Below are 57,196 nucleotides of genomic sequence, written 5' to 3'. Positions count from 1 at the left end.
GGCGGCACGTCAGGACGGCCGGCTGACGCCGGGAATGCCGGTGGTCGAAATGACCAGCGGCAACATGGGCGCCGGTCTCGCCGTGGTCTGCGCGTCGCTCGGGCATCCCTTCATCGCCACGATGTCGGCCGGAAACAGCCCCGCGCGCGCCCGGATGATGGAGGGGCTGGGGGCACGGGTCGTTCTCGTCGGGCAGGTGGATGGCTCGCCGGGGCAGGTCACCGGCGCGGATGTGGCCGCCGCCGCCGATGCCGCCGCCCGGATCGCCCGCGACGAGGGCGGATTCTATGTCGACCAGTTCAACGCGGCGGAGGGCATCACCGCGCATGAGACCGGCACCGGCCGCGAGATCCTCGAACAGCTTGGCGGCCCGGTGGATGGCTGGGTCGCGTCGGTCGGCACGGGCTGTACCTTCATGGGTGTGGCCCGCGCGCTCAAGGCCGCGGCCCCCGCGACGCTCTGTGCCGCCGTGGAGCCGCAGGGCAGCGCGCCGCTTGCGGGAAAACCAGTCACCAAGGCGCGGCATATCGTGCAGGGCGTCGGCTACGGTCTGGTTCCGCCGCATTGGGACGCCGCGCTGATGGATCTGAGCCTCGAGGTCACGGATGCGGAGGTGGCGCATTGGCACCATCGGCTCGCGGTCCGGGAAGGGCTCTATGTCGGCTATTCCGCCGCGGCCAATGTCTGCGCGGCGGCGAAGCTTCTGGCATCCGGCCGGCTGCGCGCGGACGCCACCGTCGCGACCGTGCTGTGCGACACGGGTCTCAAGTATTGAGCGCGGTGGCTCCGACATGCCAGCCGAGGAACGGCGCCCCGTCCGGCACCCGGCGCGCCCGCGGCTCAGCCCTTCGACACGGCGTCGAGGATGCGCGCCCAGCTGCGGATGCCCTTGTGGTAGTTGGTAAGCCCGTATTTCTCGTTCGGGCTGTGGATCCGGTCGTCGTCGTCGGCATAGCCCACGAGCATCGAGTCGAGGCCGAGGATGGTGGTGAAATAGCCCGCGATCGGGATCGAGCCGCCCATCCCCGCGAAGACCGCCTCGCGGTTCCATTCGTCGCTCAGCGCCTGGCGCGCCGCCTCGAATTCCGGGCGGGCGGTGTTCATCACCGCCGCCGGGGAGCCGTCGAGATGGAGATCCCAGGTCACCTTCGCATCCACCGGCAGCCGCGCCTCGACATGGGCGCGCAGCGCCGCGCGGATCTTGTCGGGATCCTGATCGCCGACGAGGCGGCAGGTGATCTTGCAATGCGCCTCTGCGGGAATCACCGTCTTCGTGCCCGGCCCCTGATAGCCGCCCCAGAGCCCGTTGATCTCGAGCGTCGGGCGGGCCCATTGCTGTTCGAGCGTGGAATAGCCCTGTTCGCCGTGCGAAACGGTCATGCCGGCATGGGCGAGATAGTCCGCCTCGTCGAAGCCGCAGCTCTGCCATTGCGCAAGCTGGTCGGCGGGCACCTCATGCACACCCTCATAGAACCCCTCGACCGTCACGCGGCCGGTCTCGTCGTGGAAGGAGGCGATGAGCTTCGCGATCTCGCGCAGCGGGTTGAGCGCCGGGCCGCCGTAATGGCCGGAATGCAGGTCCATCGACGGGCCGGAGAGGGTGAACTCGTCCTTGAGCATGCCGCGCAGCTGCGAGGAGATCGAGGGCACGCCCGGGGAAACCATGGTCGTGTCGCAGATCAGCGCGAGGTCTGCGGAGAGCCGGTCGCGATTGGCCTCCATGAACGGGATGAGGGAGGGGGAGCCGCTTTCCTCCTCCCCCTCGAAGAAGAAGGTGATGGTGCAGGGCAGGGTGCCATGTTCCGCGATCCAGGCGCGGCAGGCCTCGACAAAGGTCATGAGCTGCCCTTTGTCGTCGGAGGCGCCGCGCCCGCGGATCACCGTGCCTGCCGGACGGTCCTCGAGCACGGGGGCAAAGGGATCGTGGTCCCACAGATCGAGCGGATCGACCGGCTGCACGTCGTAATGGCCGTAGAACAGCAGATGCGGGGCGCCGGAGCCGATCCGGCCCATCACCATCGGGTGACCGGGAGTCGGGCAGAGCTCCGCCTCCGCGCCGAGGGAGCGCAGGTCGGCACAGAGCCATTCGGCGGCGCGGGTGCAGTCCTCCCGGTAGGCGGGGTCCGTGGAGATCGAGGGAATGCGAAGGAATTCCATCAGCCGGGCGAGGGCGGCGTCGAGATCTCCGTCAATGCGCGACAGGACCGGATCGAGACGTGTGTTCATTATAGGAAACCTCCGATGGGGCACGGGATATTTTGCCGCAGCTTACGCGAGCGATTGCCGGTGTCCAGAGGGGGACCGCAACTTGACATAGGTCATGTCGGAGGGGAGAAGTTGAGCCTATCAAGGCGTTACCCGAAAGGGGAATGGCCGGTCTGCAAAGGCGACACCCTGCGAAACATGAATATGATTGGCATTTTTCGTAGAACGCCTGTAGAACAGGCAGACCCGAGACGCGCGAAAGGACGACCAGTGGACTATACGGCGAAGCTTGACGAGGCAATCCAGCGGCTGCACGACGAGGGGCGCTATCGCACCTTCATCGACATCGAACGCAAGCGCGGGCAATTCCCGCACGCGACCTGGATGCGGCCCGACGGCGCCGAGCGGCCCGTGACCGTGTGGTGCGGGAACGACTATCTCGGCATGGGACAGCACCCCGACGTGCTCGCGGCGATGAAGGAAGCGGTGGATGCGACCGGTGCAGGCTCGGGCGGCACGCGCAACATCTCCGGCACCACCGTCTATCACAAGCGTCTCGAGGCCGAACTCGCCGATCTCCACGGCAAGGAAGCCGCGCTCGTCTTTTCCTCCGCCTATATCGCCAATGACGCGACGCTCTCGACCCTGCCGCTCCTGTTTCCGGGCCTCATCATCTATTCCGACGAGCTCAACCACGCCTCGATGATCGAGGGGATCCGCCGCAACGGCGGAGCGAAGCGGATCTTCCGCCACAACGATCTCGCCCATCTGCGCGAGCTGCTTGCCGCCGACGATCCCGCGGCGCCGAAGCTCATCGCCTTCGAATCCGTCTATTCGATGGACGGCGACTTCGGGCCGATCCGCGAGATCTGCGATCTGGCCGACGAATTCAACGCGCTGACCTATCTCGACGAGGTCCACGCGGTCGGCATGTACGGGGCCCATGGCGGCGGCGTGGCCGAGCGCGACGGGCTGATGGACCGGGTCGACATCATCAACGGCACGCTGGGCAAGGCCTTCGGCGTGTTCGGCGGCTATATCGCCGCCTCGGCCAAGATGTGCGATGCCGTGCGCTCCTATGCGCCGGGCTTCATCTTCACCACCTCGATCCCGCCGGCGGTCGCCGCAGGCGCGGCGGCCTCCATCGCCTTCCTGAAGGGCGAGGGCGGTGTCGAGCTGCGCAAGGCGCATCAGACCCAGGCAAAGATCCTCAAGACCCGGCTCAAGGGCCTCGGCCTGCCGATCACCGACAACGGCTCGCATATCGTGCCGCTGATCGTGGGCGATCCGAAACATACGAAGCTGATGTCCGACATGCTGCTCGAACATTACGGGATCTACGTGCAGCCGGTGAACTATCCGACCGTTCCCCGCGGCACGGAACGCCTGCGCTTCACGCCCTCTCCGGTGCACGGGCCGAAGGAGATGGATGCGCTCATCAAGGCGCTCGATGCGCTCTGGAGCCATTGTGCGCTGAATCGTGCCGAATTGGCGGGCTGATCCTGATAACTTCTGTGCGACCGATCTGAGGCTGTGCTAACACATTATCAATCCTGTAAGACGAATCGTCAAAAAAGGGATATTCTGGGGACAGTTTCAGATTGGGGCAGTTTGCATGATCGGTCGGTGGAGCAAACCAGCCGCCGAGGTTGAAGAGCAACCTCGCGGGTTTGACGACTACGAGCTTCGGCTCGGTGACGTCATGCGCGGCGAGCGAGCGACACTCGGAAAATCCCTTCTCGACGTGCAGCGCGAGCTGAAGATCAAGGCGACCTATATCGCCGCGATCGAGAATGCCGATCCGACCGTCTTCGAAACCCAGGGCTTCATCGCCGGCTATGTGCGCTCCTATGCGCGCTATCTCGGTCTCGACCCCGACTGGGCCTTTTCGCGCTTCTGCGACGAAAGCGGCTTTTCGGTGGTCCATGGCATGTCCCCGCAGGCCTCCACCCGCCGTCAGGCGGCCCGGACCGGCGCGACACTGCCGCAGCACAAGGATCCCTTTGCCGATCCGAATGCCACTTTCGTGCCGCGCGGTCAGGGGTTCATGTCCCGGATCGAACCCGGCGCGCTCGGCTCCACCGCCGTGCTCATCGCCCTTCTCGGCGTGATCGGCTATGGCGGCTGGTCGGTGCTCCAGGAAATCCAGAAGGTCCAGCTCGCCCCCGTCGAACAGGCGCCCGGCGTGATCTCCGAAGTGATGCCGGTCGGCGGGACGGAGAGGGAGGTGGCTGCGCTCGAACAGGGTGTCGATCTCGCCACCCCGACGCCGGAGGCGCTCGACCGGCTCTATCGCCCGCAGGCGCTCGACGTGCCGGTCCTCGTGCCGCGTGACGGACCGATCGCGACGCTCGATCCCCGCTCCGTCGGGGCGCTGGCCGACCAGAACCGCAGCCTGGTCGCCGATGCGGCTGGCCTGTCGATGGAGAACCGCCTCAACGCCATGTCGCTCGACATGGCGGCGCTGGCCGCGGGTGCGACGGAGGAGGACGGCATCCAGGTCGTCGAAGTCGAGGCGCCGCAGCTTGCGCTCGTCGCCGTGCTGCCCTCCTGGGTGCGCGTGCAGGCGGCGGACGGATCCGTGCTGTTCGAGAAGATCCTCGACGCAGGCGAACGCTACGTCGTTCCCGCGATGGAGGAGCCGCCGGTCCTGCGCACGGGCAATGCGGGCGGCGTCTATTTCAACGTCAACGGCCAGGCCTTCGGCCCGATCGGTGCCTCGGGCTCGGTCGTGAAGAATGTCGCCCTGTCGGTCGCCTCGGTCTCCGACACGTTCGAAAGCGTCGATCTCGCCAGCAACACCCAGGTCGCGGAGGCCTTCCAGGTCGCGCAGAACACCGAATGACCCCGCGGCGGGACGTCCCGCTGCCGGCCGCCGGTGACCACCCCGCGGGGCCAGGTGTGCCCGATGCCGTCCATCCACCCGAATGTCCCCTGCCTCGGTCCCCCCTGTCTCCTTGCCCCCCGTGCCCATGCGCCTTATCTAGGGGGCGATGACTTCGCCATCCCGAGAGAGGCCCCATGTCCCACAATCCCGTCCGTCCCTGGCGCAATATCGACCGGCGCGTGAGCCGCAAGATCTGGGTGGGATCCGTGCCGGTCGGAGGCGACGCGCCGATCTCGGTGCAGACGATGACCAACACGCTGACCCATGACGTGCCTGCGACGCTCGACCAGGTGATCCGGGCGGCCGAGGCGGGGGCCGATATCGTGCGCGTCTCCGCCCCGGACGAAGCCTCGACAAAGGCGCTCCGGGAGATCTGTGCAGAGAGCCCGGTGCCGATCGTCGCGGACATCCATTTCCATTACAAGCGCGCCATCGAGGCCGCGGAGGCGGGCGCGGCCTGCCTTCGGATCAATCCCGGCAATATCGGCGACGAGAAACGGGTGAAGGAGGTGATCCGCGCCGCGAAGGATCACAATTGCTCGATCCGGATCGGGGTGAATGCGGGCTCGCTCGAACGGCACCTGCTCGAGAAATACGGTGAACCCTGTCCCGAGGCGATGGTCGAAAGCGGCCTCGATCACATCCGGATCCTCGAGGACAACGATTTCCACAATTTCAAGATCTCGGTGAAGGCCTCGGACGTCTTCCTCGCCGCCGCCGCCTACCAGGCGCTCGCGGAGGCGACCGACGCGCCGATCCATCTCGGCATCACCGAGGCGGGCGGACTCATGTCGGGCACGATCAAATCCGCCATCGGCCTCGGCCAGCTCCTGTGGATGGGCATCGGCGACACGCTGCGCGTGAGCCTTTCCGCCGACCCGGTCGAGGAGGTGAAGGTCGGCTACGAGATCCTCAAGAGCCTCGGCCTGCGCCATCGCGGCGTCAACATCATTTCCTGCCCCTCCTGCGCGCGCCAGGGCTTCGACGTGATCAGGACGGTCGAGGAACTCGAACGCCGCCTCGAACATATCAAGACGCCGATGAGCCTGTCGATCATCGGCTGCGTGGTGAACGGGCCGGGGGAGGCACTGATGACCGATGTCGGCTGGACCGGCGGCGGGGCGGGCAACGGCATGGTCTATCTCGGCGGCAAGCAAAGTCACCGCATGGACAACGCCCGGATGATCGACCACATCGTCGAACAGGTCGAAAGGAAGGCCGCGGAGATCGAGGCCGCGCAACGGACCGAGGCGGCGGAGTGAGCGCCCCGGCTTTTTGCTGCCGAAAATACTCGAACAAAACCCCGCCGCCCGGCGGGGTTTTCTCTTTTGTCCGGGGACGTGTCCGGGGCGGCCAGCGGGATCACCCCGCCTCGCGCAGCTCCGCCACGATCTCTGCCATCGCGTCATAGGGCACATAGCCGCGCACCATCTGGTCGCCCATGACGAAGGTGGGCGTGCCGGAAATCTGGAGCGCCTGCGCCAGCTCGTGATTGCGCGCGAGCAGGGCGTCCACCGCCTCGCTGTCCATCTCCGCCACCACCGCCTCGGCGTCGAGCCCCTGATCCTCGGCCAGCCGGCGCAGCATCTGCTCGGAAATATCGCCGCGCGCCACCATCAGCGCGTCGTGGAAGGTCTTGTACGCCTCATCCCCCGCCACGAGCTTCACCGCCACGGCGAAGCGGGAGGCGAGCACGGAGGCCTCGCCGAGGATCGGGAATTCCTTTACGATCAGCTTGATCTCCCCATCGCGTGCGAGCAGGTCCTTCACCTCCGGGAAAGCCTTCTTACAGTAGCCGCAGCGGTAATCCATGAATTCGACCATCACCACGTCGCCCTCGGGATTGCCGTAGACCGCATCCTCGGGCGCGTTGAAGATCTCGTCGGACAGCGCCGCGATCAGCTCTGCCACATTGGCGACCTGCGCCTCGGCCTGGCGCTGCTGGTAGACGTCGACCGCTTCCATCAGCACTTCCGGGTTCTCGAGCAGATAGGCGCGGATCTCGGCACGGAAGGCCTCCCGCTCGGCCCCGGTCATCTCCGCGATGTCGAAGGCGGAGGCGCCGAGGGGCAGGGCGGCGGTCAGGAGGGCGGCGGCGAACAGGCGGCGGGCGAAGGGCATGGGGTCACTCCGGTGAACTGCGGTCCGTCAGGCTCTATCACATCCTCGCGAGCCTGCCACCCTACAGTTGCGTGACCCGCCGTCGCGGCCGGTGCCGGTGCTGCGCCGGATTGCAATTTCCCCGCGCGGCTGGCATCCCACGGAGGACCCGCAGTTCCAGAGGACCACGCCCATGAAGACCTCCCGCCGCAGCCATGTCGACCCGTTCATCGTGATGGATGTGATGGAGGCCGCGCGCGCGGCCGAGGAGGCGGGGCGCGAGGTGATCCATATGGAGGTGGGCCAGCCCGCGACCGGTGCGCCGCAGGCCGCGCGCGACCGCCTCGCCGCGGCCATGGCCGAGGGGCCGCTCGGCTATACCGTCGCCCTCGGCCTGCCGGAGCTGCGCCGCGCGATTGCGGAGCTTTACCGCGACTGGTACGGCGTCGCGCCCGACTGGCGCCGGATCGTGATCACGCCCGGCTCTTCGGGCGCCTTCCTGCTGGCCTTCACCGCGCTTTTTGACACCGGCGCGAAGGTCGGCATGGGCGATCCCGGCTATCCCTCCTATCGCCAGATCCTGACGGCGATGGGAATGGCGCCCGTGGGCCTTCCGACCGCGATGGAGAACCGGCTGCAACCCGTGCCGGGGGACATTCCCGACGGGCTCGACGGGCTGATCGTCGCGAGCCCCGGCAATCCCTCCGGCACGATGCTCGACCATGCACATCTCTCCGCCCTGATCTCGACCTGCCATGCAAAGGGCATCTCCTTCATTTCCGACGAGATCTATCACGGCATCCAGTACGAGGGCCGCGCGGTGAGCGCGCTCGAGATTTCCGACGAGGTCTATGTCATCAATTCGTTCTCGAAATTCTTCTCCATGACCGGCTGGCGCATCGGCTGGATGGTGGTGCCCGAGGACCATGTGCGGGTGATCGAGCGGATCGCGCAGAATTTCTTCATCTGCCCGCCCCATGCCGCGCAGATCGCGGCCCTGGGCGCGCTGTCGGACCGGAGCGAATGCGAGGGGCATCTCTCGGTCTATGCCGAGAACCGGCGCATCCTGCTCGAGGAATTGCCGAAGATCGGCTTCGACAGGATCGCGCCGCCCGACGGGGCCTTCTACATCTATGCCGATGTCTCCGGGCTGACCACGGACAGCAAGGCGTTCTGCGACGAGATCCTCGCGACGGCGGGGGTGGCGGTCACGCCGGGGCTCGATTTCGATCCGGTGCGCGGGCATCAGACGCTGCGCTTTTCCTATGCGCGCTCGACGGAGGACATGCGCGAGGGCGTGCGGCGGCTCGCGGCATTCATGCGCGACCGGCGGCGCTGAGATCTGTTCAAGGCGCGCGGGCGCGGCTATGGTCGCGCGCGAACGGCCGCTGTCAGAGGCCGAAAGGGACCCCGAATGCAGTTCAGAACCACCTTTGCCGCCCTCTGTCTGGCCCTCGCCGCGACCGTGCGCAGTCTCCTGCCCGCGGGCGCGCAGGATCTCACCGCACTCGCGCAGGCCGACAGTGCCGCCTCCGCCCTCGTCGATCAGGGCGACAGCATCGCAATGAGCCTGCGCCTGAGCCAGCCGGTGCCGTTCCGCATCTTCTCCCTCGACGCGCCGCGCCGCATCGTCGTCGATTTCTCGGAGGTGGACTGGACCGGCTTCGACACCGCGGCCTTCGACACGTCGGAGGCGGTGACGGGGCTGAGGGTCGGGGGCTTCACCCCCGGCTGGTCGCGCATGGTTCTGGATCTCGACGGGCCATATGGGCTCGTGCATGCGCAGATGGCGCGCGACGAGAAGGGCGCGGTGCTGTCGCTCGACCTCGACCCGGTCGCCCCGGACGAATTCGCCCTCGGCGCCGGCACGCCGCCCGATGCGCGGCTCGTCCGCCGCGCGCCGGAGGAGAAATCCCGGCCGGCGCCGCACCGACGCCTCGGAGACGGGCCGATCCGGGTGGTGCTCGATCCCGGCCATGGCGGCATCGATCCGGGGGCCGAGCGCGACGGGCTGAAGGAGGCGGACCTCATGCTCGCCTTCGCGCGCGATCTGCGCGACGTGCTGATCCGCGCGGGGCATTTCGAGGTCACGCTGACCCGCGAGGAGGATGTGTTCGTCCCGCTCGAGACGCGCGTGACGCTGGCGCGGGAGGCGGGGGCGGATGTCCTCCTGTCGCTCCATGCCGACGCCATCGCCGAGGGCCGGGCGGAAGGGGCGACGGTCTACACGCTCGCCGAGCGCGCCTCCGACGTCGCCTCCCAGAAACTCGCCGAGCGCCACGATCGCGCCGATCTTCTGGCGGGAGTGGATCTTTCGGGGACGGATGACGAGATCGCGACCGTGCTCATGGATATGGCGCGCACCGAGACCTCGCCGCGCACCGACCGGTTTGCCGACATTCTGGTGAAACATCTCGAGGCCGGCGTGGGAATGCACAAGCGCCCGCGTCTCGAGGCGGGTTTCTCCGTGCTGAAGGCGCCCGACATGCCGTCCGTGCTGCTGGAACTCGGGTTCCTCTCCTCGCCCAGGGACCGCGCCAAGCTCATGGACACGGCCTGGCGGGCCAGGGCCGCGTGGGCGATCCGCGACGCGCTCCTGGAATGGGAACAGGCGGAACTGGCGGCACGCGACCGGCTCAGGAAGTGAGGCTCGGCGCGGACGGCCCACCCGACCGCGTCACAGGCCGGCGCTCACCCCGCCTTCCGGGCGAGCCAGACCGTGTGCATGTCGCAATCGGGATCCTCGGGCGCGTAGCGCAGCACTTCCATCCCGGCGGCCTCGAGCAGGCTGCGGTATTCCTCCGGCGCGAGGGAGGCGTGATAGAGCGGCTCCCCGCCGACATCCCCGATGACCTCGCTGTCCTCGGGCCCGGAGGTGAACAGCAGCGCGCCGCCCGGCGCGAGGTGGCGGGCGAAGACCGGGAACATCGCGCGCTGGTCGTCGCGCGAGAGGTGGAAGAAACTGTCCCAGGCGATCACCGCGTCGAATTCCTCCCCGAGATCGAGGCCGCGCATGTCGGCGTGGATCGCGCGCGCGCGCGGCAGGTTCGCGCTGAACAGCGCGATCATCGCCGCGGCGCCGTCCACGCCCGTCACGGCACAGCGGCGGTCGGAAAGATATTGCGCCATCGGCCGGCCCGACCCGCAGCCGAGATCGAGCACGCGGCGGCGGCCGCCCTCTTGCGGGGCATGCGCCAGGAGCCGGTCGAGCCAGCGCCGCTCGAACAGGGATTTGGAGCGGGCGCGATCGAAGAACTCGGCCTGGCGCTCATAGGTCGGGAGGATCATGTCGGGTCTCATGGCCGGCAGTTAAGCCGCGCCACGCGCCGCCGCAAGAGGCAGGTGCAGGGGCGGGCTCACGGAAGGCGCCTTTCTGCTCACATTTGCGCAGGGGATGTTTTGACCCGGCGTCCGGCGCTGTATAAGGAAGGACCAAATGCGCGCGGACCTGCGAGTCAGCGCGCCCGATCTTCATGCCGGATCCGCGCCTTCACAGGGTCCGGCGGAAACGATTTCTGGAAGGGCCCTCTCGCGTGCTTCGCTTCATCCTCTCCTTTTTCGGGACGATCTTTTCATGGATCACCACCGGGCTCTTCCTGCTCGCGCTGGTCATCGGCGGCATCTTCTGGATGTACGGCCGCGACCTGCCCAACCACGAGGCGCTGGCACAGTACCAGCCGCCGACGATCTCGCGCATCTACAGCGGCGAGGGCAGGATCATCGACGAATTCGCCCGCGAGCGCCGTCTCTACACCCCGCCCGAGGAGATCCCCGATCTCGTGAAGCATGCCTTCATCTCCGCCGAGGACAAGAATTTCTACCACCACAGGGGCTATGACCTGCGCGGCATGGCAGCGGCCGCGATGCAGGCGGCACGGGGCGGTCCGCTGCGCGGCGCCTCGACCATCACCCAGCAGGTGATGAAGAACTTCCTTCTGTCCTCCGACCGTTCGGCAGAGCGCAAGATCAAGGAGCTGATCCTCGCGCACCGGCTGGAACAGACGCTGACGAAGGACCAGATCCTCGGGCTCTACCTCAACGAGATCGACCTCGGTGTGCGCTCCTTCGGGGTGACGGCGGCGGCGCAGAGCTATTTCAACAAGACGCTCTCGGAGCTCGCCCCCGAAGAGGCCGCCTTCCTCGCGATCCATCCGAAGGCGCCCTATTCCTACAACCCGGCGAAGAATTACGACGCCGCGCTCGAACGGCGCAACTACGTGCTGCGGGAAATGTACGAGAACGGCTATCTGGCGCAGGCTGAGTACGAGGCGGCGCGGCTCGAACCGATCCGCACGGTGCAGACCGGCGATTATTCGAGCTATCGCGAGACCCTGCCGCCGCGCGACTATTTCACCGACGAGATCCGCCGCCAGCTGTCGAAGGATTTCGGCGAGGAGGAATTCTTCGAGGGCGGCCTGTCGATCCGCGCGACCATCGACCCGCAGATGCAGACCAACGCGGCCCATGCGCTGCAACGCCGGCTCGAACAGCTCGACCGCGGCGCGGGGCGCTGGCGCGGTACGGGCGAGGCGATCGAGCCGGCCGCGCTCGACGAGGGCAAATGGGAGGGGGCGCTCGCCGCCGTGCGCGTGGCACGCGACATCACGCTCGACGGCAGGTGGTATGTCGGGGCGGTGGACCAGATCGGCGACGGCGCGATGACCGTCATGGTCGAGGATGGCGTGGGCGAGGTTTCGGTCCCGCGCGAGGACATCCAGTGGATGCGCGGCTCCTTCGCGGAGAATTTCGCGCGCGGCGATGTCGTGCATCTCCGGCGCATGACCTCCGGCGACGACGGGCAGGGCGACCTCATCCGCTGGAGCCTGCGGCAGGTGCCGCAGATCGAGGGCGCCTTCGTCGCGATGGACGTCAACACTGGCCGCGTCGTCGCGATGCAGGGGGGCTTTTCCTACCAGCATTCGGTGTTCAACCGCGCCACCCAGGCGACGCGCCAGCCCGGTTCCTCGTTCAAGCCCTTCGTCTATGCGGCGGCGCTCGACAGCGGCTTCACCCCCGCGACGATCATCGTCGACGCCCCGATCGAGGTGAACACGCCGCAGGGCGTCTGGCGGCCGAAGAACGCCTCGAACCGCTATTACGGCCCGACGCCGCTTCGGACCGGGATCGAACAGTCGCGCAACCTGATGACCATCCGCCTCGCCCAGGAGGTCGGCATGGACACGGTGGCGCGCTATGCCGAACGCTTCGGCGTCTACGATCACATGGGCCAGTACCTCGCCTCCGCGCTCGGGGCGGAGGAGACGACCGTGTTCAAGATGGTGTCGGCCTATGCGATGTTCGCCAATGGCGGCGAGCGGGTCGAGCCGACGCTCGTCGACCGGGTTCAGGACCGCTGGGGGCGGACGATCTACAAGCACGACCAGCGGGTCTGTTCCGAATGCGAGACCGCCAATCTCGCGCCGGGCCGGGCGCCGACCATCGTGTCCAACCGCGAGCGCATGATCAATGCGATCACCGCCTATCAGCTCACCTCGATGATGCAGGGCGTGGTGCAGCGCGGTACGGCGGCGGGGCGTGTGGACCTGCCGGTGCCGGTGGCGGGCAAGACCGGGACGACGAACGACGGCAAGGACGCCTGGTTCATCGGCTTCACGTCGAATATCGTCGCAGGCTGCTATATCGGCTACGACACGCCGCGCGCGATGCCCGGCGCCTCGGGCGGCGGATATTGCGGCCCGGTGTTTAACGAGTTCATGCAGGAGGCGGTGAAGAAATACGGCGGCGGCAAGTTCAAGGTCCCGCCGGGCGGCCATTTCATCAAGATCGACCGCTTCACCGGCGCGCGCCTGCCCGACAGCGCCTCGGGGCCGAACGTGGTGGCGGAATATTTCCGCGACGGCGAGGAGCCGATCTTCGGCCTGACCTACGATGGCGGCTTTGCCATGGGGGCGGATCTCCCGCTCATCTACGAGGGCGACGGGACCGGGACGCGCGAGGTGCAGACGAGTTCGGGACGCACCATCACCGTGCCGGAGAAGGCCAATATCAACTCGCTGTCTTCGGGCGGGCTCTACTGAGGCGGCATGGGACCGGTGCCGCGGCGGGCAGCGGGTCCCGCCCGCCGCGCTGTTCGTCGCCCCCGGACGGCACCCCCTTGTGTCCGGGCGCTCCTGCGCGTATCTCTCACCGGACCCGAAAAGACGATCTCACAGGTGATCCCCTTGCGCGCTGAAATCCAGAATGTTGTGGCCAAGATCGAAAAATCCCTCGCGCTGCTGAAGCAGCGGATGGATTGGGAGACCGCGCCCCACCGGCTCGAGGAATTCGACGCGATGATCGAGGATCCGACGCTCTGGGACGATCCGGCGCGGGCGCAGAAGCTGATGCGCGAGCGGCAGGGCCTGATGGATGCCTTCAAGACCGCCGAGAGCATCGAGACGGACCTGCGCGACAATGTCGAGCTCATCGAACTGGGCGAGATGGAGGAGGACGAGGAGGTCGTCGCCGATGCCGAGGCCGCGCTGAAGGCGCTTGCCGAGACCGCCGCCGCGAAGGAGCTCGAGGCGCTGCTCGACGGCGAGGCGGACGGCAACGACACCTTCCTCGAGATCAACGCCGGCGCGGGCGGCACGGAGGCCTGCGACTGGGCCTCCATGCTGCAACGGATGTATGTCCGCTGGGCGGAGAAGAAGGGCTACACGGTCGAGCTTCAGTTCGAGGAAGCGGGGGCGGAGGCGGGCATCAAGTCCTGCGGTTACAAGATTTCCGGGCCGAATGCCTATGGCTGGCTGAAATCCGAGAGCGGCGTGCACCGTCTGGTGCGGATTTCGCCGTTTGGCAAGGGCACGCGCGAGACGTCCTTTGCCTCCGTCTGGGTCTATCCGGTGGTGGACGATAATATCGAGATCGAGGTCAACCCCGCCGATATCCGCATCGACACCTTCCGCTCCTCGGGTGCGGGCGGCCAGCACGTCAACACGACCGACTCGGCGGTGCGGATCACCCACCACCCGACCGGGATCGTGGTGACATCTTCCGAGAAATCGCAGCACCAGAACCGCGACATCGCGATGAAGGCGCTGAAATCGCGGCTCTATCAGTTGGAGCTGGAGAAACGGTCGGCGGCGATCAACGAGGCGCATGAGAACAAGGGCTCGGCGGGCTGGGGCAACCAGATCCGGTCCTATGTGTTGCAGCCCTACCAGATGGTGAAGGACCTGCGCACCAATTACGAGACCTCGGACACGCAGGGCGTGCTCGACGGCGATCTCGACAAGTTCATGGCGGCGACGCTGGCGATGGACGTGGCGGGAAAATCCCGCGCCGACGCCCGCGCCGAGGACTGATCCGCGCGCCGCGCGGGAGTATTTTTTGCAGCAAAAAGCCAGCAGGAGCGCGCCCGGAGAAGATCCGCGGCGCGTTTTGCGACGTCTTGCGCGACGGGCGGTCACTTTCCGCGCGGGACTGTGACAAACTCACCGACGGGCCGCGGCGGATCGCTTAGTCATGTTGCGAGACTGCGAAATATCGCGATCAGGGATATGCACGAGATGACCGAACAGGCAGCGTCCGCCCCCCTCCGGCCCGGAGGGCGCGCGGCATGATCACCGACTTCACCCCCTTCGCCTCCCTCGCGGGCGGCATTCTCATCGGCACCGCGGCGGTGCTGCTCATGGCCGTCCAGGGTCGGATCCTGGGCGCGACGGGCGTGCTCGCGGGCGTGCTGATCCCGGCGCAGTCCTCCGACCGGGCCTGGCGCGCCGCGCTTCTGGCGGGGATGGTTGCCGGACCGCTCGCTTATATGCTCCTGACGGGGCAGATGCCCGCGGTGGAGGTGCCGGTGTCGAAACCGGCGCTGGTCCTCGGCGGGGTCCTTGTCGGGATCGGCGTGAGCTACGGGTCCGGCTGCACCTCCGGTCATGGCATTTGCGGCATGGCGCGGCTTTCGCCGCGCTCGATCGTGGCGACCCTGTCCTTCATGCTTTCCGCCGCGATCACCGTCTTCGTGATCCGCCATGTGATCGGAGGGGCGTGACATGAAACTGATCGCCACCTGGCTCATCGGCCTGCTCTTCGGCCTCGGGATTTCCGTCTCCGGCATGGCGAACCCGGCGAAAGTCCTGAATTTCTTCGACGTCGCCGGAAACTGGGATCCCTCGCTGCTCTTCGTGATGGGTGGGGCTCTGGCGGTGACCTTCGCGGGCTACCGGATCGTGTTCCGGCGCCTCGGGGCGCCTGTCTTCGCGCCGCGTTTCGTCCTGCCGGCGGCGCGGGCGATCGACGCGCGGCTCGTCGGCGGATCGGTGGTCTTCGGCATCGGCTGGGGCATCGCCGGGTTCTGTCCGGGCGGGGCGCTTCCAGCGCTCGGCACCGGCAAGGCGGATGTGTGGCTCTTCTCTGCGGCGCTGGTTGCGGGACTCCTTGCCGCCCGCGCGACGATGAAACTGGCCGCGGGGCGAGCGGCGGGCCGCGCGGAGACATGAGCGACAGTCGCGGCCAGGAGAAAGGACATATGGACATGGTTTCGCGCTATCCCGTCGACATGACGGTGCATCCGGAGGTGAAGGCCTTCCTCGACCCCGCGACCTGGACGATTTCCTATGTCGTGAAGGATCCCGGATCCGGGGCCTGCGCGGTGGTGGACAGCGTGATGGACATCGACTACGCGGCGGGCCGCATCTCCCACGAGAGCGCCGATGCGATCGTTGCCTGGGTGAAGGCGCGGGGCCTCAGGGTCGAGTGGCTGATCGAGACGCATGTGCATGCCGACCACCTGTCCGCGGCGCCCTATCTCCAGGACGCGCTCGGCGGCAGGATCGGCATCGGGGAGAACATCACCGTCGTGCAGGACGTGTTCGGCAAGGTCTTCAACGAGGGGACCGAGTTCCGGCGCGACGGGTCGCAATTCGACCGGCTGTTCGGGGACGGCGACAGCTATCGGGTGGGCGGGATGACCTGTTTCGCGATGCACACGCCGGGACACACGCCCGCCTGCATGGTGCATGTGATGGGCGATGCGGCATTTGTCGGGGACACGCTGTTCATGCCGGACGGCGGGTCGGCGCGTGCGGATTTTCCGGGCGGAGATGCGGGGCAGCTTTATGACTCGATCCAGAAGGTCCTGGCGCTGCCCGACGAGATGCGGCTCTTCATGTGCCACGATTACGGGCCGAACGGGCGCGACATCCAGTGGGAGACCACGGTGGGCGCGGAGAAGGCGCATAACATCCATGTCGGCGGCGGCAGGTCGAAGGAGGAATTCGTCGCCTTCCGCACCGCGCGCGACGCCCAGCTCGACATGCCGCGGCTCATCCTGCCGTCCTTGCAGGTGAACATGCGCGCGGGCGAGTTGCCTCCGGCGGACAAGGATGGCAAGACATTCCTGAAGGTTCCGGTGAACGGCCTGTGATGTTTCCTGCCGGTGGCATCCCGACCGCTCCCTCCGGGCCTCGCCGTCCGTTCCCCGGCAGAGGGACCGGCGCGGCTGCACATGCATCAGGAGAGCACCATGGATTTCAACAGGATCAACGACCGTCTGACCGTCAGTGGCCAGATCACGCCGGAGGAGATCGCCATTCTTGCCGAGAAGGGCTTCACCACGATCATCGACAATCGCCCCGACGCGGAAATCGGGCCGGAGCACGGCTCGGAGACGATGGCGGCGGCGGCGCAGGAGGCGGGGCTCGCCTTTGCCTATCTGCCGATCGTTCCGGGCCAGTTCACGCCGGATCTCATCGCGGAGATGGGGCGGCTGATCGACGAGGCCGAGGGGCCGGTCTATGCCTATTGCCGGTCGGGCACGCGCTCGACGACCGCATGGGCCCTGTCGCGCGCCGGCAATCTGGCGCCGGAGGAGATCCTGAAACAGGCGGCGGGTGCCGGCTACGATCTGAGCGCCATCGCCGCGCTGCTGGCCCGCTAGGGGGTCCGGTCCCCATCCCGCCTCCGTGCCGGACGCGGAGGCGGGATGGGGGCGGTGTTTTCCGCTGGCCTACATGGATTGACTTCCATAATATTTTCAGAGACATGTCGATAACTTCTCATGTGGCGCATGAGATGGGCCCCGCGCCGGCTTGCCTGCCCGCCGGCGCGTCGGCAGGTCGGCAAGAGGACAGGGAGAGGCCATGTCGCCCCGCCTGAGACGCGCTCTGCCGATCCTCGACTGGGGCGCGCACTATACCGCCGCCACCTTCGCCAGTGACGGGCTCGCCGCGCTCATCGTGACGATCATGCTGATTCCGCAGTCGTTGGCCTATGCGCTGCTCGCGGGCCTGCCGGCGGAGATGGGTCTCTACGCCTCGGTCCTGCCGCTCGTGGCCTATGCGATCTTCGGCACCTCGTGCACGCTGGCGGTCGGACCGGTGGCCGTGGTCTCCCTGATGACCGCCGCCGCGCTGGGGGACATGGCGCTCGGGAGCCCGGCGGAGCAGGCCGCCGCGGCGGTCACGCTCGCCTTTCTGTCGGGGCTCATCCTTCTCGCCATGGGGATCTTCCGGCTGGGGTTTTTCGCGAATTTCCTGTCGCACCCGGTGATCGCGGGCTTCATCACCGCCTCCGGCCTGCTGATCGCCACGTCGCAGGCAAGGCATGTCCTCGGGGTGCCCGCCTCCGGCGGGACGCTGGTGGAGATGCTGATTTCGCTCGCCGCGCATCTTCCCGCAGTCCATCCGCCCACGCTCGCGATCGGGCTCGGGGCCATCGCCTTCCTGTTCTGGGTGCGCAGGGGGCTGAAGCCGCTTCTGGTGTCGCGGGGTGTCGCACCGGGCCTTGCCGATATCGCGACAAAGGCGGGGCCGGTGGCGGCGGTGGCGGTGACGACGGCGCTCTGCTACGCCTTCCGCCTCGACACGCAGGGGGTGCGGGGCGTCGGGGAGATTCCGCGCGGGCTGCCGCCGCTGACCCTGCCGCAGTTCGCGCCTTCGGTCTGGCGCGATCTCATTGGCGCGGCCTTTCTCATCTCGATCATCGGGTTCGTCGAGTCCGTCTCCGTCGCGCAGACGCTCGCCGCCAAGCGGCGCCAGCGCATCCGGCCCGATCAGGAGCTCATCGGCCTCGGGGCGGCGAATGTGGCGGCGGCCCTGTCGGGCGGTTACCCGGTCACGGGAGGTTTCGCGCGCTCCGTGGTGAATTTCGACGCGGGGGCGGAAACACCGGCCGCCGGGGCCTTCACCGCCGTCGGCATCGCGCTTGCCGCGCTGTTCCTCACGCCGCTCCTCGAGTTCCTTCCCATCGCGACGCTCGCCGCCACGATCATCGTCGCGGTGCTCTCGCTCGTCGATTTCAGGATCCTGAAAACCACCTGGACCTATGACAGGGCCGATTTCGCCGCCGTCCTCGCGACGATCCTGCTCACCCTCGGGATCGGCGTGGAGACGGGCGTTTCCGCCGGGGTGATCCTGTCCGTCGCCCTGCATCTCTACAAGACATCGAAGCCGCATATCGCCGAGGTCGGGCGCATCCCCGGCACCGAGCATTTCCGCAACATCCGGCGCCACGACGTGCTCACCACGCCGGAGGTGCTTGCGATCCGCGTCGACGAAAGCCTCTATTTCGCCAATGCCCGCTTCCTCGAGGATTACGTCCTCGACCGCATCGCCGGCGACTGCGCGATCCGCCATGTCGTGCTGATGTGCCCGGCGGTGAACGAGATCGACACCTCGGCACTCGAGACGCTCGGGGAGCTGAACCGGCGGCTGGCGGAGGGGGGCATCGCGCTGCACCTGTCGGAGGTGAAGGGCCCGGTGATGGACCGGTTGCAGAAATCGCATTTGCTTCGCGATCTGACGGGGCAGGTGTTTCTCAGCCAATATGCCGCGATGACGGCCCTTGGCGGCGCGCCCGCAGAGCCGGCCTGAGTGCCGCCGCAGCGGTCGGGAAGGCGCGGCAGGATTGACGCCACCGTGCCGCGCGCCACATCATAGCGCCGGAACATCGGAGGACGAGGCATGAGCTACAGCCCTGACGCGGCACGCTATGAACGGATGGTCTATCGCCGGTGCGGAAGATCCGGGCTGAAACTGCCGGTGATCTCGCTCGGGCTGTGGCACAATTTCGGCGCGGATGGCGATCCCGCCACCAAGCGCGCGATCCTGCGCACCGCCTTCGATCTCGGTATCACCCATTTCGACCTCGCCAACAATTACGGCCCGCCGCCGGGCAGCGCGGAAACGGCGTTCGGCGAGATCCTCGCCAGCGATTTCAGGGGGCTGCGCGACGAGCTCGTGATCTCCTCGAAAGCCGGTTACGAGATGTGGCCGGGCCCCTACGGCAGCTGGGGGTCGCGCAAGTCTCTCATCGCGTCCTGCGAGCAGTCGCTCCGGCGCATGGGACTGGAGTACGTGGACATCTTCTATTCCCACCGCTTCGATCCCGAAACCCCGCTCGAGGAGACGATGGGCGCGCTCGACACGCTCGTGCGCCAGGGCAAGGCGCTTTACGTCGGCATCTCCTCCTACAATTCGGAGCGCACGCGGCAGGCGGTGGCGATCCTTGAGGAACTGGGCACGCCCTGTCTCATCCATCAGCCCTCCTACAACATGCTCAACCGCTGGATCGAGCGCGACGGGCTGAAGGCCACGCTCAGGGAACTCGGCGTCGGCTCCATCGCCTTCACCCCGCTTGCCCAGGGCATGCTGACGAGCCGCTATCTCAAGGGCGTTCCCGAAGGTTCGCGCGCCACGCAGGGCAAGTCGCTCGCGCCGGAGATGCTTTCCGATCACACGGTGGTGGCGCTGAACAAGCTCAACGAGATCGCGGAGGCGCGGGGGCAGACGCTCGCACAGATGGCGATCGCCTGGGTGCTGCGCGACGGCGGCATCACCTCGGCGCTCATCGGCGCGTCGCGGCCCGAACAGGTGATCGACTGTGCCGGCGCGACCGGCAATCTCGCCTTCAGCCCGGAGGAGATCGTCGCCATCGACGCCATCGCCGAGGAGCCGCATATCAACCTCTGGGCGCAATCTTCCGAAGGCCATGGCGAACGCGCGTGAGGGGCGCGCACGGGCGATTGTCGGCGCCGCGACAAGCGTGTAGCCTCGGGAGACGAATGCTGCGGGAGGCGCGGATATGGCAGGCAGATCGCGGCTGATGATCTACGATTTCGAGGAAGGCCATGCCTTTCCCGTGCTCGAGACGGAGCGGGAGATTTCCGCCCCGAACTGGACGCCGGACGGAACGGCGCTGCTCGTGAACGGGGAGGGAAGCCTCTACTGGGTCGATCTCGACGCGCCCGAGCTTCTGGAAATCGACACCGGCCTGTGCCTCAGGCTCAACAACGATCACGGCATCACGCCGGACGGGGAGACGCTTTTGTTCTCCGATCACACCTTCGGGGAGGGGGCGGTGATCTGGCGCATGGCGCTGGGGGAGGAGGAGGCCGATCCGCAGCGGGTGACCGCAAAGAGCCCCTCCTGGTTCCACGGCGTCTCCCCCGACGGGACGACGATCTGTTACACGGCGGTGCGCGAGGGGCTGTTCGGGATCTATACCGCCGCGCTCGACGGGACCGGCGAAAGCTGCGTGATCGAGGGGGCGCATCATTACGACGGGCCGGATTTCTCGGCCGATGGCGAATGGCTCTGGTTCAACTCGGACCGCACCGGCGCCTCGGAGCTCTGGCGCGTGCGCAGGGACGGTTCCGGCCTCGAGCGGATGACCGACGATGCGCTGGTGAACTGGTTCCCGCATCCCTCGCCGGACGGGGAGAAGGTCGTCTATCTCGCCTATCCCGAGGGCACGGTCGGCCACCCGGCGGACATGCATGTCTCGCTGCGTCTCTGGCGCGCGGAGACGGGACAGACGGAGACGCTTGTCGAGATCACCGGCGGGCAGGGCACGATCAACGTGCCCTCCTGGTCGCCCGATGGCGTGGCCTTCGCCTATGTGGACCATGTCTAGGGCGCTCGCCGCCGCGCTGTGCCTCGCCGCCGCGCCGGTCCTGGCGGCGGACCTCTCCCGCCTCTCCCTGCCGCGCCCCGCCACGGAGGCGGATTTCCTCGCCGTCGATCCCGAGGAGGCACGGCTCGGCCAGCTCCTGTTCTACGATCCGGTGCTCTCCGGCAATCGCAACATCTCCTGCTCGACCTGTCACCACCCGCGGTTCGGCACCTCGGACGGTCTGTCGCTCGGCCTGGGCGAGGGCGGCGTCGGGCTCGGTCCCGAGCGCGTCGCCGATCCCGCGAACCTGCCCGAGGACCGGGTGCCGCGCAACGCGCCTGCGCTCTACAACCTCGGGGCGCGGGAATATACGCGCATGTTCCATGACGGGCGGGTGGAGACGGTGGACGGCCATCTGCGCGTGCCGGTGGAGGATGGCTTCTTTGCCCGCGTCTCCGGCATTCTCGCGACGCAGGCGGCCTTCCCGGTGCTCTCCCCCGACGAGATGGGCGGAAACGTGAACGAGAGCGACCTGTCGAAGGCGATCCGCAAGGGGCGGTTCTCGGAGCAGGGCGGTGCCTGGGACATCATCGCGCAGCGCGTCGCCGCGATCCCCGCCTACCGCGCCCGGTTCGAGGCGGTCTATCCCGAGATCGCCGCGGGGCGGGCGATCCATTTCGCCGATATCTCCAACGCCATTGCCGCCTTCATGGCCTTCGAATTCCGCGCCGACGACAGCGCCTTCGACCGCTACCTGCGCGGGGAGGCGGATCTGCCGCCCGAGGCGGAAGCGGGGATGCGGCTGTTCTACGGCGAGGCCGGCTGTGCCGCCTGCCATTCCGGCACCTTCCAGACCGATCACGCCTTTCACGCCATGGGGCAGGTGCAGATCGGGCCGGGCAAGACGCTCGATTTCGAGCGCGGCAGCCGGGACGAGGGGCGGTTTCGCGTCACCGGACATGCCGGGGATCTTTACGCCTTCCGCACGCCCTCCCTGCGCAACGTCACGCTCACCGCGCCCTATGGCCACGCGGGTGCCTATGCCGAACTGCGCGGCTTTCTCGTCGCCCATCTCGCGCCGCGCGCCGCCTTCGCGACCTATGACCGGGCACAGGCGGTGCTCCCGGATCTTCCGGTCGAGGACTGGGAGGTGATGGACAGCGAGGCCGACCGGGCGGAGATCCTCGCCGCCATTGCGGTGGAGGACCGGGTGCTGACCGCGCCTCAGATCGACGCGCTCATGGCCTTCCTCGCCGCGCTCGAGGACGATCCGGACCGGCTCGGCATCCCCGATGCCGTGCCCTCGGGCCTGCCGTTCGAGAAGTGATCAGCGCGACAGCTCAACCCAGCGGTCCACCGGCGCGATCCCGACCCAGCCGGTCGTTTCCCCGTCCGGCCAGACCACCCGCGCCTCGGCCCGCTCCGCCGCGCCGAGGCCGAAATGCAGCGGCACGGCCTTGCCCGACCCGTGCCCGCCGCCGATGCTGAGCTCCTGCATCTGCACGCCCGCCCCGGTGCGCAGGCTGACCCGCGCGCCCACCGCCTCCGGGTTCGCGCCGCGCTGCGCGAGGGAGACGTGGAGGTAATGCCCCGCCTTCGGCGTGACGTTGCGATAGAGCTCCATCGGGCTTTCGCGGTTGACCACCACCAGGTCGAGCAGCCCGTCCGCATTGAGATCGACGAGCCCGCCGCCGCGCGATTTCGCCGTCGAGGCGGTGCCCGCGGCGACGGAGACTTCACGGAACCTTCCGTCGGGCTTCTGCTGCAACAGGTTGTTGGGATCGCGCGCGGCATTGTTCGGCATCTGCTCGACATTGCCCTTCGCGATGAACAGATCCGCGCGCCCGTCATTGTCGACGTCGCCCCAGTCGGCCTGCCATCCGGTCGAGGGGCGGCCGTCGTCGCCGATATGCGGGCGATGCGCATAGGTGCCGGTGTCGAAGGGCGCGGCCTCGTAGCCGCCGTCCGCATGACCGAACTGCAAGAGCTGGTCGCCCATCGAGGTCAGCATCACATCGGGCACCTGATCGCCGTTCACGTCCCGCTCGGCGATGCCCATCCCCCAGAGCGACACGCGCTCCCAGCCGTCGCTCTCGTCGAGGAACCGGTCCGCGGCGAGATCGTAGACCTGTTCGTAGCCGCCCTTGACATAGTAATGCCGGTCGTTCGACAGGCGCAGGCTCTGCACGCCGCGCGCGCCACCGGAGATCAGCGCGGAGAGGGCGCAGAAACCCGGTGCGAGGTCGGTCTTCTCATAGCCCGCGCCGGTCGGGCGGTGCAATTCGTTGACGTCGCAGGCCTCGAAGGGGCCGTCGGGATCGCTGCGGTCGACGTAATTGCCGAAAAACAGCGTCGGCCGGATGTTTCCGCCTTCCCAGCCGGCGGCGAAGGCGGTGGTCCAGCGATCCGTCGTCTCGAGACCCCAGGCTTCGGTCGCATCGCGGAAGCTGCAATTGCCGACACCCTGAAGCAGCATGTTCGCCCCGACGCGCAACACCGCGAGATCGGTGATCCCGTCGCTGTCGATGTCGAGAGGATAGGCGCCGGTCGCGCCGGTGATCTCCATCATCTCGCCGGCTGCGAAGGACAGCGCCCCGCCGGGATCCGAGCGGTTCAGCATGAGCTGCGCGGGACTGTCGCCGCCGGCGGCGAACAGCTCCGGCAGCCCGTCCTCGTCGCAATCGAAGATCGCGACACCGCCGCCCACGAAATGCTCCCAGCCGCCGGTGTAGACGTGTTCGGGCAGGGCGTCCGACTGGTTGAGGAACTGCGGGATCGTCTGGGCCGGGAGCGCGCCCGGCAGGGCGGCGAGTGCGAGGCAGGCAAGTCCTGTGCGGGTCATCCCACAAGCATCTCCGTGGCGAAATCGAGCGCCAGCGCCCCCGCGCCGCGCGCCCAGACGAGATCGCCCCAGGCGTGGATTTCCACGGGCGTCGGGGGCCGTCCCGGTTTCAGCGTGAGCGCGCGCGCCTCGTTGAGCACATCCTCGGCATAGAGGAAATCGTAGCGCAGCCGCTCGCCGGAGAGAAGGATGAGCGCCGGATCGAAAAGCGTCACGACATTGGCGAGCCCCGCCGCGAGATAGCGTCCCGCGCGGTTGAAGATCGTCTTGGCAAGCTCGTTGCCTTCCTTGGCCTGCCGGTAGAGGGTTTCGAGCATGTCGTCGGCGCAGGTGCTCTGATGGCCGAGATTGAGCGCGGTATGGGCCTCCCGGACAAGAGCGTAGTCGGCCACATAGGCCTCGAGACAGCCGCGCTGGCCGCAGCGGCAGAGCGCGCCGTCGAGCTGCACCTTGGTATGGCCGAGCTCCATCCCGTGTCCCATGCCGCCGCGGTGAAGCTGGTGGCGGATCACGAGGCCCATGCCGAGCCCGTGCTCGATGGAGACGACGGCGAAGTTGTCGAGCCCGCGCCCGGCGCCGAACCACAGCTCGGCAAGTGCCAGGAGGTTCGCGTCGTTGTCGATCTGCACCGGCACGCCGAGCCGTTCGGTGAGCAGGTCGCGCAGGGGAATGTCGCTTTCCGTCGCAAAGGGGCACCAGAGCACCCGGCCGAGGTCGAAATCGACCATGCCGGGAAGGCCGAGCGCCACGGCATCCGGCCGGCGGGGGCCGGTTCCGGCATTGGCGAGTGCCGCGCGGATCACCGTCTCGGCCTCGTCGAGCAGTTCCTCGGTGGTGCGTGCGGCGGGTGGGGCGGGCAGGGTGGCCGAGCCCAGCATGGTGCCCGCGAGGTCGAGCACCACGGCCGAGTTCGAGCGGTCGGAGATCTTGATCCCGACCACGACGCCCGCCTCCGGCTTGACGGCGAGGCCGACGGGCGGGCGGCCGCGGGTGCTGTCGCTGTCGCGGCGCGGCAGTTCCGTTTCGACGATCAGCCCGGCGGCGATGAGGTCTGAGGAGATCTGCGTGACCGTGGCGGGCGAGACCGCGATCTGCCGGGCGACGTCGACGCGGGCGATGGCCCCGGCGGCGCGCACCGCCTCGAAGATCTGGCGGCGGTTCGGTTTCGCGCCGGTTTCCGCGCTCGGAAACAGGGGTCCGCAGCCCGGAAGGGCGCTGTCGTCGCGGCGTATGTCATGGTCCGTGTCGGGCATCAATAAAATTCGCTGACCTAATTTAATTCGGGTGTCATTTCCGGGTCGGCCCAAATCAGGGGCGATTAAGCCATGGATCGGCCCGGTTTTCCATAGGAAACTGAAGTATCTTGGTGAGTTTTATTTTGACACCCGAATTTAATATGCCATGCTGCATCCAGCCGGCAGCGAGTCGGACCGCCGCGGACGCTTTGGAGAGGAAGGCCGCGGCGTGGCAACATGGGAGGAGAGTCATGCGTAAATCCATGCTGATGGCCGCCACGATCGTGGCGGCAGGTTTCGTTACATCCGCGATGGCCCAGGACCTGACGGTGGGCGTGTCCTGGTCCAATTTCCAGGAGGAGCGGTGGAAGACCGACGAGGCCGCGATCAAGGCCGCGCTCGAGGAGGCCGGGGCGACCTATGTTTCCGCCGATGCGCAATCATCCTCGGCCAAGCAGTTGTCCGACATCGAGGCGCTGATCGCACAGGGCGTGGACGCGCTGATCGTGCTCGCGCAGGACACCCAGGCGGTGATCCCCGCGGTGGAAATGGCCGCCGACGAGGAGATCCCGGTGATCGCCTATGACCGGCTGATCGAGGACCCGCGCGCCTATTACCTGACCTTCGACAATGTCGAGGTGGGCCGGATGCAGGCCCGCGCCGTGCTCGAGGCCGCGCCCTCCGGCAATTACGTGATGATCAAGGGCTCGCCGACCGACCCGAATGCCGACTTCCTGCGCGGTGGTCAGCAGGAGGTGCTTCAGGAGGCGATCGACGCCGGCGACATCACCATCGTGGGCGAGGCCTATACCGACGGCTGGCTCCCGGCCAATGCGCAGCGCAACATGGAATCGATCCTGACCGCCAATGACAACGAGGTGGACGCGGTCGTGGCCTCCAACGACGGCACCGCGGGCGGCGCGGTCGCGGCGCTCACCTCGCAGGGCATGGCGGGCATCCCGGTCTCCGGGCAGGACGCCGACCACGCCGCGCTCAACCGCATCGCGCTCGGCACGCAGACCGTGTCGGTGTGGAAGGACAGCCGGGATCTCGGCCGCAACGCCGCCGAGATCGCCGTGGAACTCGCGGGCGGCACCGCGCCCGAGGATATCGCGGACACGGTGAAATTCACCACGCCCGGCGGCGTCGAGATGAACGCGAAATTCCTCGAGCCGGTGCCGGTGACGCAGGACAACCTCTCCGTCGTCGTCGACGCGGGCTGGATCTCGCAGGAGGCGCTCTGCCAGGGCGTGTCCGACGGCCCGGCGCCCTGCAACTGATCCCCGATGCACACGCATCCGGCCCGGCACGCGGGCCGGGCGCGTGACGGGCGCGCGGCACCCCATGCCGGCACAGGATCCGGATATCGCGCAGCCGTCCCGGCGCGTGGCGATGTCGAAAGGAGACACATGACTACGGCAGATCAGGCAAAGACGCAGGACAGCGGCGCGGGCGCGGGCAAATCCGCCTTCTCCCGGCTCGAACTCGACATGCGTCTGATGGGTATGGTGGGGGCGTTCGTCCTGATCGCGCTCACCTTCAACTTCTTCACGGACGGGCGCTTCATCACCCCGCGCAACGTCTTCAACCTGACGGTCCAGACGATTTCCGTCGCGATCATGGCGACGGGCATGGTCTTCGTCATCGTCACGCGCCATATCGACCTCTCCGTCGGCGCGATCCTCGCGATCTCCTCGGCGATCGGGGCGATGGTGCAGGCGCGCTGGCTGCCGCAGGTCGTCGGGCTCGACTATGGCAACCCCATGATCGCCCCCCTGGCGGTCCTCGCCTGCCTGGCGGTCGGTACGCTCATCGGCGCGTTCAACGGCTGGCTCGTGGGCTACCAGGGCATTCCGGCCTTCATCGTCACGCTCGGCGGGCTGCTGGTCTGGCGTTACGTCGGCTGGTACGTGACCGACGGGCAGACCATCGCGCCGCTCGACCAGAATTACAGGATCCTCGGCGGGGCCGACGGGACGCTGGGCGTCACCCTGTCCTGGGTCGTGGGCGCGCTCGCCTCCGCCGGCGCGGTCTGGGCGATCTGGAACGCGCGCCAGTCGCGCAAGCGCCACCAGTTCCCGACGAAACCGCTCTGGGCGGAATTCACCCTCGCGGGCCTCGCCATCGCGGTCATCATGGGCTATGTCGCGACGCTCAACGCCTATGACATGCCGACCGGCAAGCTGCGCCGGATCTTCGAGGCGCGCGGCGAGGTGCTGCCGGAGGGCTTCACCCAGGGCTACGGCCTGCCGATCTCGGTCATCGTGCTGGCCGTCGTCGCCATCGCCATGACGGTGCTCGCGAAGAAGACCCGCCTCGGCAAGTATATCTTCGCCACCGGCGGCAATCCGGATGCCGCGGAGCTGTCGGGCATCAACACCAAGCTGCTGACGGTCAAGGTCTTTGCCCTCATGGGGTTCCTCTGCGGCCTCTCCGCGGTGATCGCCTCCGCGCGGCTGCAAAGCCATGCCAACGACATCGGCACGCTCGACGAACTGCGGGTGATTGCGGCCGCCGTCATCGGCGGCACGGCGCTCTCCGGCGGGATCGGGACGATCCACGGCGCCATCCTCGGTGCGCTCATCATGCAGTCGCTGCAATCGGGCATGGCGATGGTCGGCGTGGATGCGCCGCTCCAGAACATCGTCGTCGGCTCCGTGCTGGTGCTCGCGGTCTGGATCGACATCCAGTATCGCAAGCGGCTCGGGATCAGGGCTTAGGGAGAGAGGGCCATGGGACAGAATCCGAACACCGGCACACCGCTCGTGGAGCTGCGCGACATCTCCATCTCCTTCGGCGGGATCAAGGCGGTCGATCACGTCAGCGTCGATCTCTATCCGGGGGAGGTCATGGGGCTTCTCGGGCACAACGGGGCGGGCAAGTCCACGCTCATCAAATGCCTCTCGGGCGCCTATCAGATGGATCAGGGAGAAATCTTCATCAACGGCGAAAAGGCCGAGATCCGCAACACCCGCGACGCGCGCAAGTATAACGTGGAGACGATCTACCAGACCCTCGCGCTCGCCGACAATCTCGACGCCGCCTCGAACCTTTTCCTGGGCCGGGAGCTGGTGACGCCGATGGGCTTCGTGGACGAGCCGGCGATGGAGGCGGAGACGCGCAGGATCATGGGGCGGCTCAATCCCAACTTCAAGAAGTTCAAGGAGCCTGTCTCCGCCCTCTCGGGCGGCCAGCGCCAGTCCGTCGCCATCGCCCGCGCGGTCTATTTCAACGCGAAGATCCTCATCATGGACGAACCCACCGCCGCGCTCGGCCCGCACGAGACACAGATGGTGGCCGAACTGATCGAGGAGCTGAAGACGCAGGGCCTCGGCATCTTCCTCATCGAGCACGACATCCACAACGTGATGCGGCTCTGCGATCGCGCGATGGTGATGAAGAACGGCCAGAATGTCGGGACGGTGAACGTGAACGAGGTGACCGACGAGGATATCCTTGGCATGATCATCCTCGGCAAGCGTCCGCCGCAGGCCTACTGACACCGGCGCGGGGCCAGGGTCCCGCGCCCAACCAACGGATTTTCCATGTATATCGGACTAGATCTCGGGACTTCGGGTCTCAAGGCGATCCTCATCGACGACGATCAGCGCATCGTTGCGGAAGCCAATGCGCCGCTCACCAACGAGCGCCCCCATGACGGCTGGTCGGAACAGGCGCCGCAAAGCTGGCTCGATGCCTGCGACAGGGTGATGGCGGCGCTCGGCCGGAAGGCCGATCTGTCGGCGGTGCGCGGCCTCGGCCTGTCGGGCCAGATGCACGGCGCGACGCTCCTCGATGCCGCGGACGAGGTGCTCCGGCCCTGCATCCTGTGGAACGACACGCGCGCCCACAAGGAGGCCGCCGCGCTCGATGCCGATCCGCGGTTCCGCGAGGTCACCGGCAATATCGTCTTTCCGGGCTTCACCGCACCAAAGCTCCTGTGGGTGAGGAACAATGAACCCGATACCTTTGAAAAGGTCTCCAAGGTGCTGTTGCCGAAGGATTACCTGCGCTTCTACCTGACGGGAGAGTTCGTCGGGGACATGTCCGACAGCGCGGGAACGAGCTGGTTTGACACCGGCGCGCGGGACTGGTCGGACGATCTTCTCGCCGCGACCGGGATGGACCGATCCTTCATGCCGCGGCTCGTCGAGGGCTCCGAGACATCCGGCCAGGTCCGCGTCGATCTCGCCGCGAAATGGGGCCTGCCGGCAAACTGCATCGTCGCCGGCGGCGGCGGCGACAATGCAGCCTCGGCCATCGGGGTGGGCGTGGTGAAGGCCGGGCAGGCCTTTGTCTCGCTGGGCACGTCCGGCGTGCTCTTCGCGGCCAATGACGGCTATCAGCCGGATGCGGGCACGGCGGTGCATACCTTCTGCCACGCGCTGCCGGACACATGGCACCAGATGGGCGTGATCCTCGCCGCGAGCGATGCGCTCAACTGGTATGGCCGCCTCACCGGGCAGTCCGCCGCGGATCTCACCGCCCGTCTCGGGGCGCTCGAGGCACCGGGCAAGACGCGGTTCCTGCCCTATCTCGGCGGGGAGCGCACGCCGCTCAACGACGCGGCGATCCGCGGCGCCTTCGTCGGTCTCGAACACGCCACCGACACGGCGGCGGGCACCCGCGCCGTGCTCGAAGGCGTCACCTATGCGATCCGGGACTGCGCCGAGGCGCTCGCCGCGACCGGCACGCGGATCGACCGGCTTCTGGCCGTCGGCGGCGGCTCGCGGTCGCGCTATTGGTGCGAGGCCATCGCCACAGCTCTGGGCGTGCCTGTCGATCTGCCCGTCGCGGGCGATTTCGGCGGGGCCTTCGGGGCCGCGCGCCTCGGCATGATGGCCGCGACCGGGCAGGGGGCGGAGATCGCCACCACGCCCGAGACGCAGGCGAGCATCGCGCCCGTCACCGGGCTGACTGCGGCATTCGAGGACGGGTTCGCCCGGTTCAAGGCTGCGCAAACCGCTATCAAGGGGCTGACATGACAGAGTTTTTCAAGGGCATTCCGAAAATCTCCTATGAGGGGCCGGAAAGCCGGAACGAATTCGCCTTCCGGCATTACGACCCCGACGCGCTGGTGATGGGCAAGCGGATGGAGGATCATCTGCGCTTTGCCGTCGCCTATTGGCACAGCTTCGCCTATGAGGGGGGCGACCCGTTCGGCGGCCGCACCTTTGACCGGCCATGGTTCGGCGACGGGATGGAAAAGGCAAAGATGAAGGCCGATGCCGCCTTCGACATGTTCGACATCCTCGGCGCGCCCTTCTTCTGTTTCCATGACGCCGATGTGCGGCCGGAAGGCGCGAATTTCGCGGAAAACAAGCGCAATCTCGAGGAGATCGTCGAGTATTTCGCGCAGAAGATGGAAAGCTCGAAGACAAAGCTCCTCTGGGGCACCGCCAATCTGTTCGGCCACCGCCGCTTCATGGCCGGTTCCGCCACCAATCCCGATCCCGACGTCTTCGCCTGGTCGGCGGCGACGATCAAGACCTGCATGGATGCGACGATCCGGCTCGGGGGCGAGAACTATGTGCTCTGGGGCGGGCGCGAGGGCTATGAGACGCTGCTGAACACCGATCTCGGCAAGGAGGCGGACCAGGCGGCGCGGATGCTCGAGATGGTGGTCGACTACAAGCACAAGACCGGCTGGCAGGGCACCATCCTGATCGAACCGAAACCGCAGGAGCCGACGAAGCACCAGTATGATTTCGACGTCGGCACGGTCTACGGCTTTCTCAGGCGCTACGGTCTCGAGACCGAGGTGAAGATGAATATCGAACAGGGCCATGCGATCCTCGCCGGCCACAGCTTCGAGCACGAGCTTGCGATGGCGGCCTCTCTGGGCATCCTCGGCTCCATCGACATGAACCGCAACGACTACCAGTCCGGCTGGGATACGGACCAGTTTCCGAACGCGCCGCACGAGGTGGCGCTTGCCTATTACGAGATCCTGAAGGCAGGCGGGTTCACCACCGGGGGCACCAATTTCGACGCGCGGATCCGTCGGCAATCGCTCGATCCCGAGGATCTGATCCTCGCCCATGTCGGCGCCATGGACATGTGCGCGCGCGGGCTGAAGGCGGCGGCGGCGATGCTCGCGGACGGCCGTCTCGAGCAGTTGCGCGCCGAACGCTATGCCGATTGGGACAGGTCCGAGAATGCCGCGATGCTCCGGCAGGGCGATCTTGCGGCCATCGAGGCGCGGGTGCTCTCCGAAGACATCAATCCCGAGCCGCGCTCGGGGCGTCAGGAGCGTCTGGAAAACCTCGTCAGCACGTTCGTCTGAGCGACAGCGATGGCCAGAAGGGGGAGCGTCCGTCATTCCGACGGGCGCTCTTGTCTTTTCGGGGCCGATGGGAGACCTTGGGGCAAACCCCGCCAGAAGAGGTCGCGCCGATGAAATTCTTTCCGATGTTCCTGCGCATGGCGGATCGCGACGTGCTGATCGTCGGGGGCGGAGAGACGGCGGCGCAGAAGGCGCGGCTGATGCTGAAGACCGAGGCGCGGCTGACCTTCGTCGCTCCCGAGCTCGACCCGGAAATCGCCGCCCTCGTCGCGGAAGGGCGTGCCGCGCACCATCCGGGCGAGATCGCCTCCGACCTGTTCGAGGACGCGGCGCTGGTCTTTGTCTGCACCGGGGACGAGGCGCGCGACGAGGAGGTCGCGGCGCTGGTGCGCGCGGCGCGCGTGCCCTTCAACGTGGTGGACCGGCCGGATCTGTGCGAGGCGGTGACGCCCTCGCTCGTCGACCGCGATCCGCTCGTCGTGGCCATCGGCACGGAGGGGGCGGCCCCGGTGCTGGCGCGGCAGGTGAAGACCCGGCTCGAGGGATTGCTCGAGCCCCGGCTCGGCGATCTCGTGGCCTTGGGCGGACGGCTGCGCGGCACGGTGGCGGAACATGTGCCGCAGGCGCGGCGGCGGGCCTTCTGGCGCTGGGTCTATGACGGTGCGCCGCGGCGGCTTCACGCGCGCGGGGCGGAGCGCGCGGCGGCGGCGGCGATCAAGGAGGCCATCGCCGCGGGTGGTGCGCCGGACGATGACGGCAGGGGGCAGGTGACGCTCCTGCCGGTTTCGACGGTGGAACCCGACCTGATGACGCTGCGCGCGGTGCAGCGGATGCAGGAGGCGGATCTGGTGATCTGTGCCGAGGCGGCCTTTGCGCCGCTTCTGGAACTCGCCCGCCGCGACGCCGCGCGCATCGTCGTCGGACGCGATCACGGCACGGAGGGCTGGCTCGTCTCCGACCAGCGCCGGGTGATTTTCGAGGAACTGGAAAGGGGCGCGCGCGTCGTCTGGCTGGTGGCGCGGCGCGATGCGGAACGGGCGGCCATCGGCCTGCCCGAGGAGATGGAGCGGGTGCCCGCAGTCAGGGTGTAGGAGATCGGACATGACGGATCTGGAGCGACGCATCGCCGTTGCGCGGGGCGAGGAAAAGGCGGATATCGTGCTCAGGGGCGGCCGGATCCTCGATCTGATGACCGGCGAGCTGATCCCCGGAGATGTGGCCATTGCAGGCGACCGGATCGCCGGCGTCTTCGAGCGCTACGAGGGGCACCGGGAGATCGACGTGACGGGGCGGGTCATCGTTCCGGGCTTCATCGACACGCATCTGCATATCGAAAGCTCGCTGGTGACGCCCTTCGAATTCGACCGCTGCGTGCTGCCGCGCGGGGTGACGACGGCGATCTGCGATCCGCACGAAATCGCCAATGTGATCGGTCTCGACGGGATCCGTTATTTCCAGCGGGCCTCCGAACACACGCTGATGGACATCCGGGTGCAACTCTCCTCCTGCGTGCCCTCGACCCATATGGAAACCGCCGGGGCGGAGCTTCTGGCCGAGGATCTCCGGCAGGTGATGGGGCATCCATCGGCCATCGGACTGGCGGAATTCATGAATTATCCCGGTGTGATACATCGCGATCCTCAGGCGATGGAGAAACTCCGCCTGTTCGAGGGCGGCCATATCGACGGCCATTGCCCGCAGCTTTCCGGCCGCGATCTCAACGCCTATATCGCCGCCGGCATCCGCACCGAACACGAGGCGACGACCGAGGCGGAGGCGCGGGAGAAGCTGCGCAAGGGGATGCGGGTGCTGATCCGGGAGGGATCCGTGTCGAAGGACCTCCATGCGTTGCAGCCGCTTTTGTCTGATCTGACGGCACCTTACATGTGCCTGTGCACGGATGACCGCAACCCGCTCGACATCGGGGAACATGGCCATCTCGATTACATGATCCGCACCCTGATCGCGCTCGGCTGTCCGCCGCTCGCGGTCTACCGCGCGGCGACGCTCTCGGCCGCGGAAGCGTTCGGGCTGAAGGATCGCGGCATGATCGCGCCGGGCAAGCGGGCCGATGTCGTGGTTCTGGACGGCCTTGAAACCTGCAATGCTGTCAGTGTCTTTTCGGGCGGCGTGGAGGTCACGGACGAGGCTTTCGCCACGCGCGGACATGTTGCGCCGGTCGGGCGCGGATCGGTCAGGGCGCCCGAGGTCGCGGCGGAGGACTTCCGTGTCGGCGGCAATCGCGAGGAGACCGATGTGATCGGTATTCTCGAGGGCAAGATCCTCACCGAGCATCTGACCGAAACCGTGCCCATCGTCGACGGAGACAAGCGTCCCGATCCGGCCCGCGATCTGGCGCGCATCACGGTGATCGAGCGGCATGGGAAGAACGGGAATATCGCCTCGGGCTTCGTGCGGGGCTTCGGGCTGCGGGCCGGGGCGATCGCCTCCACCGTCTGTCACGACCATCACAACATCGTCTGCGTGGGAGTCGATTACGACGACATGGCCGGCGCCGCGAACCGCCTTTCGGAGATCGAGGGCGGTTTCGTCGTGATGCGCGACGGACAGATCCTGGCGGAGCTTTCCCTGCCGGTCGCAGGTCTGATGAGCCTCGAGCCTTTCGAGGCGGTGCGCGACCGGCTGGTCGATCTGCGCGCGGCGGCGCGGTCGCTGGGCGTGACGCTCGAGGAGCCCTTTCTCCAGCTCGCCTTCCTCGCCCTTCCGGTGATCCCGGCGCTGAAGATCACCGACCGCGGCATGGTCGACGTGACACGGTTCGAGATCATCGCCTGACCGCCCTGCGGACGATGCGCCGCCCTCAGCCGTCGCAGGTCCAGAAGCCGCGATAGCCGACGGTGAGGCCCGCATCGAGGGAGAAGACGAGTTCGGCCCCCTGGCGCCAGTCGGCCTCCTCCGCGGAGAGGCGACGGACGGTGATCGTGCTGCCCTCCGCGGCGAAGCTTTGGATGTCGCCCTCCGCCGCGCCCACGCTCTCGAGCGGGACGAGGACGCCATTGAGCCGCATCCCCGCCTGCGCGCCATCGGCGGAGGTCCAGAGGATCGGATCGGTTTCCGGGCTGCGGTTGAAGCGGCAGCGCGGACCCGGCGGGAGGATCCGGTCCGCCTCCGCCTGTGGCATGGGCGCGGGGTCGAGGGTGGAGACGAGCGTGGTGCCGAGCGCGTCGGCGATCGTGCCCGGTTCGGCCGGGGGATCCTCATAGACCGTTTCCGAGACGCGGCCGGAGGACACTTCCGCGATGAGATAGCGCATCTCCGCGATCTCGCGCCGCTGCGCCTCGATGATCTCGTCGGCAAGCTTGCGCACGCGGGGGTCGCGGATCTGTGCACGTTCCGAGGTCATGATCGCGATGGAGTGGTGCGGGATCATCGCCCGCATGTAGCTCGGGCCGGACACGGTGACCTGGCTGCGCACGAGCCAGAGCGAAAGCGCGAAGACGATCACCGATCCGGCGAAGATCGCGATGTTGAGGCGCCTGTTCGAATACATCCCCAGCATGTAGGCGAGCATGACCACCGCCATCGTCGCGCCCATGAGGATCGCCATGTAGGTGCGCGTTTCCGAAAAGAACACATGTTCCCAGGCATAGGTGTTGAGATACATCAGCACGAACATCACCACGGTCGAGGTGAGGATCATCAGGCCGAAGCGGATGTAGGACATGGGGGTGCCTCCGGTGGTCTAATTTTCGTCGGTCGGCGCGGGGCCTGGCAGCGCCGCCCCTGCGCCATCGCGCCGGGTGAGTGTCGCGTAGTCCTGGGCGGAGAGGCCCGGAAGCGCGCTCACGAAGGCGGCCAGCGCCAACAGTTCGCCCCCGTCATGGTCCGGGCCGAAGGCCGGCATTCCGGTCATCTTCAGGCCGTTCTCCACAATCCAGTAGATTTCCTCGGCCGACCAGTCCGCCGCCACCTCCGCAAGGCGCGGCGGCTCGGGACGCATGCCGCGGGACCAGCCCGCGGGCTCTTCGCCCGGCGCGCCGTGGCAATGGACGCAGCTTTCGGCGTAATGACCGGCGCCTTCGGCAATCAGGTCCTGCGAGCTGCGCTCTGGCAGCTCGATCCCCTCGGCACGCGAGGCGACGGAGCGGTGGAGCGTCGTGTCGAAGGTCCAGCGGACGGCATCGGTATGGGCATCCCTGGCCGAGACGTCATAGGCGCCGGTATAGGTGACCATCAGCCAGACCGCGAGGGCGGCGAGCAGGGTGGCGAGGATCCCCGCCGCGATGCCGGTTCCGAAACTCCTGCCCATGGCGTCTCCTCCATTGCCTGTTCCGGGACGGGTGATCCCGATCGGTTCGGGAGAGCCGTGGGCATGCGCCCCGGCACGGGACGCGCCCGGAGACCGAACCGCTCCGGCATGAACATGTTCCCGGACGGCGGCCTCTCCCGCACCGCCATGCCCTCCCTTGGCCGGCCGGGGCCGGTGGCGTGCTCTCGGGGAACGCGGTGGAGGTGAGGAATGTTCCCTGAAAAAACAGTATATTGCCCCCGCGCGCCGCACGCGGGGGCAAGCGCCGCCTCAGAGCTTCACGCCGCGCAGGCGCAGGGCGTTGGCGATCACCGAGACGGAGCTGAAGCTCATCGCGAGCGCCGCGATGATCGGGGAGAGCAGGATGCCGAAGGCCGGATAGAGCACCCCCGCGGCGACCGGCACCCCGGCCGTGTTGTAGGCGAAGGCGAAGAAGAGGTTCTGGCGGATGTTGCGCATCACCGCCTCGGCCAGCCGGCGCGCGCGCAGGATGCCGGTGAGATCGCCCTTCACCAGCGTCAGCCCGGCGCTCTCCACCGCGACATCGGCCCCTGTGCCCATGGCGATGCCGACATCGGCGGCGGCGAGGGCAGGGGCGTCGTTCACCCCGTCCCCGGCCATCGCGACCTTCGCGCCGCCGCGGCGCAGTTCCTCGACCAGCGCGGCCTTGTCCTCGGGCGAGACCTCCGCGCGTACCTCGTCGATGCCCAGCTGCCGGGCCACGGCCTCCGCCGTGCGGGCGCTGTCCCCGGTCGCCATGACGATGCGCAGTCCCTCGGCATGCAGCGCCCTGATCGCATCCGGCGTGGTCGGCTTGATCCGGTCCGCGACGGCGATGATGCCGACCACCGCGCCGTCCTTCGCGAGGAACATCGCGGTCTTGCCGTCCGACTGGAGCCGGGCGAGATCGGCCTCGAACGCGGCGGTCTGCGCGCCCTCGTCAGCCATCAGCGCCGCGTTGCCGAGGGCGATGCGCGCGCCCTCGACCGTGGCGATCACGCCCTTGCCGGTCACTGCCTCGAAATCCGTCGCCTCCCGCCGCGGGGCGTCGGCGGTGCCTTCGAGGATGGCCTCCGCGAGCGGATGCTCGGAGCCGCGTTCGAGGGCGGCGGCGTAGGATTTCAGATCCGCCTCGGAAATGTCGCGTGCGATCACGTCGGTGAGGGCCGGCTTGCCCTCCGTCAGCGTTCCGGTCTTGTCCACGATCAGCGTGTCGACCTTGGCGAAGCGTTCGAGCGCCTCGGCATCGCGGATCAGCACGCCCGCCTGTGCGCCGCGCCCGGTGCCGACCATCACCGACATCGGCGTCGCGAGGCCGAGCGCGCAGGGGCAGGCGATGATGAGCACGGAGACGGCGGCGACCGTCGCATAGCCGAGCGCGGGGCTCGGGCCGAGGACGAGCCAGGCGACGAAGGCCACGATGGCCACCACCACGACCGTCGGCACGAAATAGAGCGACACGCGGTCCGCGAGCCCCTGGATCGGTGCGCGGGAGCGCTGCGCCTGGCCGACCATGGCGACGATGCGCGCAAGCGTGGTCTCCGCGCCAACCGCCTTCGCCTCCATCACGAAGCTGCCCGTCTTGTTGAGTGTGCCACCGGTGACCGGGTCGCCGGCGGATTTCTCGACCGGCACGGGTTCGCCCGTGATCATGCTTTCGTCGAGGGCGGAATGCCCCTCGGTGATCTCGCCGTCCACCGGCACGGATTCCCCCGGCCGCACCCGCAGCCTGTCGCCGGCCTTCACCTCCTCGAGCGGGACATCCGTCTCGCCCTCCGCCGTCACCCGGCGCGCGGTCTTGGGGGCGAGGTCCATCAGTGCGCGGATCGCGTCCCCCGTCCGCTCGCGCGCGGTCAGTTCCATGATCTGCCCGATCAGCACGAGCACGAGGATCACGGCCGCGGCCTCGAAATAGACCGGCGGCACCCCATGGTCGCTCAGCATCGCCTCGGGAAAGACACCGGGGGCGAGCAGGCCGACGAGGGAGAAGAGATAGGCCGCAAGCGTGCCGAGGGAGATGAGCGTCCACATGTTCGGCGAGACGTTCACCACCGAACGCCATCCGCGCACGAAAAACGGGCGCGCGAGCCAGAGCACGGGCGTCGCGAGGGCGAACTGGAGCCAAAGGAAGCTCCGGTGTCCGATCCAGTCGGCGACGGGCAGGCCCACATGCCCGCCCATTTCGAGCAGGAAGAGGGCGGCGGCGAGCGGCCCCATGATCCAGAGGCGGCGTCTGAAATCCACGAGTTCGGGCGAGGGACCGCTGTCCGCGGACGGGGTCATCGGTTCGAGCGCCATGCCGCAGATCGGGCAGTCGCCGGGATGGTCCCGGACGATCTCCGGATGCATCGGGCAGGTGTATTGCGTTCCCTGCGGCATCGGCTCGGCGGGCGGGCGCGCGCCGGTCGCGCCGGTATAGTCCTCAGGATGGGCGTCGAATTTCTCCTGACAGCGCGCGGAGCAGAAATAGAACCGCTCGCCGGCGTGTTTCGACATGAATTGCGCGCTCGCGCGGTCGACCGTCATGCCGCAGACCGGGTCCGTGGCCGTGAGATAGGCCTCGGGCGTGGCGAGGAACTTGGCGCGGCAGCCTTCGGAACAGAAGTGGAAGACATGCCCGTCATGGCTGGCGGTGGGTTTTCCCGCGCCGGGATCGACCGTCATGCCGCAGACCGGATCGCGGATGACCGCAGGGCTGTCGTCATGACTGTGAGGGGTATGCGCTGTCATCGTTCACTCCTGATCCTGTCGATCGCACCGGCCGCCGTATTGGCCGGAGCCTGACCTTGCCTTCGGATTTAGGGCCTCCAGCCGCTGGAGGGTCAAGGGGTGGAAGGTCATGGCGGCAGATTTCTTCCCCGCTGCGCCTTCGGAGGCAAGGGCGGCTTCACCGCAACGTGACTTCACCTTCCGGCGGGCCGCGGGTTTACCCTTTGGGAAAGGAGATCACGATGAACATCGGGAAGGCTTCGGAAGAGACCGGACTGCCGGTCAAGACGATCCGCTATTACGAGGAGATCGGCCTCGTCGCGCCTGAACGGGCGGGGAACGGCTATCGCGATTTCGGGCCGGCGGAGCTGGCGCGGCTGAGGCTGCTCGCGCAGGCGCGGCTCATGGGCTTTTCGCTCGAGGAATGCCGGTCTCTGATCGCGCTCGAGGGCGATCCCGCGCGCCACAGCCGGGACGTGCGCGCGCTCGCCGAACAGAACCTTGCGGCGGTGCGGGCGCGGATCTCGGCGCTCGAGGGGCTCGAGGCGCGGCTGTCGCAACTCATCGAAAGGTGCCATGGCGACGACACGCCCGATTGCGCCATCCTTGACGGATTGACGCACCGCACGCCGACGAATTGACGCCGGGACCGCCGCGCGCCATAGTCCTGCGCAGTCGACCCGGAGGATCTGTGCGACACGGTCTTGTCATCCTGCTGATCGGGCTCATGGCCTGGATCGCCGCCCCGCAGGCGGGAATGGCGCATGCGCCCGGCGCCGCGGACCGGACCGCCGTCGCAGCCGTCTCCGTGCATCACGCACGCTGCCCGGACTGCGCCGAGGACATCCTGCCGGCGGAGGAGGGGATGTGCCCGCATGGCGCGCTTTGCCTCGTCTTCACCGACATGCCCGCACCGCGGATGACGGCCACCGGACGCCAGGGTGCCGCGGCCTGGCCGCCGATCCGCGACAGCGACAGGCTGTCCCGTGCGCCCGCCCTCGACCTGCCGCCGCCCCGACCGGACCCCGCGAAGCCCTGAACCCTTTGCGGTGACGCCATGTGCGTCACGTTCCGATACGGACTCTCATACGATGAACAAATCCCTCATGGCCGTGGCTGGCGCGCTTGCGCTCGCGCTCGGCGCCTATCTTATCCTGAAACCCGCTCCTGAAGCGCCGGCCCGCGCGGAGATCGAGGCCGGCGCGGCGCTCGCCGCCGTGACCTTGCCCGACATGCTGTCGCCGGAGGCGCAGATCGGCAAACGTGCCTTCGACGGCATTTGCGCAGCCTGCCATGGCGAGAACGCGGCCGGGGCCGCCGGCTACGGTCCGCCGCTCGTCCACAGGATCTATGAGCCCTCTCACCACGGCGACATGGCTTTCCTGATGGCGGTGGAGCGCGGCGTGCAGTCGCATCACTGGCCCTTCGGTGACATGCCGCCGCAGGAGGGGCTGACGCGGGGCGATGTGAAGGCCATTGTCGCCTATGTGCGCAGCCTGCAACGCGCCAACGGGATCGAGTGACCCCCCTGTCCGCGCCTCCCTTGCGGCGCGGACAGGGGGCGTCTCCCGCTCCGGCTGCCGTCTCACGTCACCGCGACGATGGCCTCGATCTCGACCGAGATATTGCCGGGCAGGGAGGCGACGCCCACCGCCGTGCGCGCGTGTTTCCCGGCCTCGCCGAAGGCTTCGATGAACACTTCCGAACAGCCGTCGACGATCCGGGGATGGTCGGTGAAACCGGAGGGCGCGTTGACATAGCCGTTCAGCTTGATCACCTCGCGGACGCGTTGCAGATCCCCGAGCGCCGCCCGCAGGTTCGACAGCAGCGCCAGTCCCACCAGCCGCGCGCGGCGCCGGCCTTCCTCCTCGTCGATCTCCGCGCCGATCTGCCCGGCGAGCGGTTCGCCGTTCTCGACGGGCGCGAGGCCGGAGAGATAGACGAGCCCGTTGACCTCCCGCGCCGGGAGGAATTTCGCGACCGGGGCAGGGGGCGGCGGCAGGCTGTCGAGAAGCGCCTGCGGGATCCGGTGCCGGAGCCCGCTCATGTCAGCGCCGACGCGGCAGTCGCCACGGTCAGTTCCGAGGTGAGCGAAGTGAGCTGTGCAGAGCCGCCGGGCGGCGGCCAGATCCCGGCTTTCGATGCCTTTGCGCGGGCCTTCACCCGCTCCTCGATGCTCCGGTAGGGCCAGATATGGACCATCTTCTTCGGCGCGCCCTCGATCGAGCCCATGATGCCCAGCAGCGGCGACATGGCGTCACGTTCCGCGATGACCTTCGCCCAGGCCTGCTCGGTTTCCGCCAGGCCGTTGGGGGCCACGGTGTAGGTGCGGAATTCGTAGAACGGGCCGAAATCGCCGGGAGCGATCTCCTTCGAGAAGGAGAGCGGTCTGTAGGCGGTGCGGGAGACGTCGCCGAGATGTTCGGTGATGCCGTAGGGATCGGTCTGCTCGACCCGCTTTGCGCGGTCGGCAAAGAGCGCCTCGGTGCTGTCGTATTTCGCGAGGAGATGGAAGCGGTTCAGCGCGCCGAACTCGACGGAGAAGCAGCCAAGCAGCTCTCCCGAGGGCGCGGCCTTGCCGCAGACCTCGCCGAGCATGGGCATGACGGCGCCAAGCCGGTTCGGGAGCAGGGCCAGGGTGGTGATTTCATAGATCATGTCATCTGTCCGACGTTTGGTGTGCGATTGGTATTCCAAACGTGTTCCATAAAATCCGGGGGCGCGCAAGGCCCGATCCGGCGTGCCGGGTAGCAGGCGCCGGACGCAAAAAAGCCCCCGCAAGGGGGGGCTGTCAGAAGGGGCGGTCGCTCGGGGGCGAGGATGTCAGAGGGAGACGCCGGTGAGCCGGTTGATGATCGCGACCTTGACGGAGTTGATGTGGTCGTTCATCGCCGCGCGCGCCTTCTCCGCATCGCCGCTGGCGACCATGTCGAGCACGAAGAGGTTCTCCCGCGCGTCGAAGCGCGACTCATGCGGATTGCGGTAGGCGTTGAAGACATGGGTGCGCCGGCGCAGGTCCCGGATCAGCCCGGCCATGAGGCTGTTGCCGGACGCCTCGGCGATTGCGGTGTGAAGCTGGTCGTCGACCTCCCAGGTCTCGGCAAGGGTGACCGAGGATCTTTCGCTGAGTTCGAGCATGCGCGCGCGGATCTTCTCGATCGTGTGGGAGGGGATCCGGCCGGCGGCGAGCCGCGCCGCCTCGGATTCGAGAAGCTGGCGGACGTTCAGGATCTCGATCAGCGCCTCGGTGGAAAACGGGCTGACGGTGACGCCGCGGTTGGGTTGCTTGAACACCAGCCGCTCGGCTTCGAGGCGTCCGAGGGCTTCACGCACCGGCGTGCGCGAGGCATTCAGCCGATCCGCGATCTTGCGCTCCACGATCACGTCGCCGGGACGCAGTTCGCCGCTGATGAGGATCTGGATGAGTTGCTCATAGACCTGTTCCGTCAGGTTCGGTTTGCCGGCCTGCCCCTGGGGCGTGAGTGGTGATGCTTCGGTCATTGCGCTATGTCGTCCTCCCGTCCGGGATGACGGGTCCTCATGGTGGTACAGATTTTGGTTTTTACACAGTATTCCGCCAGTATGTCACGCGGCAATGATCAGTTTTTGCGCAACCGTCCGATGAAATCGCCCGGATAAGGCTTTTCCGGAATTGCGTCTTGAAATCCGCTCCGTCTTCGTGAAGTCTTTGGTATACCAATGGTGGGCAATACGACTCGGCCCGCCCCAGACAAGTGAAAGACGCACATGACACTCAAGACGCAGTCCCCGCGCCCCTGGCGTGCGACCTGTATCCAGATGCTCGGTGAGCGCGCCTCGCAGGCGCCCGATTTCGACAGCGCCCGCGCGTTGATCGCGCGCAACCGCGCAAAACTCGTCGGCCTGATCGAGGCGGCCTGCGCCTCGGAACAAAAGCCCGATCTGGTGGTCTTCCCCGAATTCGCGATGCAGGGCCCGCCGCTCGGCATGGCGGTCGAAACCTGGATCGAGCGGGCCTGTTCGCCCGTGCCGGGTTGGCTCACCGAACCGTTGCAGGCGCTTGCCGCGCGCGAAGGCATCTATATTTGCGGCAATGCCTTCGAGGCGCCGCCGGAATGGCCGGGACGGTATTTCAATACCTCCTTCATCATCGGCCCGACGGGGGAGGTGATCCTGCGCTACAGGCGGCTGAACACGGCGGCCTTTCCCTCCGTCCACGATTTCATGACCGATTACCTCGCCGTCACGCCGCGCGAGGAGATCTTCCCGGTGGCCGACACGCCGCTGGGCAAGCTCGGGGTCATTCCCTGCGGCGAGATCAACGTGCCCGAGGTGGCGCGGGTGATGATGATGCAGGGGGCGGAGGTGATCCTCCACCCGACCAATTCGCGTCATTCCGATGCGCAGGAGGCCGCGAAACTGGCCCGTGTCGCGGAGAACATGACATATCTCGTCTCCGCCAATATCGCGGGCGCCATCGGGTTTTCGCCCGACGGCACGCATCAGGGGGGACGCTCCCATATCCTCGACCATCTCGGGCAGACGCTCGCCTTCGAGGACGGGGCGGGGGAGAGCGTTTCCGTCAGCGCCCTGATCGACATCGAGAGGCTGCGCCGCGACCGGCGCGCGGACAGCGGGTTGAGCAATCCGCATCTGCGGGCCCGCTACGAGCTCTACGTGCCCTTCTATGCAGAGGCGAAATTCTACCCGCCGGACATGTTCCTCGAGGCTCCGATGACCGACGTGCGCCAGACCGAGGCCGCCGTCGCGCAGGCCCGCAGAAATCTCGAACAGGCCGGCATTCTCGCGCCCCTCGCACCGGGGGCGCAAGAGCCGGTTTCCACAGTCGAACTATAGGAGAGACACATGATCACCGCAGAAGAAAACGTCGACCTTTGCCGCGTCGGAAAGGGCACGCTGATGGGAGAGTTCTTCCGTCAGTTCTGGATCCCCGTCTGCATGTCGTCCGAACTGGTCGCCGACGGCGACCCGGTGCGCCTGATGATCCTGGGGGAAAAGCTGATCGGCTTTCGCGACAGCGAAGGGCGCGTGGGGGTGATGGATCACCGCTGCCCGCACCGCTGCGCCTCGCTGTTCTTCGGCCGCAACGAACATGGCGGCATCCGCTGTGCCTATCACGGCTGGAAATTCGACGTGACGGGCAAATGTCTCGACCAGCCGAACCTCGAGGACAAGACCAAATATCCCGCGGGCACGCCGGCCATCGCCTACAAGACCTGCGAATCCGGCGGTCTCGTCTTTGCCTATTTCGGGGAACGGCAGGACAACCCGCCGCCGCTTCCGGAGATCGAGGCGATCATGGGAGAGGGCGACGACCGCAACATCGCGCTGACCCACCGCGACTGCAACTACATGCAGGCGCTCGAAGGCGATATCGACACTTCGCACCTGGGCTTCCTGCACATGGGCGGGATCGACGGCGAGAAGCTCGACATGTCCGACCCGGAGACCTACACGGTCACCGAGAAGGCGCCGAAGATCAACGTCTCCGTCATGCCGTTCGGCACGATGTATTCGGCGCAGCGCGACGCGATGGAAGGCCATGAACACCAGCGCTATGCCTCCTACCTTTTCCCGTTCTGGGTGACCTATCCGGGCGGCGGCGAGCTGGGCGAGGCGAAGACCGCGAACGCCTGGGTGCCGATCGACGACGACAGCTGCATGATCTTCAACATCGACCTGTCGCGCGCGGCGGGCGGAGGCAAGAAAAAGCTCAAATACAAGGACGGGTCCCCGGTGAAGGGGCTGGAGCGCCCGCTCGAATACCTGCCGGTCACGCCGGACTGGAAGGGCCGCTGGCGTCCGGTGAAAGACGCATCCAACGATTACGGCATCGACCGCGACTGGCAGCGCTCGGGCGACAGCTACACGGGCATCGTCGGCGTGCCGCTCCAGGATCAGGCGATTCAGGAGAGCATGGGCCATATCGTCGACCGCACGCTCGAACATCTCGCCGCCTCCGACCGGATGGTGATCCTGACCCGCCGCGTCATGCTCGATGCGGCGCTGGCCTGGCGCGACAACCGGGAACTGCCGGAGTTCGTCGATCATCCCGAATATGCCCGGCAGGCCCATGGCGGTGATATCGTCGTGCCGAAGGGCACCGACTGGCTCGAGGGCTACGAGGAGCACATGGCCAGGGTCAAGGGCTACCTCCCGCCGAAAGACGCGGCCGAATGACCAAGGCCTTCGTCATCCCCCCGACAGAGACCCCCGCCGGGCCGGAGCAGATGGAGATGCGGGTTCACGCGATCCGCTGGCTCGCCCCTGCGGTCCGGGAGATCGAGTTGCGGGCGACGGACGGAACGGACTGCCTGCCCGGACTTGCTCCGGGCGGGCATGTCGACCTTTCCCTGCCCGGCGGTCTGACGCGAAGCTATTCGCTGACCAACGGGCCGGACTGCACCGATTGCTACCGGGTGGCGGTGCATCGCGCGCCCGACAGTGCGGGCGGCTCGGCCTGGCTTTGCGAGACCCTGCGCGTGGGCGACACGCTCGGGGTTTCCCCGGCGCGCAACACTTTCGAGATGGCGCCGGGCGGGGCGCCGTCGGCCTTCATCGCGGGCGGGATCGGGATCACGCCGATCCTGTCGATGCTGCGGCATCTGGAGGTGCGCGGCGGCGACTGGACGCTTCTCTACGCGGCGCGGAGCCGGGAGGACGCCGCCTTCCTGCCCGAGATCGCGGCGCTCGACGCCGGGCGGGGGCGCGTGACGCTGCATTTCGACGATGCGGCCGGCGGCGCGCATCCCGATCTCGCCGCCTGGCTGGCCGCCGTGCCGCGGGAGGCGCATCTCTATGCCTGCGGGCCGGCTCCCATGCTCGACGCCTACGAGACGGCGGCGGCCGGTTTCCCGGACGATCAGGTGCATCTCGAACGCTTTGCGGGCGAGGCGGATATCTCCGGCGGCGGCTTCACCGTGGAGCTGCGCCGGTCGGGCCGCGAGTTTTTCATTCCCGAGGGCAAGAGCATCATGGAGGTGCTGCGGGCGGAAGGTGTGCGCGTGGCTTATTCCTGCCAGTCCGGCGTCTGCGGCACCTGCGAGACCCGCGTGCTCGAGGGCGTGCCGGATCACCGCGACATGATCCTGTCGGACCGGGAGCGCGAGAGCGGCAAGACCATGCTGATCTGTTGCTCGCGGGCGCTGTCGGAGCGTCTCGTCCTTGATCTCTGACCTCGTCCCGTTCCCTGACGGTTCCCCTGGTCCCCCGCTTCGGCGGGGGATTTTTTTCGCACGGCGCACGGGGTCCGGTCGGCCTTTCGGTGCGGGACGCCGCCCGGAGCGAAAAAATCCCCGACCGTGTCCGGCCGGGGCTGTTGGTTTGCATGTCGGAGGCGGGCTCAGCCCTTGCCGCCGAGCTCCGACTGTTCCTGCCAGGGGATCATGCGCCGCTCGAGCCAGGAGATGATGCCGAAGAAGCTCATCCCCATGACCGTGATCAGGATGATCGCGGCGAACTGGCGGGCGATGTCGAAATTGGCGCCGGCGATGAGGATGAGATAGCCGAGCCCCCTGTCCGCGCCGATGAATTCCGCGATGATCGCGCCGATCACCGAGAGGACGGTCGCCAGGCGCAGGCCCGCGAAGACCGAGGGCAGGGCCTTCGGCAGACGGAATTTCCAGAAGATCTGCCAGCCGTTCGCGCCCATGGATTTCGCGAGGTAGAGCATTTCCGGCGTCGTCGCACGCAGCCCCATCACCGAGTTGATGACGATCGGGAAGAAGGACATCATGATCACGATGACGATCTTCGGCGTCATGCCATAGCCGAACCATGTCAGCAGCAGCGGCGCGACGGCGACTTTCGGGACCGTCTGGCTGAGCACGATGAGCGGGTAGACCGCGCGCTGCATCACCCGCGAATAGACGATCGCCACGGCGAGCGGCACGGCGATCAGCACGGCGAGCGTATAGCCGAGCGCGATCTCGCTCAGCGTCACCAGCGCGTTCGGCAGGAGCCTGTGCCAATAGGAGCCGATCTCGCCGGCGATCTGGCTCGGCGCGGGCAGGATGTATTCCGGGATGTTCCTGAGCGTCACGATGGCCTGCCAGAAGATCACCAGAATCAGCAGGGTCCAGAGGGCGGGCGGGACGATCTCGCCGATGCGGCGCAGGACGTCGGAGCGGATGCGGGGGGAATGGTCGGGCACGGATGTCATCTCAGTATTCCTCTCTGAACACGCCGAGCGACTTGAACGTGTTGGTCAACTGCCGGACGTAGGAGGTGAATTTCGGGTCTTCGCGCATCGCGAGGCGGCGCGGGCGGGGCAGGTCGATCTCGACGATCTCCTCGATGCGGCCGGGACGCGGCGTCATCACCACCACGCGGTCGGACAGGAAGACCGCCTCGGGGATCGAGTGGGTGATGAAGAACACGGTCATGTCGCGTTCGGCGCAGAGCTTCATCAGGTCGATCTGGAGCTGGTCGCGGGTCATCGCGTCGAGCGCGCCGAAGGGCTCGTCCATCAGCAGCAGCGGCGGCTCGTGCAGCAGCGCGCGGCAGATCGAGACGCGCTGGCGCATCCCGCCGGACAATTCGCGCGGATAGGCGTCCTCGAAGCCGGTGAGTGAGACCATGGACAGAAGTTCGCGCGCCTTGACCTCGGCCGCCTTCATGTCCGCCCCGCGGATCTCCGCCTGAAGCAGCACGTTGTCGAGCGCGCCGCGCCATTCGAGCAGAACGTCCTGCTGGAACACGATGCCGAGATCGGATTTCGGGCCCTGCACCTTTTCGCCGTCGATCCTGATATTGCCCGCCGAGGCGTCGAGCAGACCCGAGAGCAGCATCAGGAGCGTGGATTTCCCGCAGCCGGACGGGCCGAGGATGGAGACGAACTCGCCGCGTTCGATGTCGAGGCTGACCGGGCGCAGGGCTTCGACGTCCCCTTTGCGACCGCCATGGAAAACCTTGCTGACATTCTCGATACGGACATGTGCGTCGCTCACCGGGGGGAGAGCTTGCGTATCTGTCATGATGTTCATTTTGCATTCCGGCATTCCGGCCGGTCCCTGTTGATGGTGTCCGAGTCCCGTGCCGGGGCTCAGATCGAGCGGATCGCTCCGCCATCGACCCGAAGGATGCTTCCGGTGACGTAGCTTGCCTGGGTGCTGGCCAGGAAAGCCGCGACGGCGCCGAATTCCTCCGGCGTGCCATAGCGTCCCGCCGGGATCGAGGCGGCGGAGGCGGTTGCGATGTCCTCGACCGTCTTGCCGGCCTTCGTGGCCGCGGTCTGGTCGAGCTGGGCCGTGCGGGCGGTGGAAATCCGCCCCGGCGCGAGGATGTTGACGGTGACGCCGTTCTTCGCGACTTCGCCGGCCAGCGTCTTCATGTAGGCGGTGACCGAGGCGCGCAGCGCGTTCGACATCGGCAGGTGCGGGATCGGCTGCACCACGCCCGATGAGGTCACGGTCAGGATCCGTCCCCATGTGCGCTCGCGCATGCCGGGCAGCACGAGGAGCGTCATGCGGATCACGGGATCGACCATCGCGCCGTACTGCCGTTCCATCACCGCCGGATCGACGCCGCTGGGCAAGCCGGGGGGCGGACCGCCGGTGTTGGCGACGAGGATGTCGATGCTGCCGGTGCGGTGCTTTGCCCCGGCGACCAGCGTTTCCGCGGCATCGGGGTCAGAGAAATCGGCAACGGCGACATCGGCGCGTGTGGCGAGATCCGCCGGCATCGCGGCGATCGCGGCCTCCAGTTTCTCCCTGGAGCGCCCGCCCAGCGTGACGGAGGCGCCCTCGGCCAGGAGCGCCGTGGCGATGGCGAGGCCGAGCCCGGAGCTCGCGCCCGTCACGAGCGCATGTTTGCCGGAAAGTCCAAAATCCATGTGTCGTCTTTCTTGTCGGGTCCGGGCCGGTCGCCCGGACGCAGGTCTTCGGGGGGATCAGTCTTCGGCCGACAGATAGGCGGCGGAATAAAGGTCGTCGGGGGTCAGGCCAGGCGCCATCCCACTGTATTTCTCCAGCAGGGAAATGGTCAGTTCGATGTCTTCCGGGGCGAGCACGCCATAGGATTTGCCCTCGGTTGCGGCAGTATGCTCGTATTTCGCCATGGTTTTGATCTGCATGAGGATCGCCTCGGGATCCGCGTCGGGCCGATGGTCCATGAAGATGTCGCGCGCGGCCTCGGGATCGGCGTCGACGTCGGCCTTGGCCTTTGCGATGGCGGCGAGGAACCCCGTCATCTCCGCTTCATGCGTGGCGAGGAAGTCCTTCTTCACGATCACCGAGGAGCCGAGGATGTTGACGCCGTGATCGGCGAACAGGAGCGGCGGCTCGATCGGCCTGATGGCGGCGACCTTGTCGCCGTCGGGGTTGGCCCAGCCGTTGATGAAGTCCACATCGCCCTTCAGGAGCGCGACCCGGTCGGCGCCGCCGTTGATGACGACGATCTCGATCTTGTCCATGTCCACGCCATTTGCCTCGGCAAAGGCCCGGATCATGCCGTCCTCGAGATTGCCGGCATCGGTGCCGAGGCGCTTGCCTTCGATGTCCTTCGGCGTCCGGATGCCGGAGCCTTCGAGGCTGATGATCGAGGTCGGGTCCTTCTGGACAAGACCGGCGATGGCGATGAGGTCGGTGGCACCGGAGGCCTGCCGCGCCTGGGCGAGGGCGCCGAGGCCGGCGATGCCGATGTCGAAATCGCCGTTGCCGACGGCCTGGATCGTGCCGGTGGAGCCATTGCCGTCGACGATCTCCACATCGAGGCCGGCTTCCGCGAAATAGCCCTTTTCATCGGCCACGAAAAAGGCCGCGTCGACCCCGCCCGCGATCCAGGCGAGGCGCAGGCGCAGGTCCTCGAGGTCCTGCGCCGAAAGCGGAGCGGCCGCGATGGTGGTGCCGAGGAGCATGGCGCCGAAAGCTGTGCTGAGAGGGAAGGTGAGCTTCATTTTGACCCTGTTGGATGGCTATATCTGGGTTTGTGTGGCATTTAAATGGTATGCCAGTGGTGTGTCACGGTCAAAGGCGGGAGGGGTGTCCTCCTCCGAAATTTTACGGAGATGCCGAAATTTTCGGCAGTCCTGCCGGAAGACCTGCCGGCGGAGGAGGAACGGGGCCGCTCAGGACGGGCGCAGCACGCCGGAGGCTTCGAGGTTGCGGAGCGCGCGTTCATGCAGGTCTCCGAAGTCGTCGGCAGTCTGGATGGCCTTTTCCGCCAGCCCGTTCGCGGGATAGAAATCGGCCGTCCCGTAGGAGCTGCGATACATCTCCCAGCGCGACCGCATCAGCCCGTTGCCCATGCCCGTGTCGCGCCGCGCCGCCTGAAGCGCCCCGATGTCGATCATCGCCGAGCATTCGAGCGTTTCCTCCGCGCCCTCGGCAAGCGAGAGCACCTGGCCGCGGAAGTCGACGATCTGCGAATGCCCGCCGGTGAGCGTGTCGGAGAAGCCGGCGGTCCCGGCGACATTGGCGGAAATCAGGTAGCACATGTTCTCGGCGGCGCGGCAGATCTTCGCCGCATCGGAGGTCGGGCTCAGGGGTTCGTTGTTCGGGTGGAGCAGCACCTCGGCGCCGCGCATCATGAACATGCGGGAAATCTCGGGGACGGAAATCTCGCCGCAGGGGAAGATCGCGAGCCTGCCGAGTTCCGTGTCCGCGACGGGATAGATCCCTTCGTCGCCATAGGCGGCGCGATAGTCCTCGAGGATGTCATGCGGCGAGGTCCAGCTTGCCGTGTTGATCCGGCGATAGCGCAGGATCATCTCGCCGTCGGGATCGAGGCAGAAGGAGGAGTTGAAATAGCGGTCGGGCCATCTCGGATCCACCTCGAAATGGTTGCCGGCGATGAAGATGCCGTATTTCTTCGCCACATCCGCCAGCCGGTCGGTGATCGGCCCCGGCATGGTGGTGCAGGCGCGCGCGATCCAGTCCTCGACCGGCACGGCGCGCGGCGGTCCCTGAAAGGCGAATTCGGGGAGGACGACCAGCTTCGGCGGGGTCGGGCCCTCGCAGGCCGCGACGATCATGGCGACGGCGCGCGCAAGGTTGCCGTCGATGATCTTCCAGGTGTCTTCCTTGTTTCGTGCGGTGCAGGCAATCCTGCTTTCGACCTGAAGGCATGTGGCGCGCCAGGGGGCGAGTGTCATTGCGGTCTCCTCGGGATCTTCTCGCAACAAATGCGTGTGGACTTTAGGTGTTCCTGTGGTATACCAAGAAGCGTTCCGGCGCGGGGCGTCAAGCCGAAAACTGCGGTGCAGGAGGGGTTTTCCCCTTCGCCGGACAAAAGTGCCAACGGATTGGGCAAGTGGTCGGGCAGGGTCCGGCCGCGGTCGTCGCCTGTCGCGTAGGACACTGAAACAAAATGAATTCTGCCACGTTCCGGCGGAGATGAGAACAGGACAACATCGGGAGACGTGTCATGCAGAAGACCGGGATGGCGGCCGACGCGGTGTCGGCGCCGCGTCGCAGGGCCGGCGAGGAGGTGGCCGAAGGACATCTGTCCGACTTCGCCTATAACCGGCTTCTCGACCTGATGCTGGCCGGGGAGCTGAAACCGGGAAGCGCGCTTCAGGAGAGGAAGATCGCGCAGATGCTGGAGATCTCCCGCACGCCCGTGCGCGAGGCGCTGTTCCGGCTGGAGGCGGAGGCGCTGATCGTGCGCCGGCCGGAGCGCCAGCTCGTCGTGGCGGATATCGGACTGGAGAATTACGTGCGCCTGCTCGACCTGCGCCGCATTCTCGAGGTCGAGGCCGCCGGGCGGGCCACCGGACATGTCAGTGCCGAAAAGGCCGCGGAGGTCGAGCAGGCCATAGACGCGCTCCTCGGCGCGAACCATGTCACCTCCGCGCAGCACTGGGCCGTCGACGATCTGGTCCACCAGAGCATCGCGGAGGCGGCGGGCAATCCGGTCCTGGCGCAATCCATTCTCGACCTGCGCCGCCGCACGCATATCTTCAACACCAGCCGCATCTCGCACCGGCTGGAGCCGGGCGGCACCGAGCACCGGGCGCTGATCCGCGCGACGGCGGGAACCGATGCGGCCCTGTCGCGGCGGCTGATGGGCGAGCATCTGGACAACGTGCGGGATGCGATCGTGGATTATCTGCTGGGCATCCGGCGCTGAACCATGACGGACGGATCCCGGCCCGGCGCCACCCTCGCCACCCTGTTCGCACGCGGCACCCCGAGGCTCCTCGCGGCGGCCCTGCTCGCGATCTTCATGGCGGCGCTCGAGCAGACGATCATGGGACCGGTGCTTGGCCGCATCATCGCGGAACTGGGCGACGGGCCGCTCGTGCCCTGGCTCACGACGGGCTTTCTGCTCGCCGCCACCGTGGCCGCACCGCTCTATGGCGCGATTGCCGATATTCGCGGACGCCGCAGCGCCCTGCTGCTCGCCAGCGCCTGTTTCGTCTTCGGCTCGCTGCTCTGCGCGCTGTCCTTTCGGCTCGAGATGCTGCTCGTGGCGCGCGTCGTTCAGGGGGCCGGGGCCGGGGGGCTGATGTCATTGCCCTTCGTCATCGTCGCGGATCGCGTCCCGATGCGGAACCGTGCGGTGTTCAGCGCCTATATCTCGACGATCTTCGCCGCCGCCGGCCTGCTCGGCCCGGTCGTCGGCGGGGCGATCGCGGAATGGCTCGACTGGCGCTGGGTCTTCTGGTTCAACCTGCCGCTCGGGGCGCTGGTGATCCTCGGCGTGATGACCGCGGTCACCTCGCGCGCGCCGCTCAAGGGACGCAGGCTCGACCTTCGCGGCGGGCTCTATCTGCTCTGCGCCGCGACGCCGACGATCCTCCTTCTCGAACGCGCGGGGGAGGGCGGCCCCGGCGGCCTTCTCCTCGCCGTGACCGCCGCCCTGTTCTGGGTCGTCTTCGTGCGGCATCTGCTCAGCCAGGCGGACCCGCTCGTACCGCTGCCGGTGCTGCGCGATCCGTCGATCTTCCTCGCCGCTCTGGGCCTCGCGATGACGCAGGGGACGAACCTCGGCCTTGCGGTCTACCTGCCGATCTATTTCCAGAAGGTGCACGGGCTCGATCCCGGTGCCGCCGGGGTCGCGCTCCTGGCCTTCGTCGGTGCGATCATGGCCGGGGCCTATGTGCCGCCGCGGCTGTTGCGGGCCAATCCGGCCTACAAGCCGCTGATGGTGGGTTGCGCGGCGCTCACCTTCGGCTTTGCGGTCGCCTTCTGGCTCTGCACGCTGTTCGATCTGCCCTTCGCCGTGGTGATCCTGTCCAATATCGGGCTCGGGATCGGCATCGGGCTGCTCTATCCGGTCTATACGCTGATCGTGCAGAACGCGGCGCCATCGGAACAGATGGGCGCGGCAATGGGCGTTCTGGCCTTTCTGCGCGCGATGGGGGGGACGCTCGGCGTCTCGCTGGCGGGGATCGGTGCGCTGCGGGCCGGGCTGCTGAGCGAGGGCGGGGCGGGCGCGGGCCATGGCGTGTTCGGCGTGGTGGCGCCGCTGCTCATGGCGGTGTGCCTTCTGGCGGCGGTCTTCCTTCCGGCGCGCCGCCTCGAAGGGTTCGGCCGGGAAGCCTGAGCCTCCCGGCGCGGGGGCCTATGCCAGCTCGGCCAGCCGTCGGGCCTGACGGTCGAGCAGGCGCTCGACCTCGGCGACCGCCGCCGCCGACAGGGATCCGCCCGGCTTGCGCAGGGCGGCGGAGGCGATGGCCCCGCGCTTGGCCAGCACGTATTTGCGCAGGCTGAGGCCGAGCCCCGGCTGCTGTTCGTAGCGTACGAGCGGCAGATAGGCATCGAAGATGTCCTGCGCCCGGTCCGTCTGCCCCTGCCGGGAGAGCGCGACCACGTCCCGCATCATCTCCGGGAAGCCGAACCCGGTCATCGCCCCGTCGGCACCGCGCGCCATCTCCTCGGTGAGGAAAATCCCGCCATTGCCGCAGAGGATCGAGGTGCGCCGGCGTCCCGCCGCCTCGGCCGCGCGCAGGGCGGTGATCTTTTCAAGGCCCGGCCAGTCCTCGTGTTTCAGCATCACGACCGAGGGGGTCGCCTCGAGGATCGCGCCGAGCGTGCCGTTCGAGATGCGCACCTTCGTCGAGAGCGGAAAATCCTGAAGGACGAGGGGCACATCCGGGCCGACGGCCTCCACCACATTGGCGTAATAGGTGACGATCTGCTCGTTGGTTTCCAGCGTGGAGGGGGGCGCGACCATGACGCCGCCGGCGCCCGCGTCCATCGCGAATCCCGCCAGATCGCGCATCGCCGCGAGGCCGGGCGCGGAAATCCCCACCACCACCGGCGCCTCGCCCGACCGCGCGAGGGTGATGCGGACGACCTCCCGGCTTTCCTCGGCCGAGAGCTTGGGCGCCTCGCCCATCATGCCGAGGACCGTGAGCCCGTCCGCGCCCTTCTCGAGGTAGAAATCGGTGACCCGCGCGAGGCTGTCGCGGTCGAGCGTCCCGTCCTCGCCGAAAGGGGTGACGCTGATGACGAAGACGCCCTGCGTCCCGGAATGTATCAAAGGCATGAGCTTGTCCTGATGTGGGAAGCTTTGCCGCCACGGCGTGCGGAGGGGCGGGGAGATCTCGTCGTTCCGGCGGGTCTTCGGGCAAGGGGCGGGGGCGCGGCGCGCGTCGCACGAATTGTGTCTGTCATGGGTCTACTCCGTTCGGAACCTTGGTATCATTATGGAATACCATTAGAATGCCATTGGCGTGCACGTCCAGCGGAAATCGCACGCGCCGGTTCGCCGGTGGGCGCGAGGCGGGACGTGACAGGGGAAGAGGCGGGCACGGATTGCCGTCTTTTGCATGGGCGTTCAAACCGTTCCCCCTGTCGCGAAGAGCCGGCAGCTTGCCCCCGCCGCACGCGCTCCTGCCCGGATTTTGTGCAATCCCGCCGCGGCGGCAGCGATGACCGTGCCGCCTGCCACCCGCGCGTTGCGGATCCGATACTCAATTGGTATTCCAAAAGTAGACCAAAAATCTGCGGTGGAGGCGGCGTGCCGACAATCTTGATATCCGGAACGAACAGGGGGATCGGCCGCGAGCTCGTCCGCCAGTTCTCCTCCGCCGGCTGGCAGGTGATCGCGACCGTGCGCCGGCCTGGACCGGACGCTGTGCCGGGCGCGCCGGGCGTCAGGGTCGAACAGCTCGAGGCGAGCGATCCCGCCTCGATCGCCGCCCTTGCGCGGCGCCTCGACGGCGTGCCGCTCGACGTGGTGCTCGCCAATGCCGGCATCGCGCGGAACCTCGGGGCGGGAGCGGGGGAGGTGAGCGCCGACGAGATGCGCGAGGTGTTCGAGACGAACCTCTGGGGCCCGCTGGGGCTTGCCGTCGCGCTCCGGGCCAATCTTTTCGCCGGCGAGCGCAAGGTGGTGCTCGCGATGTCCTCGCTCATGTCCTCGATCGCCGCGAACGACTGGGGGACGCAATACAGCTACCGCGCCTCCAAGGCGGCGCTGAACGCGCTCTGGTCGGCGCTGGCGCGCGAATGGACGGCGCAGGGCATCACCTGCACGCTCCTGCGCCCCGGCATGGTCGCCACCGACATGACGGATCATCGCGGCATTCCCGTGGAAGAAAGCGTCGCGGGCATGGTGCGGGTGGTGGAGAACCTGTGCCTAGCCGACAGCGGGCGGATCATCGGCTACGACGGGCGGGACGTGCCATGGTGAGCGGGGCGGCCGAAAACCGGACAGTCCTCATCACGGGGGCGGATCGGGGCGTAGGGCTGGCCTGTCGCGAGGCCTGTCTGGCAAGAGGCTGGACGGTGATCGCGACGGCCCGCCATCCCGCGGCGATCCCGGCGGGCGCCGAGGCGCTGGCCTACGATCCCGCGCGGGAGGGCGCCGCCGCGCGGCTGGCGGCACAGATCGGGTCCACGCCGCTCGATGCGGTGATCTTCGCGGAGGACAGCACGGCAGGCAACGCCCTGCGCCCGGAGGAGATCGGCCGCGACCTGCTGATCGGCGTGATGATGGAGAACACCCACGCACCGCTCGACCTGGCCGCGCGGCTGGCGCCGAACCTGCGCCGCGCGCCGCGCCCGGCCATCGTGGCGCTGAGCGGCAATGCGGGAATGACCGGATCGAGCGTCCTGCCCCTGTCCCTTCCGCTCAAGGCCTCGAAGGCGGCCCTGCGCCAGATGTGGCGCAACCTCGCGGTCGAATGGGCGGAGTGGGGATGCCGCTGCATCGTCGTCACCTCGGAGGGAGGCGGGCGCATCGCGGCGCTCCTCGCCGCGCTCGAGCGCGAGGCGAACGCCGCCTACGAGGAGCTGTGAGCCCCGTCACATTCACCAACCGGAACGCCGAAACCAACGGAGAACGCACATGAGCGAGGCATTCGATATCGTCATCCATTCCGGGCTGATCGCCACGGCGGAGATGCAATTCAAGGGCGATCTCGCGATCCGGGACGGGCGCATCGCCGCCGTGGCGGAACGGATCGCGGGCGGCGCGCGCCGGATCGACGCCGGCGGGCGGATCGTCATGCCCGGCGGAATCGAGGCCCATGCCCATATCGCGCAGGAAAGCGCCGCGGGGGTGATGACGGCGGATGACTATTATTCCGGGTCGGTCTCCGCGGCCTTTGGCGGCAATTCCTCCTTCATCCCCTTCGCGGCACAGCATCGCGGCCAGTCCATCGACGAGGTGCTTGCCAGCTACGACGCCCGCGGTGCGCGTTCCGTCATCGACTATTCCTATCACCTGATCGTCTCGGACCCCAGCGAGGCGGTCCTGACCGATCAGCTTCCCCGCGCCTTCGCCCGTGGCATCACCTCCTTCAAGGTGTTCACCACATACGACCTGCTCAACCTGGGCGATGCGGGCATGCTCGACATCCTGACGGTGGCACGCAAGCACGGCGCGATCACCATGGTGCATTGCGAGAACGACGCCATGGTGAAATGGATGAACCGCCAGCTTGCCGCGCAGGGTCTCACCGCGCCGAAATACCACGCAATCTCCCGCCCCGCACTGGCCGAGGAAGAGGCGATCAACCGGGCGATCCAGCTCGCCAAGCTGGTCGATACGCCGCTTTTCATCGTCCATGTCTCGACGCCCGGAGGGGCCGAGATCGTGCGGCGCGAAAAGTTCGCGGGCGCGAAACTCTTTGCCGAGACCTGCCCGCAATATCTCGCCCTGACGCGGGAGGACCTCGACCGTCCGGGCATGGACGGGGCGAAATACATCTGTTCCCCGCCGGTGCGCGACCGCGAGACGCAGGACGCGCTCTGGCATCATGTCGCCCTGGGCACGTTCGAGAGCGTGTCGTCCGATCATGCGCCCTATCGGGCGGACGAGACCGGCAAGTTCGGCGCCGGTCCCGACGCGCCCTATCCGAAGATCGCGAACGGCATGCCGGGCATCGCCATGCGTCTGCCCTATCTCTTCTCCGAAGGGGTGGTCGGCGGCCGGATCACGCTCGAACAGTTCGTGGCGCTGACCTCGACCAATGCGGCGAAGACCTTCGGCTGCACCGCCAAGGGGCGGATCGCGCCGGGGATGGACGCCGACCTCGCGATCTGGGATGCCGAGGAGGTCTGGACCGCGACCCTCGCCGATCAGCACGACAACATGGATTATACGCCCTTCGAGGGGATGGAGATCACCGGGAAACCGAAACTGGTCATGAACCGGGGCGCGGTGATCGTCGAGGACGGGGAGTTGAAGGCGCGCGAGGGGCAGGGCCGGTTTTTCGGCCGCGCGCCCGCCGACCTGCGCGGACGTGGCGGCGTGCCCCTGCCGGAATTCGACCCGGCGCGCAATTTCGGCGTGGACCCGCGCGCATGACCCGCATCCTCGTCGTCAATCCGAATTCCTCGGAGCGGGTCACGGCGGCGATCCGGGAGGCGCTTTCGGTCTTCGGGCCGTATTTCGACGTGATCGGCACGGCGGACGGGCCGGACACGGTCCG

General features: G+C 67.5%; 52 protein-coding genes and 1 pseudogene (2 of these 53 only partly in view). 36 read left to right on the top strand and 17 right to left on the bottom strand.

Annotation, left to right across the window (positions count from 1 at the left end):
- A protein-coding gene (locus P73_RS14670; protein WP_043870144.1) for a PLP-dependent cysteine synthase family protein crosses the window boundary here: on the top strand, positions 1-775 show its 3' portion. The gene continues 149 nt to the left of window position 1, outside the view; the window shows 775 of its 924 coding nt (coding positions 150-924); the start codon falls outside the window, past its left edge; it ends in the stop codon at positions 773-775.
- A gap of 65 nt (positions 776-840) precedes the next feature.
- Here P73_RS14670 and P73_RS14665 read toward each other — a convergent pair whose 3' ends face one another.
- Positions 841-2,226, bottom strand: coding sequence for a dipeptidase (locus P73_RS14665; protein ID WP_043870143.1), 1,386 nt, complete (start codon positions 2,224-2,226; stop codon positions 841-843).
- 249 nt (positions 2,227-2,475) lie between these two features.
- Between P73_RS14665 and hemA the strand changes: the two genes are divergently transcribed.
- The 4 genes and pseudogenes from hemA to ispG all read left to right on the top strand — a co-directional run bounded on the left by hemA (position 2,476) and on the right by ispG (position 6,354).
- The gene (gene hemA / locus P73_RS14660; protein ID WP_043870142.1) at positions 2,476-3,705 is read left to right on the top strand and encodes a 5-aminolevulinate synthase; all 1,230 of its coding nucleotides are present in this window, start codon (positions 2,476-2,478) and stop codon (positions 3,703-3,705) included.
- A gap of 115 nt (positions 3,706-3,820) precedes the next feature.
- A pseudogene (locus tag P73_RS26775) lies at positions 3,821-4,024 on the top strand (helix-turn-helix domain-containing protein); the annotation flags it as partial.
- Positions 4,025-4,135: 111 nt separating this feature from the next.
- Positions 4,136-5,050 carry a DUF4115 domain-containing protein gene (locus tag P73_RS14655; RefSeq protein ID WP_420836138.1) on the top strand — a complete coding sequence of 305 codons (915 nt, stop codon included), beginning with the start codon at positions 4,136-4,138 and terminating at the stop codon, positions 5,048-5,050.
- A 176-nt stretch (positions 5,051-5,226) separates the two neighbouring features.
- Positions 5,227-6,354 carry a flavodoxin-dependent (E)-4-hydroxy-3-methylbut-2-enyl-diphosphate synthase gene (gene ispG / locus P73_RS14650; RefSeq protein WP_043870140.1) on the top strand — a complete coding sequence of 376 codons (1,128 nt, stop codon included), beginning with the start codon at positions 5,227-5,229 and terminating at the stop codon, positions 6,352-6,354.
- Between the two features lie 100 nt (positions 6,355-6,454).
- Here ispG and P73_RS14645 read toward each other — a convergent pair whose 3' ends face one another.
- Entirely contained in the window at positions 6,455-7,213 is a 759-nt protein-coding gene (locus P73_RS14645; protein ID WP_043870139.1) for a DsbA family protein, read from the bottom strand.
- A 172-nt stretch (positions 7,214-7,385) separates the two neighbouring features.
- Between P73_RS14645 and P73_RS14640 the strand changes: the two genes are divergently transcribed.
- Entirely contained in the window at positions 7,386-8,531 is a 1,146-nt protein-coding gene (locus tag P73_RS14640) for a pyridoxal phosphate-dependent aminotransferase (protein ID WP_043870138.1), read from the top strand.
- Positions 8,532-8,606: 75 nt separating this feature from the next.
- Positions 8,607-9,839, top strand: a complete 1,233-nt coding sequence (locus P73_RS14635) for an N-acetylmuramoyl-L-alanine amidase (RefSeq protein ID WP_052453303.1) — start codon at positions 8,607-8,609, stop codon at positions 9,837-9,839.
- Between the two features lie 44 nt (positions 9,840-9,883).
- Here P73_RS14635 and P73_RS14630 read toward each other — a convergent pair whose 3' ends face one another.
- Positions 9,884-10,480, bottom strand: a complete 597-nt coding sequence (locus tag P73_RS14630; protein ID WP_338032836.1) for a class I SAM-dependent methyltransferase — start codon at positions 10,478-10,480, stop codon at positions 9,884-9,886.
- Positions 10,481-10,725: 245 nt separating this feature from the next.
- Here P73_RS14630 and P73_RS14625 point away from each other — a divergent pair, with 245 nt between their 5' ends.
- The 10 genes from P73_RS14625 to P73_RS14580 all read left to right on the top strand — a co-directional run bounded on the left by P73_RS14625 (position 10,726) and on the right by P73_RS14580 (position 22,355).
- On the top strand, positions 10,726-13,230 hold the full coding sequence (locus P73_RS14625; protein ID WP_043870136.1) for a penicillin-binding protein 1A: 2,505 nt from the start codon (positions 10,726-10,728) through the stop codon (positions 13,228-13,230).
- A gap of 144 nt (positions 13,231-13,374) precedes the next feature.
- Positions 13,375-14,499: a peptide chain release factor 2 gene (gene prfB, locus P73_RS14620; RefSeq protein WP_043871769.1), complete on the top strand. Its 1,125-nt coding sequence runs from the start codon at positions 13,375-13,377 to the stop codon at positions 14,497-14,499.
- A 254-nt stretch (positions 14,500-14,753) separates the two neighbouring features.
- The gene (locus tag P73_RS14615; RefSeq protein WP_043870135.1) at positions 14,754-15,188 is read left to right on the top strand and encodes a YeeE/YedE family protein; all 435 of its coding nucleotides are present in this window, start codon (positions 14,754-14,756) and stop codon (positions 15,186-15,188) included.
- Position 15,189: 1 nt separating this feature from the next.
- Complete coding sequence (locus tag P73_RS14610) at positions 15,190-15,636, top strand: YeeE/YedE family protein (RefSeq protein ID WP_043870134.1); 447 nt, start codon at positions 15,190-15,192, stop codon at positions 15,634-15,636.
- Between the two features lie 35 nt (positions 15,637-15,671).
- Positions 15,672-16,562: an MBL fold metallo-hydrolase gene (locus P73_RS14605; RefSeq protein ID WP_074743035.1), complete on the top strand. Its 891-nt coding sequence runs from the start codon at positions 15,672-15,674 to the stop codon at positions 16,560-16,562.
- 99 nt (positions 16,563-16,661) lie between these two features.
- Positions 16,662-17,075 carry a protein tyrosine phosphatase family protein gene (locus P73_RS14600; protein WP_043870133.1) on the top strand — a complete coding sequence of 138 codons (414 nt, stop codon included), beginning with the start codon at positions 16,662-16,664 and terminating at the stop codon, positions 17,073-17,075.
- Between the two features lie 202 nt (positions 17,076-17,277).
- Complete coding sequence (locus P73_RS14595; protein WP_043870132.1) at positions 17,278-19,008, top strand: SulP family inorganic anion transporter; 1,731 nt, start codon at positions 17,278-17,280, stop codon at positions 19,006-19,008.
- Between the two features lie 90 nt (positions 19,009-19,098).
- Positions 19,099-20,142: an L-glyceraldehyde 3-phosphate reductase gene (gene mgrA / locus P73_RS14590; protein WP_043870131.1), complete on the top strand. Its 1,044-nt coding sequence runs from the start codon at positions 19,099-19,101 to the stop codon at positions 20,140-20,142.
- 76 nt (positions 20,143-20,218) lie between these two features.
- Complete coding sequence (locus P73_RS14585; protein WP_043870130.1) at positions 20,219-21,049, top strand: TolB family protein; 831 nt, start codon at positions 20,219-20,221, stop codon at positions 21,047-21,049.
- The gene (locus P73_RS14580) at positions 21,042-22,355 is read left to right on the top strand and encodes a cytochrome-c peroxidase (protein ID WP_043870129.1); all 1,314 of its coding nucleotides are present in this window, start codon (positions 21,042-21,044) and stop codon (positions 22,353-22,355) included. The genes P73_RS14585 and P73_RS14580 overlap by 8 nt, the downstream gene beginning before the upstream one ends.
- Here the strand turns inward: P73_RS14580 and P73_RS14575 are convergent, their stop codons facing one another.
- Positions 22,356-23,870 (bottom strand): CRTAC1 family protein, encoded by a 1,515-nt coding sequence (locus P73_RS14575; protein WP_043870128.1) that lies wholly within the window; start codon positions 23,868-23,870, stop codon positions 22,356-22,358. It lies immediately after the preceding gene.
- Positions 23,867-25,123 (bottom strand): ROK family protein, encoded by a 1,257-nt coding sequence (locus tag P73_RS14570; protein WP_052453302.1) that lies wholly within the window; start codon positions 25,121-25,123, stop codon positions 23,867-23,869. The genes P73_RS14575 and P73_RS14570 overlap by 4 nt, the downstream gene beginning before the upstream one ends.
- A 233-nt stretch (positions 25,124-25,356) precedes the next feature.
- Here P73_RS14570 and xylF point away from each other — a divergent pair, with 233 nt between their 5' ends.
- The 7 genes from xylF (at position 25,357) to ade (ending at position 34,187) form a co-directional block, all read left to right on the top strand.
- Positions 25,357-26,385: a D-xylose ABC transporter substrate-binding protein gene (gene xylF / locus P73_RS14565; protein ID WP_139267038.1), complete on the top strand. Its 1,029-nt coding sequence runs from the start codon at positions 25,357-25,359 to the stop codon at positions 26,383-26,385.
- A gap of 129 nt (positions 26,386-26,514) precedes the next feature.
- Positions 26,515-27,825, top strand: a complete 1,311-nt coding sequence (locus P73_RS14560) for a sugar ABC transporter permease (protein WP_043870127.1) — start codon at positions 26,515-26,517, stop codon at positions 27,823-27,825.
- 12 nt (positions 27,826-27,837) lie between these two features.
- Positions 27,838-28,605 (top strand): ATP-binding cassette domain-containing protein, encoded by a 768-nt coding sequence (locus P73_RS14555; RefSeq protein WP_043870126.1) that lies wholly within the window; start codon positions 27,838-27,840, stop codon positions 28,603-28,605.
- 45 nt (positions 28,606-28,650) lie between these two features.
- Positions 28,651-30,090: a xylulokinase gene (gene xylB, locus P73_RS14550; RefSeq protein ID WP_043870125.1), complete on the top strand. Its 1,440-nt coding sequence runs from the start codon at positions 28,651-28,653 to the stop codon at positions 30,088-30,090.
- Positions 30,087-31,391 (top strand): xylose isomerase, encoded by a 1,305-nt coding sequence (xylA, locus tag P73_RS14545; protein ID WP_043870124.1) that lies wholly within the window; start codon positions 30,087-30,089, stop codon positions 31,389-31,391. Before xylB ends, xylA begins: the two co-directional genes overlap by 4 nt.
- A gap of 110 nt (positions 31,392-31,501) precedes the next feature.
- Complete coding sequence (locus P73_RS14540) at positions 31,502-32,482, top strand: NAD(P)-dependent oxidoreductase (RefSeq protein ID WP_052453301.1); 981 nt, start codon at positions 31,502-31,504, stop codon at positions 32,480-32,482.
- Between the two features lie 10 nt (positions 32,483-32,492).
- Positions 32,493-34,187, top strand: a complete 1,695-nt coding sequence (gene ade, locus P73_RS14535) for an adenine deaminase (protein WP_043870123.1) — start codon at positions 32,493-32,495, stop codon at positions 34,185-34,187.
- 25 nt (positions 34,188-34,212) lie between these two features.
- On the opposite strand, the gene P73_RS14530 is transcribed toward ade, so the two are convergent.
- The 3 genes from P73_RS14530 to P73_RS14520 form a co-directional block, all read right to left on the bottom strand.
- On the bottom strand, positions 34,213-35,076 hold the full coding sequence (locus tag P73_RS14530; RefSeq protein ID WP_043870122.1) for a DUF305 domain-containing protein: 864 nt from the start codon (positions 35,074-35,076) through the stop codon (positions 34,213-34,215).
- 18 nt (positions 35,077-35,094) lie between these two features.
- Complete coding sequence (locus P73_RS14525) at positions 35,095-35,661, bottom strand: c-type cytochrome (RefSeq protein ID WP_052453300.1); 567 nt, start codon at positions 35,659-35,661, stop codon at positions 35,095-35,097.
- Positions 35,662-35,931: 270 nt separating this feature from the next.
- On the bottom strand, positions 35,932-38,391 hold the full coding sequence (locus P73_RS14520) for a heavy metal translocating P-type ATPase (RefSeq protein WP_043870121.1): 2,460 nt from the start codon (positions 38,389-38,391) through the stop codon (positions 35,932-35,934).
- Positions 38,392-38,612: 221 nt separating this feature from the next.
- Between P73_RS14520 and P73_RS14515 the strand changes: the two genes are divergently transcribed.
- Genes P73_RS14515 through P73_RS14505 form a run of 3 tightly spaced genes read left to right on the top strand, consistent with a single transcriptional unit; the run spans position 38,613 to position 39,893 of the window.
- Complete coding sequence (locus P73_RS14515) at positions 38,613-39,011, top strand: MerR family transcriptional regulator (RefSeq protein WP_043870120.1); 399 nt, start codon at positions 38,613-38,615, stop codon at positions 39,009-39,011.
- A 50-nt stretch (positions 39,012-39,061) separates the two neighbouring features.
- Complete coding sequence (locus P73_RS14510; protein ID WP_043870119.1) at positions 39,062-39,409, top strand: hypothetical protein; 348 nt, start codon at positions 39,062-39,064, stop codon at positions 39,407-39,409.
- A gap of 52 nt (positions 39,410-39,461) precedes the next feature.
- Entirely contained in the window at positions 39,462-39,893 is a 432-nt protein-coding gene (locus tag P73_RS14505; RefSeq protein ID WP_043870118.1) for a c-type cytochrome, read from the top strand.
- 62 nt (positions 39,894-39,955) lie between these two features.
- Here the strand turns inward: P73_RS14505 and P73_RS14500 are convergent, their stop codons facing one another.
- The 3 genes from P73_RS14500 to P73_RS14490 all read right to left on the bottom strand — a co-directional run bounded on the left by P73_RS14500 (position 39,956) and on the right by P73_RS14490 (position 41,871).
- A complete protein-coding gene (locus tag P73_RS14500; RefSeq protein ID WP_043870117.1) occupies positions 39,956-40,417 on the bottom strand; it encodes a RidA family protein in 462 nt (153 codons plus the stop codon).
- Entirely contained in the window at positions 40,414-41,028 is a 615-nt protein-coding gene (locus tag P73_RS14495; protein ID WP_043870116.1) for an NIPSNAP family protein, read from the bottom strand. Before P73_RS14495 ends, P73_RS14500 begins: the two co-directional genes overlap by 4 nt.
- Positions 41,029-41,193: 165 nt before the next feature.
- Positions 41,194-41,871 carry a GntR family transcriptional regulator gene (locus P73_RS14490; protein ID WP_043870115.1) on the bottom strand — a complete coding sequence of 226 codons (678 nt, stop codon included), beginning with the start codon at positions 41,869-41,871 and terminating at the stop codon, positions 41,194-41,196.
- Between the two features lie 246 nt (positions 41,872-42,117).
- Here P73_RS14490 and P73_RS14485 point away from each other — a divergent pair, with 246 nt between their 5' ends.
- The 3 genes from P73_RS14485 to P73_RS14475 are packed head-to-tail and all read left to right on the top strand — an operon-like array spanning position 42,118 to position 45,545.
- Positions 42,118-43,206, top strand: a complete 1,089-nt coding sequence (locus P73_RS14485; protein ID WP_052453299.1) for a nitrilase-related carbon-nitrogen hydrolase — start codon at positions 42,118-42,120, stop codon at positions 43,204-43,206.
- Between the two features lie 9 nt (positions 43,207-43,215).
- Positions 43,216-44,550, top strand: a complete 1,335-nt coding sequence (locus tag P73_RS14480; protein WP_043870114.1) for a Rieske 2Fe-2S domain-containing protein — start codon at positions 43,216-43,218, stop codon at positions 44,548-44,550.
- Positions 44,547-45,545, top strand: a complete 999-nt coding sequence (locus P73_RS14475; protein WP_052453298.1) for a PDR/VanB family oxidoreductase — start codon at positions 44,547-44,549, stop codon at positions 45,543-45,545. Before P73_RS14480 ends, P73_RS14475 begins: the two co-directional genes overlap by 4 nt.
- 167 nt (positions 45,546-45,712) lie before the next feature.
- On the opposite strand, the gene P73_RS14470 is transcribed toward P73_RS14475, so the two are convergent.
- From P73_RS14470 to P73_RS14450, 5 genes are all read right to left on the bottom strand, one after another.
- Positions 45,713-46,531, bottom strand: coding sequence for an ABC transporter permease (locus P73_RS14470; RefSeq protein ID WP_043870113.1), 819 nt, complete (start codon positions 46,529-46,531; stop codon positions 45,713-45,715).
- A 1-nt stretch (position 46,532) separates the two neighbouring features.
- Positions 46,533-47,354 carry an ABC transporter ATP-binding protein gene (locus P73_RS14465; RefSeq protein WP_082033366.1) on the bottom strand — a complete coding sequence of 274 codons (822 nt, stop codon included), beginning with the start codon at positions 47,352-47,354 and terminating at the stop codon, positions 46,533-46,535.
- A 59-nt stretch (positions 47,355-47,413) separates the two neighbouring features.
- Positions 47,414-48,202, bottom strand: a complete 789-nt coding sequence (locus P73_RS14460; protein ID WP_043870112.1) for an SDR family oxidoreductase — start codon at positions 48,200-48,202, stop codon at positions 47,414-47,416.
- 57 nt (positions 48,203-48,259) lie between these two features.
- The gene (locus P73_RS14455) at positions 48,260-49,264 is read right to left on the bottom strand and encodes an ABC transporter substrate-binding protein (RefSeq protein ID WP_043870111.1); all 1,005 of its coding nucleotides are present in this window, start codon (positions 49,262-49,264) and stop codon (positions 48,260-48,262) included.
- A gap of 171 nt (positions 49,265-49,435) precedes the next feature.
- Positions 49,436-50,461 carry a nitrilase-related carbon-nitrogen hydrolase gene (locus P73_RS14450; RefSeq protein WP_052453297.1) on the bottom strand — a complete coding sequence of 342 codons (1,026 nt, stop codon included), beginning with the start codon at positions 50,459-50,461 and terminating at the stop codon, positions 49,436-49,438.
- Positions 50,462-50,733: 272 nt separating this feature from the next.
- Here P73_RS14450 and P73_RS14445 point away from each other — a divergent pair, with 272 nt between their 5' ends.
- Together P73_RS14445 and P73_RS14440 are read left to right on the top strand one after the other, a co-directional pair.
- Positions 50,734-51,438, top strand: a complete 705-nt coding sequence (locus P73_RS14445; protein ID WP_052453296.1) for a GntR family transcriptional regulator — start codon at positions 50,734-50,736, stop codon at positions 51,436-51,438.
- Between the two features lie 3 nt (positions 51,439-51,441).
- The gene (locus P73_RS14440) at positions 51,442-52,857 is read left to right on the top strand and encodes an MFS transporter (protein WP_052453295.1); all 1,416 of its coding nucleotides are present in this window, start codon (positions 51,442-51,444) and stop codon (positions 52,855-52,857) included.
- An 18-nt stretch (positions 52,858-52,875) separates the two neighbouring features.
- Here the strand turns inward: P73_RS14440 and P73_RS14435 are convergent, their stop codons facing one another.
- Complete coding sequence (locus tag P73_RS14435) at positions 52,876-53,802, bottom strand: dihydrodipicolinate synthase family protein (RefSeq protein ID WP_043870110.1); 927 nt, start codon at positions 53,800-53,802, stop codon at positions 52,876-52,878.
- Positions 53,803-54,276: 474 nt separating this feature from the next.
- Between P73_RS14435 and P73_RS26005 the strand changes: the two genes are divergently transcribed.
- The 4 genes in view from P73_RS26005 to P73_RS14415 are tightly spaced (at most 49 nt apart) and all read left to right on the top strand, a layout consistent with a single transcriptional unit that may run on beyond the window.
- Positions 54,277-54,951, top strand: a complete 675-nt coding sequence (locus tag P73_RS26005) for an SDR family oxidoreductase (RefSeq protein ID WP_043870109.1) — start codon at positions 54,277-54,279, stop codon at positions 54,949-54,951.
- On the top strand, positions 54,945-55,559 hold the full coding sequence (locus P73_RS24470; protein WP_052453293.1) for an SDR family NAD(P)-dependent oxidoreductase: 615 nt from the start codon (positions 54,945-54,947) through the stop codon (positions 55,557-55,559). Before P73_RS26005 ends, P73_RS24470 begins: the two co-directional genes overlap by 7 nt.
- 49 nt (positions 55,560-55,608) lie before the next feature.
- Positions 55,609-57,072: a dihydropyrimidinase gene (hydA, locus tag P73_RS14420; RefSeq protein ID WP_043870108.1), complete on the top strand. Its 1,464-nt coding sequence runs from the start codon at positions 55,609-55,611 to the stop codon at positions 57,070-57,072.
- Positions 57,069-57,196, top strand: the 5' end (the start) of a protein-coding gene (locus P73_RS14415) for an aspartate/glutamate racemase family protein (RefSeq protein ID WP_043870107.1). Its footprint extends 514 nt past the window's final position; the window shows 128 of its 642 coding nt (coding positions 1-128); it begins with the start codon at positions 57,069-57,071; its stop codon lies off the right edge, out of view. Before hydA ends, P73_RS14415 begins: the two co-directional genes overlap by 4 nt.

Source organism: Celeribacter indicus, assembly GCF_000819565.1.
GTDB classification, from domain to species: Bacteria; Pseudomonadota; Alphaproteobacteria; order Rhodobacterales; family Rhodobacteraceae; genus Celeribacter; species Celeribacter indicus.
This window is presented reverse-complemented; position numbering and strand designations above follow the sequence as displayed.

Coding starts and splice junctions, on each gene's coding strand:
- P73_RS14665 (WP_043870143.1), bottom strand. CDS start 2,226: ATGAACACACGTCTCGATCCGGTCCTGTCGCGCATTGACGGAGATCTC.
- P73_RS14655 (WP_420836138.1), top strand. CDS start 4,136: ATGTCCCCGCAGGCCTCCACCCGCCGTCAGGCGGCCCGGACCGGCGCG.
- ispG (WP_043870140.1), top strand. CDS start 5,227: ATGTCCCACAATCCCGTCCGTCCCTGGCGCAATATCGACCGGCGCGTG.
- P73_RS14645 (WP_043870139.1), bottom strand. CDS start 7,213: ATGCCCTTCGCCCGCCGCCTGTTCGCCGCCGCCCTCCTGACCGCCGCC.
- P73_RS14640 (WP_043870138.1), top strand. CDS start 7,386: ATGAAGACCTCCCGCCGCAGCCATGTCGACCCGTTCATCGTGATGGAT.
- P73_RS14635 (WP_052453303.1), top strand. CDS start 8,607: ATGCAGTTCAGAACCACCTTTGCCGCCCTCTGTCTGGCCCTCGCCGCG.
- P73_RS14630 (WP_338032836.1), bottom strand. CDS start 10,480: ATGATCCTCCCGACCTATGAGCGCCAGGCCGAGTTCTTCGATCGCGCC.
- P73_RS14615 (WP_043870135.1), top strand. CDS start 14,754: ATGATCACCGACTTCACCCCCTTCGCCTCCCTCGCGGGCGGCATTCTC.
- P73_RS14610 (WP_043870134.1), top strand. CDS start 15,190: ATGAAACTGATCGCCACCTGGCTCATCGGCCTGCTCTTCGGCCTCGGG.
- P73_RS14605 (WP_074743035.1), top strand. CDS start 15,672: ATGGTTTCGCGCTATCCCGTCGACATGACGGTGCATCCGGAGGTGAAG.
- P73_RS14600 (WP_043870133.1), top strand. CDS start 16,662: ATGGATTTCAACAGGATCAACGACCGTCTGACCGTCAGTGGCCAGATC.
- P73_RS14595 (WP_043870132.1), top strand. CDS start 17,278: ATGTCGCCCCGCCTGAGACGCGCTCTGCCGATCCTCGACTGGGGCGCG.
- mgrA (WP_043870131.1), top strand. CDS start 19,099: ATGAGCTACAGCCCTGACGCGGCACGCTATGAACGGATGGTCTATCGC.
- P73_RS14585 (WP_043870130.1), top strand. CDS start 20,219: ATGGCAGGCAGATCGCGGCTGATGATCTACGATTTCGAGGAAGGCCAT.
- P73_RS14580 (WP_043870129.1), top strand. CDS start 21,042: ATGTCTAGGGCGCTCGCCGCCGCGCTGTGCCTCGCCGCCGCGCCGGTC.
- P73_RS14575 (WP_043870128.1), bottom strand. CDS start 23,870: ATGACCCGCACAGGACTTGCCTGCCTCGCACTCGCCGCCCTGCCGGGC.
- P73_RS14570 (WP_052453302.1), bottom strand. CDS start 25,123: ATGCCCGACACGGACCATGACATACGCCGCGACGACAGCGCCCTTCCG.
- xylF (WP_139267038.1), top strand. CDS start 25,357: ATGCGTAAATCCATGCTGATGGCCGCCACGATCGTGGCGGCAGGTTTC.
- P73_RS14560 (WP_043870127.1), top strand. CDS start 26,515: ATGACTACGGCAGATCAGGCAAAGACGCAGGACAGCGGCGCGGGCGCG.
- P73_RS14555 (WP_043870126.1), top strand. CDS start 27,838: ATGGGACAGAATCCGAACACCGGCACACCGCTCGTGGAGCTGCGCGAC.
- xylB (WP_043870125.1), top strand. CDS start 28,651: ATGTATATCGGACTAGATCTCGGGACTTCGGGTCTCAAGGCGATCCTC.
- xylA (WP_043870124.1), top strand. CDS start 30,087: ATGACAGAGTTTTTCAAGGGCATTCCGAAAATCTCCTATGAGGGGCCG.
- P73_RS14540 (WP_052453301.1), top strand. CDS start 31,502: ATGAAATTCTTTCCGATGTTCCTGCGCATGGCGGATCGCGACGTGCTG.
- ade (WP_043870123.1), top strand. CDS start 32,493: ATGACGGATCTGGAGCGACGCATCGCCGTTGCGCGGGGCGAGGAAAAG.
- P73_RS14530 (WP_043870122.1), bottom strand. CDS start 35,076: ATGTCCTACATCCGCTTCGGCCTGATGATCCTCACCTCGACCGTGGTG.
- P73_RS14525 (WP_052453300.1), bottom strand. CDS start 35,661: ATGGGCAGGAGTTTCGGAACCGGCATCGCGGCGGGGATCCTCGCCACC.
- P73_RS14520 (WP_043870121.1), bottom strand. CDS start 38,391: ATGACAGCGCATACCCCTCACAGTCATGACGACAGCCCTGCGGTCATC.
- P73_RS14515 (WP_043870120.1), top strand. CDS start 38,613: ATGAACATCGGGAAGGCTTCGGAAGAGACCGGACTGCCGGTCAAGACG.
- P73_RS14505 (WP_043870118.1), top strand. CDS start 39,462: ATGAACAAATCCCTCATGGCCGTGGCTGGCGCGCTTGCGCTCGCGCTC.
- P73_RS14500 (WP_043870117.1), bottom strand. CDS start 40,417: ATGAGCGGGCTCCGGCACCGGATCCCGCAGGCGCTTCTCGACAGCCTG.
- P73_RS14495 (WP_043870116.1), bottom strand. CDS start 41,028: ATGATCTATGAAATCACCACCCTGGCCCTGCTCCCGAACCGGCTTGGC.
- P73_RS14490 (WP_043870115.1), bottom strand. CDS start 41,871: ATGACCGAAGCATCACCACTCACGCCCCAGGGGCAGGCCGGCAAACCG.
- P73_RS14485 (WP_052453299.1), top strand. CDS start 42,118: ATGACACTCAAGACGCAGTCCCCGCGCCCCTGGCGTGCGACCTGTATC.
- P73_RS14480 (WP_043870114.1), top strand. CDS start 43,216: ATGATCACCGCAGAAGAAAACGTCGACCTTTGCCGCGTCGGAAAGGGC.
- P73_RS14475 (WP_052453298.1), top strand. CDS start 44,547: ATGACCAAGGCCTTCGTCATCCCCCCGACAGAGACCCCCGCCGGGCCG.
- P73_RS14470 (WP_043870113.1), bottom strand. CDS start 46,531: ATGACATCCGTGCCCGACCATTCCCCCCGCATCCGCTCCGACGTCCTG.
- P73_RS14465 (WP_082033366.1), bottom strand. CDS start 47,354: ATGAACATCATGACAGATACGCAAGCTCTCCCCCCGGTGAGCGACGCA.
- P73_RS14460 (WP_043870112.1), bottom strand. CDS start 48,202: ATGGATTTTGGACTTTCCGGCAAACATGCGCTCGTGACGGGCGCGAGC.
- P73_RS14455 (WP_043870111.1), bottom strand. CDS start 49,264: ATGAAGCTCACCTTCCCTCTCAGCACAGCTTTCGGCGCCATGCTCCTC.
- P73_RS14450 (WP_052453297.1), bottom strand. CDS start 50,461: ATGACACTCGCCCCCTGGCGCGCCACATGCCTTCAGGTCGAAAGCAGG.
- P73_RS14445 (WP_052453296.1), top strand. CDS start 50,734: ATGCAGAAGACCGGGATGGCGGCCGACGCGGTGTCGGCGCCGCGTCGC.
- P73_RS14440 (WP_052453295.1), top strand. CDS start 51,442: ATGACGGACGGATCCCGGCCCGGCGCCACCCTCGCCACCCTGTTCGCA.
- P73_RS14435 (WP_043870110.1), bottom strand. CDS start 53,802: ATGCCTTTGATACATTCCGGGACGCAGGGCGTCTTCGTCATCAGCGTC.
- P73_RS24470 (WP_052453293.1), top strand. CDS start 54,945: ATGGTGAGCGGGGCGGCCGAAAACCGGACAGTCCTCATCACGGGGGCG.
- hydA (WP_043870108.1), top strand. CDS start 55,609: ATGAGCGAGGCATTCGATATCGTCATCCATTCCGGGCTGATCGCCACG.